Origin of the sequence: Myxosarcina sp. GI1 (assembly GCF_000756305.1) — a bacterium.
Taxonomy (GTDB): domain Bacteria; phylum Cyanobacteriota; class Cyanobacteriia; order Cyanobacteriales; family Xenococcaceae; genus Myxosarcina.
This window is the reverse complement of sequence record NZ_JRFE01000026.1, coordinates 286,697-344,367: the sequence shown is the minus strand read 5'-3', so window position 1 is coordinate 344,367 and position 57,671 is coordinate 286,697. Positions and strand designations below refer to the sequence as shown.

At 39.9% G+C, this 57,671-nt stretch carries 58 protein-coding genes and 2 pseudogenes (1 of these 60 cut by a window edge); 38 read left to right on the top strand and 22 right to left on the bottom strand.

Annotated features, from left to right (window positions below):
- A protein-coding gene (locus KV40_RS21860; protein WP_036485959.1) for a WD40 repeat domain-containing protein crosses the window boundary here: on the top strand, nt 1-687 show its end. The gene continues 858 nt to the left of window position 1, outside the view; 687 of the gene's 1,545 nt are visible here — the last part of the coding sequence; its start codon lies beyond the left edge, outside the window; the stop codon is at nt 685-687.
- Nucleotides 688-791: 104 nt separating this feature from the next.
- Nucleotides 792-1,631 (top strand): annotated as a pseudogene (locus KV40_RS37385) (Rpn family recombination-promoting nuclease/putative transposase).
- Nucleotides 1,632-1,674: 43 nt separating this feature from the next.
- Here the strand turns inward: KV40_RS37385 and KV40_RS21845 are convergent.
- Together KV40_RS21845 and KV40_RS21840 are read right to left on the bottom strand one after the other, a co-directional pair.
- Nucleotides 1,675-3,627 (bottom strand): glycosyltransferase family 39 protein, encoded by a 1,953-nt coding sequence (locus KV40_RS21845; RefSeq protein ID WP_253274343.1) that lies wholly within the window; start codon nt 3,625-3,627, stop codon nt 1,675-1,677.
- 76 nt (nt 3,628-3,703) lie between these two features.
- Entirely contained in the window at nt 3,704-5,350 is a 1,647-nt protein-coding gene (locus tag KV40_RS21840; RefSeq protein WP_036485953.1) for a hypothetical protein, read from the bottom strand.
- 184 nt (nt 5,351-5,534) lie between these two features.
- On the opposite strand from KV40_RS21840, the gene KV40_RS21835 reads away from it, so the two are divergent.
- Nucleotides 5,535-6,059, top strand: a complete 525-nt coding sequence (locus tag KV40_RS21835; RefSeq protein ID WP_036485951.1) for a YfbM family protein — start codon at nt 5,535-5,537, stop codon at nt 6,057-6,059.
- Between the two features lie 202 nt (nt 6,060-6,261).
- Here KV40_RS21835 and KV40_RS21830 read toward each other — a convergent pair whose 3' ends face one another.
- Together KV40_RS21830 and KV40_RS21825 are read right to left on the bottom strand one after the other, a co-directional pair.
- Entirely contained in the window at nt 6,262-6,723 is a 462-nt protein-coding gene (locus KV40_RS21830) for an ABA4-like family protein (RefSeq protein ID WP_036485949.1), read from the bottom strand.
- Between the two features lie 77 nt (nt 6,724-6,800).
- Nucleotides 6,801-8,711: an SLC13 family permease gene (locus KV40_RS21825; protein WP_036485947.1), complete on the bottom strand. Its 1,911-nt coding sequence runs from the start codon at nt 8,709-8,711 to the stop codon at nt 6,801-6,803.
- A 149-nt stretch (nt 8,712-8,860) separates the two neighbouring features.
- Between KV40_RS21825 and KV40_RS21820 the strand changes: the two genes are divergently transcribed.
- The gene (locus tag KV40_RS21820) at nt 8,861-9,652 is read left to right on the top strand and encodes a cAMP-binding protein (RefSeq protein WP_036485945.1); all 792 of its coding nucleotides are present in this window, start codon (nt 8,861-8,863) and stop codon (nt 9,650-9,652) included.
- Nucleotides 9,653-9,669: 17 nt separating this feature from the next.
- On the opposite strand, the gene KV40_RS21815 is transcribed toward KV40_RS21820, so the two are convergent.
- Both KV40_RS21815 and KV40_RS21810 read right to left on the bottom strand, forming a co-directional pair.
- Entirely contained in the window at nt 9,670-10,281 is a 612-nt protein-coding gene (locus KV40_RS21815; protein ID WP_036485943.1) for a DUF938 domain-containing protein, read from the bottom strand.
- A 2-nt stretch (nt 10,282-10,283) separates the two neighbouring features.
- Nucleotides 10,284-10,619, bottom strand: a complete 336-nt coding sequence (locus tag KV40_RS21810; protein WP_036485941.1) for a hypothetical protein — start codon at nt 10,617-10,619, stop codon at nt 10,284-10,286.
- A 45-nt stretch (nt 10,620-10,664) separates the two neighbouring features.
- On the opposite strand from KV40_RS21810, the gene KV40_RS21805 reads away from it, so the two are divergent.
- From KV40_RS21805 to ispG, 8 genes are all read left to right on the top strand, one after another.
- Nucleotides 10,665-10,958, top strand: a complete 294-nt coding sequence (locus tag KV40_RS21805) for a DUF6439 family protein (protein ID WP_036485939.1) — start codon at nt 10,665-10,667, stop codon at nt 10,956-10,958.
- A gap of 113 nt (nt 10,959-11,071) precedes the next feature.
- The gene (locus tag KV40_RS21800) at nt 11,072-11,311 is read left to right on the top strand and encodes a hypothetical protein (RefSeq protein WP_036485938.1); all 240 of its coding nucleotides are present in this window, start codon (nt 11,072-11,074) and stop codon (nt 11,309-11,311) included.
- 153 nt (nt 11,312-11,464) lie between these two features.
- Nucleotides 11,465-12,424 carry an orange carotenoid-binding protein gene (locus KV40_RS21795; RefSeq protein ID WP_036485936.1) on the top strand — a complete coding sequence of 320 codons (960 nt, stop codon included), beginning with the start codon at nt 11,465-11,467 and terminating at the stop codon, nt 12,422-12,424.
- Nucleotides 12,425-12,543: 119 nt separating this feature from the next.
- The gene (locus KV40_RS21790; RefSeq protein ID WP_036485934.1) at nt 12,544-12,870 is read left to right on the top strand and encodes a hypothetical protein; all 327 of its coding nucleotides are present in this window, start codon (nt 12,544-12,546) and stop codon (nt 12,868-12,870) included.
- A 113-nt stretch (nt 12,871-12,983) separates the two neighbouring features.
- Entirely contained in the window at nt 12,984-13,151 is a 168-nt protein-coding gene (locus KV40_RS37380; RefSeq protein ID WP_371260809.1) for a hypothetical protein, read from the top strand.
- A gap of 22 nt (nt 13,152-13,173) precedes the next feature.
- A complete protein-coding gene (locus KV40_RS21785; protein WP_036485932.1) occupies nt 13,174-13,380 on the top strand; it encodes a hypothetical protein in 207 nt (68 codons plus the stop codon).
- Nucleotides 13,377-13,805: a type II toxin-antitoxin system VapC family toxin gene (locus KV40_RS21780; protein ID WP_036485930.1), complete on the top strand. Its 429-nt coding sequence runs from the start codon at nt 13,377-13,379 to the stop codon at nt 13,803-13,805. The genes KV40_RS21785 and KV40_RS21780 overlap by 4 nt, the downstream gene beginning before the upstream one ends.
- A gap of 244 nt (nt 13,806-14,049) precedes the next feature.
- Entirely contained in the window at nt 14,050-15,270 is a 1,221-nt protein-coding gene (ispG, locus tag KV40_RS21775) for a (E)-4-hydroxy-3-methylbut-2-enyl-diphosphate synthase (RefSeq protein ID WP_036485928.1), read from the top strand.
- 262 nt (nt 15,271-15,532) lie between these two features.
- Here the strand turns inward: ispG and KV40_RS21770 are convergent, their stop codons facing one another.
- The 3 genes from KV40_RS21770 to KV40_RS21760 all read right to left on the bottom strand — a co-directional run bounded on the left by KV40_RS21770 (nt 15,533) and on the right by KV40_RS21760 (nt 18,106).
- Nucleotides 15,533-16,786: a DNA cytosine methyltransferase gene (locus KV40_RS21770; protein ID WP_036485926.1), complete on the bottom strand. Its 1,254-nt coding sequence runs from the start codon at nt 16,784-16,786 to the stop codon at nt 15,533-15,535.
- Between the two features lie 262 nt (nt 16,787-17,048).
- The gene (locus KV40_RS21765) at nt 17,049-17,483 is read right to left on the bottom strand and encodes a DUF4079 domain-containing protein (protein ID WP_036486057.1); all 435 of its coding nucleotides are present in this window, start codon (nt 17,481-17,483) and stop codon (nt 17,049-17,051) included.
- Between the two features lie 248 nt (nt 17,484-17,731).
- Nucleotides 17,732-18,106 carry a DUF1830 domain-containing protein gene (locus KV40_RS21760; protein ID WP_036485925.1) on the bottom strand — a complete coding sequence of 125 codons (375 nt, stop codon included), beginning with the start codon at nt 18,104-18,106 and terminating at the stop codon, nt 17,732-17,734.
- Nucleotides 18,107-18,780: 674 nt separating this feature from the next.
- Here KV40_RS21760 and KV40_RS21755 point away from each other — a divergent pair.
- From KV40_RS21755 to KV40_RS21725, 7 genes are all read left to right on the top strand, one after another.
- The gene (locus KV40_RS21755) at nt 18,781-20,352 is read left to right on the top strand and encodes a photosystem II high light acclimation radical SAM protein (RefSeq protein ID WP_036485922.1); all 1,572 of its coding nucleotides are present in this window, start codon (nt 18,781-18,783) and stop codon (nt 20,350-20,352) included.
- Between the two features lie 79 nt (nt 20,353-20,431).
- Nucleotides 20,432-21,805: a DICT sensory domain-containing protein gene (locus KV40_RS21750; protein WP_036485920.1), complete on the top strand. Its 1,374-nt coding sequence runs from the start codon at nt 20,432-20,434 to the stop codon at nt 21,803-21,805.
- Between the two features lie 60 nt (nt 21,806-21,865).
- A complete protein-coding gene (locus tag KV40_RS21745) occupies nt 21,866-22,516 on the top strand; it encodes a pentapeptide repeat-containing protein (protein WP_253274342.1) in 651 nt (216 codons plus the stop codon).
- Nucleotides 22,517-23,283: 767 nt separating this feature from the next.
- Entirely contained in the window at nt 23,284-23,559 is a 276-nt protein-coding gene (gene psaK, locus KV40_RS21740; RefSeq protein WP_036485916.1) for a photosystem I reaction center subunit PsaK, read from the top strand.
- 186 nt (nt 23,560-23,745) lie between these two features.
- Nucleotides 23,746-24,471, top strand: a complete 726-nt coding sequence (locus KV40_RS21735; RefSeq protein WP_253274341.1) for a molecular chaperone DnaJ — start codon at nt 23,746-23,748, stop codon at nt 24,469-24,471.
- A 338-nt stretch (nt 24,472-24,809) separates the two neighbouring features.
- The gene (gene mutL / locus KV40_RS21730; protein ID WP_036485914.1) at nt 24,810-26,564 is read left to right on the top strand and encodes a DNA mismatch repair endonuclease MutL; all 1,755 of its coding nucleotides are present in this window, start codon (nt 24,810-24,812) and stop codon (nt 26,562-26,564) included.
- Between the two features lie 202 nt (nt 26,565-26,766).
- The gene (locus tag KV40_RS21725; protein ID WP_036484208.1) at nt 26,767-28,386 is read left to right on the top strand and encodes an IS1634 family transposase; all 1,620 of its coding nucleotides are present in this window, start codon (nt 26,767-26,769) and stop codon (nt 28,384-28,386) included.
- 166 nt (nt 28,387-28,552) lie between these two features.
- Here KV40_RS21725 and KV40_RS21720 read toward each other — a convergent pair whose 3' ends face one another.
- Complete coding sequence (locus KV40_RS21720; protein ID WP_036485912.1) at nt 28,553-29,494, bottom strand: aldo/keto reductase; 942 nt, start codon at nt 29,492-29,494, stop codon at nt 28,553-28,555.
- A gap of 109 nt (nt 29,495-29,603) precedes the next feature.
- Here KV40_RS21720 and KV40_RS37030 point away from each other — a divergent pair, with 109 nt between their 5' ends.
- From KV40_RS37030 to KV40_RS21705, 4 genes are all read left to right on the top strand, one after another.
- Nucleotides 29,604-29,732 carry a hypothetical protein gene (locus KV40_RS37030; protein ID WP_256381155.1) on the top strand — a complete coding sequence of 43 codons (129 nt, stop codon included), beginning with the start codon at nt 29,604-29,606 and terminating at the stop codon, nt 29,730-29,732.
- A 171-nt stretch (nt 29,733-29,903) separates the two neighbouring features.
- Nucleotides 29,904-30,230: a DUF433 domain-containing protein gene (locus tag KV40_RS21715; protein ID WP_036485910.1), complete on the top strand. Its 327-nt coding sequence runs from the start codon at nt 29,904-29,906 to the stop codon at nt 30,228-30,230.
- The gene (locus tag KV40_RS21710) at nt 30,214-30,549 is read left to right on the top strand and encodes a DUF5615 family PIN-like protein (RefSeq protein WP_036485909.1); all 336 of its coding nucleotides are present in this window, start codon (nt 30,214-30,216) and stop codon (nt 30,547-30,549) included. The genes KV40_RS21715 and KV40_RS21710 overlap by 17 nt, the downstream gene beginning before the upstream one ends.
- 178 nt (nt 30,550-30,727) lie before the next feature.
- Nucleotides 30,728-30,967, top strand: a complete 240-nt coding sequence (locus KV40_RS21705; RefSeq protein ID WP_036485908.1) for a hypothetical protein — start codon at nt 30,728-30,730, stop codon at nt 30,965-30,967.
- 61 nt (nt 30,968-31,028) lie between these two features.
- Here KV40_RS21705 and KV40_RS21700 read toward each other — a convergent pair whose 3' ends face one another.
- Nucleotides 31,029-31,562, bottom strand: coding sequence for a hypothetical protein (locus tag KV40_RS21700; RefSeq protein WP_052055820.1), 534 nt, complete (start codon nt 31,560-31,562; stop codon nt 31,029-31,031).
- Between KV40_RS21700 and KV40_RS21695 the strand changes: the two are divergent.
- Nucleotides 31,534-31,806 (top strand): annotated as a pseudogene (locus tag KV40_RS21695) (hypothetical protein); the annotation flags it as partial. The gene KV40_RS21700 and the pseudogene KV40_RS21695 overlap by 29 nt on opposite strands.
- 34 nt (nt 31,807-31,840) lie before the next feature.
- Here KV40_RS21695 and KV40_RS21690 read toward each other — a convergent pair.
- Complete coding sequence (locus KV40_RS21690; protein WP_036485906.1) at nt 31,841-33,760, bottom strand: GTPase family protein; 1,920 nt, start codon at nt 33,758-33,760, stop codon at nt 31,841-31,843.
- A 405-nt stretch (nt 33,761-34,165) separates the two neighbouring features.
- Here KV40_RS21690 and KV40_RS36295 point away from each other — a divergent pair, with 405 nt between their 5' ends.
- Together KV40_RS36295 and KV40_RS21680 are read left to right on the top strand one after the other, a co-directional pair.
- Nucleotides 34,166-35,011 (top strand): MgtC/SapB family protein, encoded by an 846-nt coding sequence (locus tag KV40_RS36295; protein WP_052055819.1) that lies wholly within the window; start codon nt 34,166-34,168, stop codon nt 35,009-35,011.
- 407 nt (nt 35,012-35,418) lie between these two features.
- The gene (locus KV40_RS21680) at nt 35,419-36,849 is read left to right on the top strand and encodes an ABC transporter substrate-binding protein (RefSeq protein WP_036485905.1); all 1,431 of its coding nucleotides are present in this window, start codon (nt 35,419-35,421) and stop codon (nt 36,847-36,849) included.
- On the opposite strand, the gene KV40_RS21675 is transcribed toward KV40_RS21680, so the two are convergent.
- On the bottom strand, nt 36,841-38,313 hold the full coding sequence (locus KV40_RS21675; RefSeq protein WP_081942905.1) for a DASS family sodium-coupled anion symporter: 1,473 nt from the start codon (nt 38,311-38,313) through the stop codon (nt 36,841-36,843). The genes KV40_RS21680 and KV40_RS21675 overlap by 9 nt on opposite strands.
- Nucleotides 38,313-39,533: a ketopantoate reductase family protein gene (locus KV40_RS21670; RefSeq protein ID WP_036485904.1), complete on the bottom strand. Its 1,221-nt coding sequence runs from the start codon at nt 39,531-39,533 to the stop codon at nt 38,313-38,315. The genes KV40_RS21675 and KV40_RS21670 overlap by 1 nt, the downstream gene beginning before the upstream one ends.
- A 560-nt stretch (nt 39,534-40,093) precedes the next feature.
- Here KV40_RS21670 and KV40_RS21665 point away from each other — a divergent pair.
- On the top strand, nt 40,094-41,071 hold the full coding sequence (locus tag KV40_RS21665) for a hypothetical protein (protein ID WP_036485903.1): 978 nt from the start codon (nt 40,094-40,096) through the stop codon (nt 41,069-41,071).
- A gap of 62 nt (nt 41,072-41,133) precedes the next feature.
- Nucleotides 41,134-41,880, top strand: a complete 747-nt coding sequence (locus tag KV40_RS21660; protein WP_036485901.1) for an isoprenyl transferase — start codon at nt 41,134-41,136, stop codon at nt 41,878-41,880.
- A gap of 122 nt (nt 41,881-42,002) precedes the next feature.
- On the opposite strand, the gene KV40_RS21655 is transcribed toward KV40_RS21660, so the two are convergent.
- Together KV40_RS21655 and KV40_RS21650 are read right to left on the bottom strand one after the other, a co-directional pair.
- Entirely contained in the window at nt 42,003-42,869 is an 867-nt protein-coding gene (locus tag KV40_RS21655) for an SDR family oxidoreductase (RefSeq protein WP_036485899.1), read from the bottom strand.
- 44 nt (nt 42,870-42,913) lie between these two features.
- Complete coding sequence (locus tag KV40_RS21650) at nt 42,914-43,786, bottom strand: SDR family oxidoreductase (protein ID WP_036485897.1); 873 nt, start codon at nt 43,784-43,786, stop codon at nt 42,914-42,916.
- 519 nt (nt 43,787-44,305) lie between these two features.
- On the opposite strand from KV40_RS21650, the gene KV40_RS21645 reads away from it, so the two are divergent.
- From KV40_RS21645 to KV40_RS21620, 6 genes are all read left to right on the top strand, one after another.
- Nucleotides 44,306-44,716 carry a rhodanese-like domain-containing protein gene (locus KV40_RS21645; RefSeq protein WP_052055818.1) on the top strand — a complete coding sequence of 137 codons (411 nt, stop codon included), beginning with the start codon at nt 44,306-44,308 and terminating at the stop codon, nt 44,714-44,716.
- A 268-nt stretch (nt 44,717-44,984) separates the two neighbouring features.
- Complete coding sequence (locus tag KV40_RS32385) at nt 44,985-45,485, top strand: hypothetical protein (RefSeq protein ID WP_052055817.1); 501 nt, start codon at nt 44,985-44,987, stop codon at nt 45,483-45,485.
- Between the two features lie 164 nt (nt 45,486-45,649).
- Entirely contained in the window at nt 45,650-45,859 is a 210-nt protein-coding gene (locus tag KV40_RS21635; RefSeq protein ID WP_036485896.1) for a DUF6335 family protein, read from the top strand.
- An 82-nt stretch (nt 45,860-45,941) separates the two neighbouring features.
- Nucleotides 45,942-46,991, top strand: a complete 1,050-nt coding sequence (locus tag KV40_RS21630; protein WP_036485894.1) for a D-alanine--D-alanine ligase family protein — start codon at nt 45,942-45,944, stop codon at nt 46,989-46,991.
- 91 nt (nt 46,992-47,082) lie between these two features.
- Nucleotides 47,083-47,532, top strand: a complete 450-nt coding sequence (ndk, locus tag KV40_RS21625; RefSeq protein ID WP_036485892.1) for a nucleoside-diphosphate kinase — start codon at nt 47,083-47,085, stop codon at nt 47,530-47,532.
- Nucleotides 47,533-47,763: 231 nt separating this feature from the next.
- Nucleotides 47,764-48,750, top strand: a complete 987-nt coding sequence (locus KV40_RS21620) for an aspartate carbamoyltransferase catalytic subunit (RefSeq protein ID WP_036485890.1) — start codon at nt 47,764-47,766, stop codon at nt 48,748-48,750.
- A 10-nt stretch (nt 48,751-48,760) separates the two neighbouring features.
- On the opposite strand, the gene KV40_RS21615 is transcribed toward KV40_RS21620, so the two are convergent.
- The gene (locus tag KV40_RS21615; RefSeq protein WP_036485888.1) at nt 48,761-49,195 is read right to left on the bottom strand and encodes a GNAT family N-acetyltransferase; all 435 of its coding nucleotides are present in this window, start codon (nt 49,193-49,195) and stop codon (nt 48,761-48,763) included.
- A gap of 133 nt (nt 49,196-49,328) precedes the next feature.
- On the opposite strand from KV40_RS21615, the gene KV40_RS21610 reads away from it, so the two are divergent.
- The 4 genes from KV40_RS21610 to KV40_RS21595 all read left to right on the top strand — a co-directional run bounded on the left by KV40_RS21610 (nt 49,329) and on the right by KV40_RS21595 (nt 53,563).
- Nucleotides 49,329-51,119: an SLC13 family permease gene (locus KV40_RS21610; protein ID WP_052055828.1), complete on the top strand. Its 1,791-nt coding sequence runs from the start codon at nt 49,329-49,331 to the stop codon at nt 51,117-51,119.
- A 130-nt stretch (nt 51,120-51,249) separates the two neighbouring features.
- Nucleotides 51,250-52,260 carry a thiamine phosphate synthase gene (locus KV40_RS21605; protein WP_036485884.1) on the top strand — a complete coding sequence of 337 codons (1,011 nt, stop codon included), beginning with the start codon at nt 51,250-51,252 and terminating at the stop codon, nt 52,258-52,260.
- A gap of 94 nt (nt 52,261-52,354) precedes the next feature.
- Nucleotides 52,355-52,558 (top strand): sulfur carrier protein ThiS, encoded by a 204-nt coding sequence (gene thiS, locus KV40_RS21600; protein ID WP_036485882.1) that lies wholly within the window; start codon nt 52,355-52,357, stop codon nt 52,556-52,558.
- A 60-nt stretch (nt 52,559-52,618) separates the two neighbouring features.
- Entirely contained in the window at nt 52,619-53,563 is a 945-nt protein-coding gene (locus tag KV40_RS21595; RefSeq protein ID WP_036485880.1) for a DUF1517 domain-containing protein, read from the top strand.
- 28 nt (nt 53,564-53,591) lie between these two features.
- On the opposite strand, the gene KV40_RS21590 is transcribed toward KV40_RS21595, so the two are convergent.
- From KV40_RS21590 to KV40_RS21570, 5 genes are all read right to left on the bottom strand, one after another.
- Nucleotides 53,592-54,020, bottom strand: a complete 429-nt coding sequence (locus KV40_RS21590) for a hypothetical protein (RefSeq protein ID WP_036485878.1) — start codon at nt 54,018-54,020, stop codon at nt 53,592-53,594.
- A 140-nt stretch (nt 54,021-54,160) separates the two neighbouring features.
- Nucleotides 54,161-55,012 carry a GGDEF domain-containing protein gene (locus KV40_RS21585; protein ID WP_036485876.1) on the bottom strand — a complete coding sequence of 284 codons (852 nt, stop codon included), beginning with the start codon at nt 55,010-55,012 and terminating at the stop codon, nt 54,161-54,163.
- A 316-nt stretch (nt 55,013-55,328) separates the two neighbouring features.
- Complete coding sequence (locus tag KV40_RS21580; RefSeq protein WP_036485874.1) at nt 55,329-55,586, bottom strand: chlororespiratory reduction protein 7; 258 nt, start codon at nt 55,584-55,586, stop codon at nt 55,329-55,331.
- Nucleotides 55,587-55,599: 13 nt separating this feature from the next.
- Nucleotides 55,600-56,673 carry a tocopherol cyclase family protein gene (locus KV40_RS21575; RefSeq protein ID WP_036485872.1) on the bottom strand — a complete coding sequence of 358 codons (1,074 nt, stop codon included), beginning with the start codon at nt 56,671-56,673 and terminating at the stop codon, nt 55,600-55,602.
- Nucleotides 56,674-56,675: 2 nt separating this feature from the next.
- The gene (locus tag KV40_RS21570) at nt 56,676-57,572 is read right to left on the bottom strand and encodes a homogentisate phytyltransferase (protein ID WP_036485870.1); all 897 of its coding nucleotides are present in this window, start codon (nt 57,570-57,572) and stop codon (nt 56,676-56,678) included.
- Nucleotides 57,573-57,671: the final 99 nt, after the last annotated feature.

Below are 57,671 nucleotides of genomic sequence, written 5' to 3'. Positions count from 1 at the left end.
CTTAGCGAGTCAAGTTTGATTCCTTACGATATGCCTATTGCAGTTATCGAAAAAAATCGTGGAGAACTATTGACTTTAGAGAAACATGAAGATGGATTGTATCTCTATCGATTAAAAGATAAAACTTTTACTCTGCAATTGGATACAAATGAAAAGTCTGGTCGTTGTCTTAAATTAAGTCCTAATGGTAAATTAGTAGCATTTTGGTCTAGTTCTCTTGAATCTACGTCTAATGGCTCTATTATCAGGAACAGAATTTATGTACACAATATAGAAGATGGCAAACTTCTGAATACCATAGATACCTATGCAGCAAAAGAAAATTTTATGGAGTTCGTGTTTACACCTGATAGTCAATACATAGCTGCTTCGTATTATGCTGAATTTAAATCAGGTTTGTTAGTATCTGCCCCATCTTATTATTTAACATCTCATGGGCGTGTTCGCTTGTGGCGTATTAAAGATGGAAAAAAAATTAAAACGTTTCGAGGACATAAAGAGAAGACTATTGATATTGCATCTAACTATGAAAAAAATTTACTTGTCACCTATGGTGGAGATGGCAAAGTTCGCTTCTGGCAAATTTCACCACGTAACTACAGTTGGTTGTGGTTATTGGGTACGGTAGGTTTAGCTACTCTTGGCTACTGCCAGAGAGCTTACTTAATAAGTTGGATCGGTTTTTAAAAAGTAGAATATTTTAATTTGTGAAAAAGCGATCGCCAAATTGAATGTAGCGTTGCGATCGCTTTGTCAGCTAAACTTAAAGTTATTTATGACAATGCAATGTCTTGAGTTTCGATAACGTCTGTAAATACCTCGCCGAATCATATCCCGTCGCCTTTGCCAATTGGCTAGTTCCAGAAGTAGATGCCGAAGAAGTCCAAGTGCTTAAAACCGAATTAAGTTTAGAACCAATTCGTGCCGACTCGCTAACTTTTCTGAGAACCAGTAACCAAATACTACATTTAGAATTTCAAACCTCAGCCATTTCCGAACCCAGCATTCCCTTTCGGATGCTTGACTATGCCATGCGCCTGAAAAGACAATATCACCTCCCAGTTCGACAAATAGTCATCTTTTTGCAACCGACTACTAATCCCGTTGTCTTTACTGAAGAATATCGAGATGAAACTTCTAGCCATCGTTATCAAGTTATCCGAATGTGGGAACAAAACTCAGAACCGTTTCTAGCTAACTGAGCACTATTACCCCTAGCTACTCTAACTCAAACAGTGTCGCCAACAAGTTTGTTATCGAGAGTGGCAGAAGAAGCAGCTAAAATTGAAGTTAGAGAACAAAGACAAAATATTTTAGGCTGTGCGGGAATTCTAGCAGGTTTGCGTTTTGACGAGGGTTTGATTAGTCAAATATTTCGGGAGGAAGTGATGAAAGAGTCGGTAACTTATCAAGCTATTTTACGTGAAGGTCGTCAACAGGGAATACAACAGGGAAGAGAAAGAGAACTGGCTTTGATTGTGCGTCAGTTGAATAGACGCATCGGTGCAGTTAGTCCTGAAGTACGAGATCGTTTGGAAGATCTGTCTATTGTCCAGCTTGAAGATTTGGGAGAAGCTCTCCTGGACTTTACTACTGAAAGCGATTTGCTCAATTGGCTAGACCGACGATAAGCTAGAAAATCTAACAGTTTAAATAATTGTTTCGGGTTTGTTTTTACAGACACCAACTCTGTCGGGAGGCAGCGTTACCATAAAGCCTACGAGAATTGACTGTTAATAAAGGATCTTCAGAATTATCAGGCAGATTTTTTTCTAGGCGATCGCTAGCATCATTTGGTTGACGCAGAAAGTCGGTAACAAAAACTACGGGGCGATCGCTATTCCAATAAGTCTGTAACTGCTGTTTGGTAATTAAATAAGCAGGAGGCGAACCTGGAAAGCTAGGCGGAAGACGATTTTTACCTCCGTCAGACAAAATTTTAACGGTACGATAGAGGCGATCGCCTGTAGCGGTTTGCCATCCCGCAGGTAAAGAAGTTCTAGCGTTAAATAAATGCTTGCGAAAATAATTTTTATTCTGGTTGAGATAATAGATAATGCCACCTGCTGCGCCAATTTCTCGCGAACCTTCAAAGATCCAGAGAGTATTAACATTCAAACAGGCATCGGCTTGCCGTACTAAAGTCTTGGAAGAACGAACATCTTGATAGATAACAAATCCTTTTACTACGGCAGTGTAGACAATAATCAGGGAGAGAAATAGCGGCAACCAAGCCCAACGATATCTATTTAATATTGCCATCCCCAAACCCAACCAGCCTATAGCCAAAGCGATCGCTACTATTAGCAACAAGTGGTAAATTCTTACGGTAGTGTCAATCTGAGGTAGAAAAGCGATCGCCCCAAGAAAACTCAAGCCAATTAAAACAGCGATCGAGCCATATATAGCTTTTAAAGAAACAAAGTAAGTTACAAACCGCAAAAACAGCGATCGCCTTCTAATTATTTGACGACGAAATAAGCTATGGCGAAAAACTTTTATTGCAGCAATAGGTTTTTTAAAGCTCGTTCTTACGGTAATTCGATCTAGATAGTTTTTACTCCACCATCTGCTACAAAGCATAATGTATGGAGGTATTGCAGGCACACTATAGTAAACCAACCTTGAAGATAGAGGTAAAAATGCCACAATAGGTAAAATAGCTGCGATCGCAATTATCAAAATACCATCGCTACGTTTTCGTTCCCAACTTGAAGCTTTGTTTATCAATCCTCTCCGCCATTCTTGCCAAGTAGAGGTAACAACAGATGGTAAAAATAATATCCAGGGAAAACACCACAAAGCGGTAACTGCTAAATAGCCAGCAATACTTACTTTAGACACTTCGTAATCTGGAGGAAAGCGGCGATCGAGCAGACGATCGAGGTGTTCGTTAACTATAAAATAGCGAATAAAACCTGGATTGTTTTTTTCTACGGCAATAAACCAGGGCAAAACTACAGCTAAGACTATTAATAATCCTGGTAATAAGTGAAGACGTTTTAACTTCCAGTCACGTCGGAGAATAACTAAAATAAAACAGCTACATAAAGGAAATACAATACCAATAAAGCCTTTAGTTAGCAGACACAAACCTAAAAATAGATAAAATCCATAGCTATAAAAACGAGATTGAGTAGCGTATAGCGATCGCCACAAACAATAATAACTAGCCAGCAGTAAAGTTCCGAGTAAAACATCGATTAGTATCTGGTGAGTAAATAAAAACCAACCTAAAGTTACCGACAGCATTAAAGCCGTAAGCCGACTCGCATCAATTCCCCATAGCTGTCTCGTCCATTTCCAGGCAATAATTATGCCTAACCAACCAGCTAAAGCCATAGGTAAACGCGCCGCAAACTCAGTAGTACCAAAAAGGCGAGTAGAAATCGCAATCAGCCAATATAGCAGAGGTGGCTTGTTGAGATATGGTGCGCCATTGAGATGAGGCGTTATCCAGTCACCACGCAACACCATCTCTTTGCCAACCATAGCAAAATGACCTTCATGAGGTTCGTATAAGCCATAGTCGCCAATTCCTAATAGGATGATGATTAGTGTTAGTAACAGCAGCGATAAATCGAACCACAGGATGCGATCGATTGCCGACTTTACCCGAACGCCCAACAAACTTTTATTTAGCAGATTCCGAACAAGTTGTATTCCTCAGCAAGTATACATAATTTGCAATAGTATCGTCTAATCAAATCTTGCTCTTTAGACATTTGGCGTTTAATAAAATTGATTTATCGTCTTCAAATACGCGACATTCTTTAAATTCTGTCAGTAATATTGGTTGAGTATCGGATCGTAAAAAAGCAATCGCCCTTTTTGCTGGTAGTAGAAACTGCATCAACCAATTATTGTTTTGTAGATATCTAACCGTAAACGCATCGCGATCTAATAGCCATAAGTCTATATCGTATAGGTCAATAAAAGATTCGATTTTTTCTAAATTATCAGTATATTGTGCCGTAATTAAAGCTTCAGTTCGCTGACGAATTTGTCGATAATAATCTAAATGATAGGGAATGCTATATTCTGCTGCCGTTAAAACCGATCGCTCTGCTAAACTAGGTATAAAATTTGCTTCTTCACTTAAAGATGCGATTAAAATATCTTTAGGCTGTTGCTGCAAAAAACGATAGAGTTGCGAAGAATTTCCTGTAACATAACCGAGTCGATAAGAATATTTTTGTACTGCATAGGTGGGATATAAAAGTATACAAAATGTAATAATAGTAATTACTGATTTTAATATGCGTTGATGTTTGGTAAGACGTATAAAAATAGCATTTAAAACTACTGCGATCGCTATACCATCTATTAAAGCAATTAATATTCTCAAACTATGCTGAGAATAGCGACTTGGTAAGTGCAGCTTAAATAAAAATAAATGCGCCAAGGCAAACATAATCAAAGCCGCTAAAAATATTTGCCAAACAATTTTTATATTTTTATTTATCTTAGTTACTAAAGGAAACTGCTGCGGAAAAAGTTTTAAAATTGGCAAACACAAACCAAAAGAACACAACAAAACATACTGCCATTCGTGAGGAAAAAAACCGCTTCTTGGGGCATATAGCCAAAATGCTACGGGATTATTAACAAAAAACTCATTCCTACCGTCTGGATAGAATTCTGGCAAGGTTTTCGCTGTTGCCAAACTTATAACATCACCGTATTCCAATGTTTGTAAGGCATAAATTCCTAGTATTACCATCGCAACTAATAAACCTGTAAAATAAAACCAGCGATAGGAACGCTCGCGCCAAAAATTAATCGCTAAGATTACTACAGCAATTAAAACAACTTGTGGATAGAACAATCCTTGTAAAAGAATGAATAAATAAGTTAAATAGCTGCGACGTAACAAATAATAAATAAATCCGACAAACAAAGGATAAAAAAAAGCTCTAGGCGTACCAGAGGACAAATCGTCTAGCATCCACAAATTTTGATTTAACAATAGAGTTGCAATAAATCCAGAAAACGGAACAGGAAATATTTCTAAGCAAACTAAAAATAAATGAACTGTAGTAATTACAGCAATAATTACGGGCAAAATTTTACTAAATAAAAAAGGTTTGATACCTAATATATTTACTATTTGGTACAAAACTTTATAGCCCCAAGGGGCAACAGAACTAAAATAATCAGCGATTAAATCTTGTCTAAATAAATCTGGATCGCTAAATTGCTGTATCCAAAAAACATGCTGTCGCGCATCATCTTGAATAGTGTAAGGCTGAAAAGCTAGCTTTAATCCAGATAAACTAAATAATAATGCTGCTGCAATACTTGCCCCTAACCAGAAATTTAATTTAGATTTAAAAATAAATAACAGCATAATTTACTTAATTTATAGCTATTAAACTAATAAAATTAGAGTGAAAAACTAAATCTATTGACCTTTTTGAAATTATGGATCTTAGTCTTTATTAAAAACTATAAAAGTTAGCAACTCATAATTTTACTATTTCAATTCATAATTCATACTGAATATACAGCAAATAGCGAAAAATAGAACGAATATGGGAATTGAAGTTAAATATGTACGTATCGATTTAGAAAATATCGCTCGATTAACATCTCATCCTTTTGGATTAGACATAAAAGATTTTGACGAATATATAGCTTTTTCTGACGACCTTGTTTGTAGTGACTACTATTTAAATATTGGTAAAGATTGGCAAGCAATCCATTTTCTTCTTACAGGAGAAGCAGCTAGGGATAGAACTAATACTTCACCACCTCTTAGCAATGTAGTTTTGGGCGGTACTGAAACCGAATATCAAACAGACTATGGAAAAGTTCGTTACTTAAAACCAAATGAAGTCAAAGAAGTCGTTGAAGCTCTAGAGCAAATTACACTCAATGATTTGCGATCGCATTTTTCACCCGAAGCTTTCAATGCTGCAAGAATTTATCCCAATCCTCAGCCTGGAGGTTGGACAATAGAAGAATTAGAATCTCTTTTGACTACATACGTTCTGTTGGTAGAGTTTTTCAAAGAAGCAGCAAAACAAAACAATTTTATATTTATTTCTCCAGGCTAAATTTTTAGAGAATCAGTGACTTTGCATATAGCGTTTATCAAATAAGTGAGATACAAATTTACGTTATTTCAGCCTACGGTAAACCAGAGTTTTGACCCACTCTAACAGCAAAGAGTTAAGAAAAAAAACTTACCTTTGAAAAGGGTTCTGAACTGAGTTTAAAGTAGTCACTCAATCAAAGCAGACTTGAATTTTACCGAGACTAAGATGTTGCCGCGTCGGTAGTAGTTTCAGAGTTTAACTTAACATCATTTTGTTTGCTGAAGCTAGCGGTAATAATATGGGATAACAGTCCTACAGGACCTGCAAATAAACATAGTATCAAAGAGTGAATCGTCCAGATGCTTTTTTCTTGTCCCTGCCAATAAATCCAGCGTCCAACGAATAAATCCATAACGATAAAGTGAACCCAACCTGCGGCGGCAGCAGTTTCTTCCGAGAAAAAACGAGCGATATCTGGCAGCTGGGGATTAGCTATAGCTTGTGCCGACTCGCCATCGATAGTAACTATTAAAAAGTAAACATACAAGCCAATTAAAGGAACGAATAGTAAATAAGACTGCATGACCTTTTTAGTAACGTTCCAGTTTGGCAATAAAATCATTAACGTCCAAAAAGGCAGAGCAAAAAGATTGGCAAAAGTAAACAGTTGGGTAGAAGTCACGAGCGAATGATAGTAAACAATACAAAAGAGGAAGATTTGAGTTTATCTTCCTCTATCTAATTTAAAGTAAAGACGAACTAAAAGGGATAGATCAGCGGCGTTATACTTACCGTCACTATCCAAAATAAAATATTTAGCGGAATGCCGACGCGCATGAAATCGGTAAACTTGTATCCCCCAGGACCATAAACCATTAAATTAGTTTGATAGCCGATAGGAGTGGCAAAACTCGCCGAGGCACCAATCATTATGGCGATCGCAAACGGCATAAATTCGACTCCCAAGTTTTTAGAAACAGCTAAAGCAATGGGAAACACTAAAGCAGCGGCGGCGTTATTGGTAATTATTTCGGTAAAGAAAGAAGTAATGCCGTAAATTATTGCCAGAGCCAGCCAGGGATTATCCCCAGAAAAGCCAATCAAGGTTGAGGCGATCGCTCCTGCCGCACCAGTAGATTCTAATGCCGTACCAATACTCAAAGCCGCCGCAATTACCAGTAATACCGACCATTCAATGTTCTGCATGGCTTTGACGGGAGAACAGCATTTAGTAACTAGCATAATAACTGCCGCTAACACCGCCGCTTTTAACATACTCATCCAGCCAGTTGCCGCCAGAACTACCATAATAACTAATATGGCGATCGCCAGAGGAGCTTTTTCGTGACGTAAAGGTTCGGAGTCGGGTATGCCGTCAATTAAATAGAAATCTTGAGAAACGCGCTGTCGGGAAATAAATGCCGGATTGGCTTCTAGTAATAAAGTATCCCCAGCTAACAAGCGAATATCACCGAGTTTACCCTGTAGTCTTTCACCGTTACGCGCTGCGGCAACTACAACCGCATTGTAGCGAGTACGAAACTTGCCTTCGCGTATAGTTTTACCAACTAAGGGACAGCTATTAGAAACAACGGCTTTGATTAGACTTCTCTGGGAACGAGGGGTTTTGAGTTTAAATACTTCATCTGTACCAGGCTGCAAACCTTTAAGTCGATGCAAATCTACAATTGAATTTATCGCTCCCACAAATACTAATTGGTCGTTAGCTCTTAAAACTTCTTGCGGACTTACCGCAGGAATGATGAAGCGATCGCGAACGATCTCAATTAAATATAGTTCTGGTAGATGGCGCAAACCTGCCCCTTCGATAGTTTTACCAATCATAGGACTATCGGGAGCAACCATCATTTCAGTGGTGTATTGAACTGACGAACTATCATCATTTAAATCTAGTGCAGGTTGGCGGTTGGGTAATAGCCAGCGATGAGTCAGAAATAAAAAGCTCGCTCCTGCAAGCGCACAGGGCAATCCCACCCAGGCAATATCGAATAGCTTAAGACTAGCTCCACCCGCAGAAATTATCAATCCGTTTACAACTAAGTTAGTACTGGTACCGATTAAAGTACAAATTCCCCCAAAAATTGCTGCATAACTGAGGGGAATCATTAGTTTGGAAGGACTTATCTTTAATTTCCGCGACCAGTCGCTAACTACAGGAATAAACATCGCTACGACTGGAGTGTTATTTAAAAATGCACTCATGCCGATTACAGGAGCCATTAGCCGCAGTAAAGCTTTATTTTGTCCTTTAGGAAGACCCAAAATTGTTTGTGAAATCCAAGTCAGTCCGCCAGTTTGCTGCAAACCTGTCACTACCAGATACAGCACTGCAACTGTAATCATTCCAGAGTTACTAAATCCTTCTAAAGCAGCTTCCTCTTCCAAAATACCAGTGGTAAATAAAACCGCCGTACCGCCAAGAAAAACTATTTCTGGAGGAATGGAAGTTATAGCATTGAGCAGAAAAACACTAAAGGTGATTGCAATTGTCAGCCAACCCTGCCAGCCAAGTTTAGCTAGAGAAGATTGGGCAAGATAAGGAACTGCGGCGATCGCTATACTTATAGCGATGCCTAAAAACATTAACACCAACCATTGTTTTTTATTCCTGGGGGCAAGCGATCGCGCCAAACTTCTTCTAGCTTCCATACAACACCTGTAAAATAACCCAACCTAATTGAGATTGCATCAAAGTATATCACACAAAAATTGAAGATGTTTTGTATTTTAATTCAAATTTTAATGAACTTCACTCGTAGTTAAATGTCAATATATATATATAGCCGAACTAACTTACCATGAGCGATCTAACCCAAGACTCGAAACTTGCTTTAATTGAGTCTCTAACTAAAAACAATTTTTTGTTTCGAGGACTAGATCCTAATTTATTAAGCGACTACCTCAATTCAACTCCACCAATTTTAGAAAAGCTCTACTCCAATCGTCCAATTTTTACTGCTTTTCGCCCCGATATTTCACTCGAATATCTTTATGTCACCATTGAAGGCGGTCCAATTATCGTTCGCAGCACTCCTTTAGATCGCATTATTTCCATAACTTATGCAGGAAGCTGTTTTGGCATGCGTAATTTGCCTTTTAGTTTTGGCAATGTCTCCCGCGCCTTTCCCAGTCTAGTTGAAGCGTATAAAACAGCAGATGTAGCAAAGATTCCTTTATCAGTCATTCGAGATTTGTACGATAATAGCGAGATGTTTCGCGATCGCTACGGACTATTATTTGAACTAGAAGAAAAATTTCAGTACCACTTACTCAACTGCAGTACCTATCCTCCTCAAGCTGTAGCTGCACTGCTTAGAGCCTTAATCTATCAAGAACGGGAATTAGGCAATCAACCTCAGAGTAACGGTAATTTTTGCTTCGATTTACCCGTAGATGTAATTGCTAAAGCCTGTCAGTTAAATCATCGTACTGTAGAGCAGGTTATTAAGGGTATGAAGAAAGTTGGCTTGCTCAAAACCAGTAAATCATCAGACGTAAGCGGCGATTTGATTTACGTAATCAACCCCGAAGAATTAAAAGAAGTTTACGGCGCAACTCGCGATAAAGTTTCCTGGTGGCCATTACGTTAACAGTAAACAATAGGCAATTAACTTTTACTAAAAACAACTGAAAAGTTATTAGCAGGCATTGGTACGATCTCTTGTAAATCTAAACCCGACGATCTAGCAATTTTTGCCACATCTTCTAAATTCCTTACACCCCATTCTTTACTGCGATCGCGTAAAGCTTCGTCAAAACTGGCATTACTAGGTGCTGTATGTTCGCCATGACGTTTAAAAGGTCCGTATAAATAAAGAATACCTTCAGAAGGAAGAATTCTTCCCGCACCTGCCAGCAATCCCAGACAAGACTGCCAGGGAGAAATATGAATCATATTAATATTAACGATCGCCTTAACTGCCATATCTAAATCTTCAATTGCCCAATAAGAATCCCTGGCATCGATATCTAAAGGAGGGTGTAAATTATCTACACTAGTCTCCTGCTGCCAAGCAATAATACTGTCTTTTAGTATGGGTTCGTACTCACTCGGTATCCAGAGACGGGGAGCAAAATGAGGCGCGAAGAAAACCCCGTGTTCTCCCGTACCGCTGGCTATTTCTAAAATATTCCCGTCGGCAGGTAAAACTCGCAACAGTACTTCTAAAATTGGTTCGCGGTTGCGTTGGGTAGCAGGTGCGTATTTCTTTGCATCCATAGTTAGTAAAGAGAATTTAGCAGCCAACCAATTAAAATTCCTAAGAAAACAAATCTCACTACCTGCCAAAACAGATCGGGTAGCAAACAACTTTCTAATTTAAAATCTAACTCTTCTAGTTCTTGTTGAATATGACGTAACTCTGTTTTAAGAGGTCGATCGCCCGATTGCTGCTGTTGTTTTAAAGCTTGTTTCTGTTTGACTAGTTGCGTTTGCCGCTCTACATCTTGTTTGATTTGAGAATGACGTTGCTTTAACTGGAGAAGCGATTGCTCTACTTCTAGCAACACGGTTTCTAATTCGTTATCTTTGGCGGGAGTAGTTTCTGGAGACGACATCTTAGAATTAACAGTAAAGCCGAAAAGACTATTCGATATTAACTCATGTCTCCTACAACTCCCCGATCTAAAACCGATTTACTAGCAGAATTAAGTGAAGTAGAACTAGCTCAAGCTTTAGCCAGCAAAAGTGCGATCGCTCACCAAGATTGGCATCGCCTCAAAGGTAATCGTCAGGCACAGGCAAAACAACAGTTAGCTTCAGCATTAGTTTTTTTAATTAAGGGACAGCCAGAAACTGCCTTAATTCATTTGAAACAGGCTTTGGGTTGGCTAGAAGGTTCATTAGCTTCTCCTCCCTGTCCAGATCGGCAGAAAAGAGAGAAAAAAAATTCATAGGCTTTAGGCTTTAGGAAAAAGACATTTAGCATTTAATAATGTTCGATGTTCGATGTTCGATGGTCAATGGTCAATGTTTCCTGCCACTAACTACTAACTACTAACTACTATCTATGCAACCTCAATTTTTATCTCCAGAAGAATCAGCAGATGTCGATGCAGCTTTGTTATCCAATTCGGAAAAATTTCTCACTCGTTTGACTATTTCCTCTCTAAGACTGCTGACAATTATCGCTAAAGATACTGGCGTAGCAGTAGAAGAACTAACTCCCAAACAAGTAATCACTTGGATGGAAAACGATTCTAAGGTAAGACGCGAACAGGGTATTGATGCGGCGGTGTTGAAATGGTAAAGGCGCGATCGCCAAAGGCTTATCGCTACTATTGAATAAACTTATTAAGAATTGTTACAAAATAGTGTTAACATAAAATTGTTAAAGTTTTGAGACTTTGTTACAAGACTTAACAACAGACAACAACGTTTAATAACAATCAGAGGTAGCTTTATGCCATTTACCATTGAATCAGCACGTAACATCTTCTCTAACACGATGTCAGCCGATGCAGTACCCGCAACTATTGCCAGATTCAATCAATTGAGTGCTGAAGATCGCCTGGCACTCATCTGGTTTGCATATTTAGAGATGGGTAAAAGTATTACCGTAGCTGCGCCTGGGGCGGCAAGTATGCAGTTTGCCGAACCGACTCTCAACGAAATCAAAAAAATGAGTTTTCAAGAGCAATCTCAGGTAATGTGCGACCTTGCTAATAATGCTGATACTCCTATCTGTCGCACCTATGCTACCTGGTCGCCGAACATCAAGCTAGGTTTCTGGTTTCAGTTGGGAGAATTGATGGAAAAAGGAGTAGTCGCCCCTATTCCCAAAGGCTATAAGCTTTCTGCTAATGCTAATGCGGTATTATCTACAATTCAACAGTTAGAATCGGGGCAACAAATCACGGTTCTACGTAACTGTGTAGTAAACATGGGATTCGACTCCGACAAATTAGGTGAATACGACAGAGTTAGCGAACCAGTCGCGCCACCTAAAGATATGTCACAGCGCACTGAGGTTGCTATTTCGGGAGTCACCAATCCCACCGTTCTTAAATACATGAATCTTTTAAACGCTAATGATTTTGATGCTTTGATCGAATTATTCGCACCAGACGGTGCCTTACAGCCTCCTTTCCGTAGACCAATTGTCGGTAAAGAGGCAGTTCTCAGATTTTTTAGAGAAGAGTGTCAAAACCTCAAACTAATTCCCGAACGCGGTGTTTCCGAACCCGCAGAAGAAGGCTACACTCAAATTAAAGTTACTGGTAACGTGCAAACTCCCTGGTTTGGTGCTGGTGTTGGTATGAATATTGCTTGGAGATTTTTACTTAATTCGGAAAATAAAATTTTCTTTGTCGCGATCGATTTACTGGCATCTCCCAAAGAATTAATGAATTTCGCTCGCTAAAAACGTAAAAAAACTAAAAACATTAATTGAAGAACTCTCCTAAATGAGAGAGTTCTCTTTTTTTTGCGTTAAAATACTAATTTAGATAACAAAAGTTTACAAGGATCTCAGAATAGACGATGCAAGCAACTAATCTTAGTTGGTCTCAAACAGAACATAATATAGCTAAATCTGCCTTCGACAAAGCCTATAAAAGAGAAACCGACTTTATTCTCCAGGCAGTTCGGCAAGAAGCCAGCAAGATTACCGAACTTCAAGATCTATGGCAGATGAACGATTATTTAAGTGCTAGAAGACACGATCTTGAAGGCAAGTACGATTTTGATGAATCTAGTCTGGTCTTTACCTTTGCCAATCTGATTAAAGAAGAGTGGCTAAAAATTGAGGAATTAGAGGGTTTAGCGGCAGAGAAGTTAGCCAAAATCTCTATGCTGTCTAAGATGTAAAGGATCGATCTCAGCTGTGACCCGATCGCACAACTAATTCAAAAACTTTTCGAGCAATCTAAACACAGTTAATTTTAGAAAAGCTGTAATGAGTTCGGTTGATTACGAAGCTAATGTGCGCTCGCGAATTAAGACATTATTTTCATCTTCATCGAAACAATAATGCTGCATTCCAGACATACTTAGCAAAGCGCAGAAAGCGATCGCATTCTATAATTACTGCGATTGAAAATCCAGACTTTGACGATAAAACTTTGATACTTTTTCTAACTTTGAGATAGCTTATACTTTAAAGAAAAGTCCATGCTGGATAAAACAAGACTCGAACAACGTTTGATAACTCTCGAACAGGCGGTTTCGGAACTTCAACAAAAGGTTGAGACTAAGCCTACTTCTGAAAACTGGTTGGAAAAACTCACTGGCTCAATTTCTGATGAAGCCGCTTTTCTCGAATCCTTAGAATATGGGCGTGCTTTCCGTCAAGTCGATCGAAGTGACGAACAATCTTGAGGTATCTGTTCGACACCGACCACATTAGTTTGCTACAGCGTCGATCGGGGATAGAATTTACTCGTTTAACTATTCGGATAGGTCAATACTCCTCAGCAGATTTTGCTTTGTCTATTGTCAGTTTTCACGAGCAGGTGCTTGGTGCCCACAACTTCATTAACCGCGCTCGGACAAATATAGATACAATTCGCGGCTACACTCTACTATTAGAAATCCTTCAAGGATTTGCGTCAGCTCCTGTTTTGCCGTTTGATGCTGAAGCGAGCGCTATCTTTGATAAGTTTAGAGGGCAAAGAGTTCGAGTGTCTACGATGGATTTAAGAATTGCAGCGATCGCCATGTCTCGTAACTTAGTGTTGTTGACTCGTAACGTCAGCGATTTCAGCAAAGTTCCAGAATTAGTTACAGAAGATTGGACGACGTAAGCCTAACTATATTGTTAGACAAAAATTTTCTTAATATTTATTTTGTAAAACATAATATCAAGAATTATTCCAACTAATATTTTTTATTGGAACGAATTCTAAATGGACGTTTTATTCACATTTCTCAAAATTAACTACAATTGTGTTTCTTTCCACTATAATGTTTTCCTGATGGGAAATGGTGAAAGATTTGAATTTACAATAAGAACTACGAATCGATTTACTATAAAAACCGTTAATACTCATGCAAACACTGGATAATCCCAATCTCGCTAGCACTCCAGCAGCGTTTGACACTACAATTCATCGACGCAAAACTCGTCCTGTAAAGGTAGGAGACATTACCATTGGCGGTAACAATCCCGTAGTGGTTCAGTCGATGATCAATGAAGATACGTTAGATATTGATGCTTCTGTGGCTGCAATTCGCCGTCTGCATGAAATTGGCTGTGAAATCGTGCGGGTAACTGTGCCGAGTATGGCACACGCTAAAGCTCTAGCTACCATCAAACAAAAGCTGAAGCAAACCTACCAAAATGTTCCTCTAGTTGCCGACGTGCATCACAACGGCATGAAAATTGCTTTAGAAGTTGCCAAGCACGTTGATAAAGTACGGATTAATCCAGGATTATACGTCTTTGAAAAACCCAAGGGCGATCGCACCGAGTATAGCAAGACAGAATTTGAAGAAATTGGCGATAAAATCAAAGCAACCCTCGAACCGTTGGTTGTTTCCCTCCGCGATCAAAATAAGGCAATGCGAATCGGGGTCAATCATGGTTCTCTCGCCGAACGAATGCTGTTTACCTACGGCGACACCCCAGAAGGGATGGTGGAGTCGGCATTAGAGTTTATCCAAATTTGCCAATCTTTAGATTTTTATAATATAGTTATTTCTCTTAAAGCTTCTCGCGTTCCCGTAATGCTGGCAGCATATCGCCTGATGGTCAAACGGATGAATGAATTGGGTATGGATTATCCCCTACATTTGGGAGTTACTGAAGCGGGTGATGGGGAATACGGCAGAATTAAATCTACAGCAGGAATTGGCACGTTACTAGCCCAGGGAATTGGCGATACCATTCGCGTCTCTCTTACCGAATCTCCCGAAAAAGAAATTCCCGTTTGCTACAGTATTTTGCAAGCTTTAGGACTGCGGAAAACGATGGTAGAATACGTCGCTTGTCCTTCCTGCGGACGCACATTGTTTAATTTAGAAGACGTTTTGCACGAGGTGCGTGAAGCAACCAAACACCTCACAGGTTTGGATATTGCCGTTATGGGTTGCATCGTCAATGGTCCTGGGGAAATGGCGGATGCTGACTATGGCTACGTGGGCAAGCAACCAGGATATATCTCACTGTATCGCGGTCGAGAAGAAATAAAAAAAGTTCCTGAAGATCGGGGTGTAGAAGAATTGATTAACTTGATTAAAGCCGACGGACGCTGGAACGATCCTGAATAATTTGTAGGGCGATCGCACTTACTATTAAAAAGTGCGATCGCTAAAGTAACAAGAGGTAGATCGATAATCTACCTTCTAGATTTATAGGGTTTTTCAAGAATTTTAATCTAGTTGACTTTATTAACAAAATCGCTGACAACACTTACAAATTTTGAAGTAGATTCATAAGGAAGCTCGATAAACTGACGACCATGGGCACAACGATAGAACAGATTACCCAAACCGACTGGTGAGTTAAATAATAGATTCCATAACAATTTTTTTAATAGTTACACAAAATTTGCCAATATTTAGCTGCTTGTTTCATATTCATTGTCAATAGTTTGCGATCGCCCAAATCCAAGACATCATTAGGAATGCTGGGGGTAATATCCAAACATTTCATAATTTCGACCCCAATTGCCCTGGCTACTGGAGGCGGCACCGAATTACCTATCTGCCTGGCTCCATGCCATTTGGTAGCGTGAAACTGAAAACAATCCCAAAAACCATGAAGTCTTGCCATTTCTCTGACAGAAATACAGCGAGGACTACTATAGTGAATTGGACGAGGGCTGGTATGTGCGCCGCGTTTGGCATCCGTTCCCGCTCTCAGGGTATTGGCTACGCGATCGGGATGAAGTTTGAAAAAGCGGGAGATCGGCTCTATTTTACCTGCTGCCGTTGCCTGAAATCTATTACGTGAATTAGCAGAATGATTGGTTCTACGGCTACTAGTTAATAAATTTGGGTTCCAACGTCGTTTATAGGCAAAATACCAGGAATCATCGCTCAAACATCTTATTCTTTGCCCGTAACTGCTTAATTGTCCCCAAGTCGCCGTTTCTACACAGTCGCCATATAGTAAATCTTCAAAGCTTTCTAGTTCTGGCAGATCGTCGAGAGCTTCTTTGCAAGTAGGTGTGAGAGGTAAGTCAACTAGCCGATCGCAGCAGTTACTAGATAGTTTTGTCAATGGCTTGGGATATTGAGGCAGGGGCAATCCCTTTTTAGAACCAAGTAAAAATAATCTTTCTCGCTTTTGTGGCACTCCGTAATGAGCGGCATTGAGAACCTTCCATGGTTTACGAATAGAGTAGCCGTATGACTCGAAAGCGGCAATTAATTCTTCTAAAAAATATTTATGTCTGCCTAAAGTAAAACCTTTAACGTTTTCAAACACAAAATAAGCAGGCTGAAGTTCGATAACTATTCTGAAAAAATCTTTGACCAAATAATTTCTCGGATCGTCTAAAGCACGTTTGCCAATTAAAGAATAGCCCTGACAGGGCGCACCACCACAAACTAAATCTATTGGGCGATCGCCAATACCAGAACGGGTACGAAGCTCACCTCCCGTTAACTCAGTTATCGAACGAGGTATTACCGCACAGGCAGGAAAATTATATTTGTGAACGGCTGCATGAACTGGATCGATTTCTACAGCCAGTTTAATATCGAAGCCAGCCTGCTCGAAACCCAGGCTAAAACCACCTACACCTGCAAATAGATCGACGGCGATCGGTCTTTCTACCATATTTACGCTCGAAATTAATAGTCAATTGCTGTAGACGAGATGAATGAGAAAACTCAAATCAACTCGCTCTGTACCCGTTGCGATCGCTATTCTTCATCTAATTTTGATTCGATTGTAAAGCAATTATAGCCGCGATTGGTAATATTAGGGCATTATGAGCAACTTTTCAATGAGCAATTAGCAATTATCACTGTTTACTGTTTACTGTTTATTGATACAGAGGCTTCAAACGGAATTAAATAATTATCAATTATCAATTGTCCTATAAATATTTTTGCACTACTTCCCAGCCAGTAAGAGAAACCCAAACCAAGCCGATAAATAACACTAAATTGCTGCTAATGTGGAGCGATCGCGCCCAGCTAGCTCCTGCCTCAATCTGCATCGCACTCCAGGCAGATAGCAAGACTAAACCTACTACAAATATTCCCGCCCATAAATGATTAGAATGTCCCAGACTGCCATAGTAACCAACAGTACCAACCACTCCAATTGCTAGTAGTAACAGCACCAGAAAGACTATGACTACTCCCAGCCACCAGTGAACTGTACCCAGCCATAAAGGACGACCAATTTTTGAGGCTCGACTGTAAAACAACCAACTGCCAGAAAACAGTAGTAAGCTATAGGCTAAAATCGCACCACCCATAGACCAGGCGGCAATTTTCCACAGCCATAAAAACGAAGGTAAGTCCAAACTCAGTCCCCACAATTGCTGTTGACGAAGTTAGAAGCAACTCTGCATTATAAAAGTAGCAATTTTAACATCAAAATACATTCGAGCAGTATTTGCGCTAAACGCTATTTTCTGAAGCGACGCTCTATTTTATAACGAAGTTTCTCCAACTTTCTATCAGTATAAACAACGAGGTAACTCTCCACACTCACCCCACTAATAAACCTTTATTTTGACTCCGCCGCGATCGAGGGTAATTTCAATTACGCTTAAACGGTAGTCTGATAATGAAGTGTATCGTTTTCTACAGTTGATTCGTTTTTGAAGCTATGGTTGGAATTCTTGTTTTCAATAGCGGCAGTCGAGCTATTGTGAGATGATTCACGACGCTGCTCTTGTACTAAGAGCCTGGTGCATGGTATTGTATCAGAAAGAATTGCACTTGCCATCATTCCTGAGTGTATTTCTAACAAAGCAGAAGCCAGAGCCTCAAATACCAGCCTCTGACCTGGAAAAACTACTCGTTCAAAGTACCAATTTGGTATATTTGTAATGCGAGCCACCTGAATGCGGCTAGTTGAGTTGACGTAGCAGCAAAGAATATTGTCTTCTCCTTGAGGTAAGGAATCTAGTATTTGAGCCATAATTATTTAATCGTTTTATATTAGTTCTGTTATTACTTTTGATAAGCTAACACTTCTAGTTCGTAGTAGCTGTAAAAGGGAATACCAATATAAAATATACTTAACATTCTGTAGCCTATTATAACTTTTAATAGTTTTTTTAAAATTTAGTTTGCTTGATGATTTTCTAAAGAGTTTTAGTTTTCAAAGTATAGGGATCGAGCTTTCGATAGAGACTGCAACAATATTTTGGCTGTTGGTGTTGGTAATGGTAATAATACCAATTTAGATAATTTTAAAAGCCTCGAAGGCTTCAAGTAATTAATTTAACCAGTGTGTGGAAAAAATAAAAAAACCGTTGCAGTCAACAATTTGTTTGGTTTAACTGCGTATTGTTTTTTGTCATCTATCTTTAGATAGACAACACAGAGACATTGTTATGCAATCTTTGTATTACTTTCGTCTTCAATGGTTCATATAGCTGGCAATACACTGCATAAACAGCGACAAGAGCCTATAAAAACTTCGATAACCGATCGGGCAATCGGTCAATAATTGTTTACTTAGTTGATTGTGAATGATAATCTCGCTAAAGTTAAGTTATATAAACAAATTAAATTTTTATAAACTCAAACTTAATCTTAATTGCGAGTTCGCTCGCCAAAGTTATAAAAAGTACACCATAGCTTAAAGTAATGACACAACGAATTTTATATGTTCGACTGCCCTGCAATCCGATCTTTCCTATTGGTGTTGTCTATCTTGCAGACCACGTCCATAAACTCTTTCCGCAGATAGAACAAAAAATTTTCGATCTGGGAACGGTACCGCCTTTAGATTTCAATCGGGCATTAGATAGCTGTATCGATCGCTTTAAGCCTACTTTACTAGTATTTTCCTGGCGAGATATTCAAATTTACGCCCCAGTAGGTGGCAGAGGAGGAAATCCCCTGCAAAATGCCTTTGAACTTTACTATGCTAAAAATCCTTTAATCAAACTAAGAGGAGCTTTAGGTGGACTCAAAGTCGCTACTGCTTACTACGGAGAGCTATGGCGCAATATTGGTTTAGTTAAACGAGGACTGAAGCGAGCGCGAAAATATTGTCCCCAAGCCCGGATGGTAGTTGGTGGTGGCGCAGTTAGCGTATTTTACGAACAATTACAGCGGCAGCTACCCAAAGGAACGATTGTTTCGGTGGGCGAAGGCGAAACCTTATTAGAAAAATTATTGCAGGGAAAAAATCTTCAAGGCGAGCGTTGTTACATCGTCGGCGAACAGCCCAGAGAAGGATTAATTCATGAATGGCCTACTCCTTTAGAAAAAACTGCCTGTAACTACGATTACATAGCTAAAATTTGGTCGGAATTTAACTATTATCTTCAGGAAAACGACTTTTATATCGGCGTACAAACCAAAAGAGGCTGTCCCCATAACTGTTGCTACTGTGTTTATACCGTAGTTGAGGGCAAACAGGTCAGAATTAATCCTGCCGATGAAGTAGTCAGAGAAATGCGTCAGCTGTACGACAGAGGGATTCGTAATTTTTGGTTTACCGACGCGCAGTTTATTCCCGCCCGTAAATTTATACCAGATGCGATCGAACTATTGCAGAAAATTCTCGATTCTGGAATGAAAGATACTCATTGGGCAGCCTATATTCGTGCAGATAATCTTACCCCAGAACTCTGCGAATTGATGGTTAAAACAGGCATGAACTATTTTGAAATTGGTATTACTAGCGGTTCTCAAGAATTAGTTCGCAAAATGCGGATGGGCTACAATTTACGTACCGTTTTGCGAAACTGTCGGGATTTGAAAGCCGCGGGTTTTAACGATTTGGTTTCGGTTAACTATTCGTTTAACGTAATCGACGAAACTTATGAAACCATTCGTCAGACAGTAGCCTATCATCGCGAGTTAGAAACAATTTTCGGTGCCGATAAGGTAGAACCAGCTATTTTCTTTATCGGACTTCAGCCCCATACCCATTTAGAAGAATATGCTTTCGAGCATAAAGTACTCAAACCAGGCTATAACCCAATGAGTTTGATGCCCTGGACGGCAAAAAAACTGTTATGGAATCCCGAACCGCTTGGTTCTTTTTTTGGAGAAGTTTGTCTTCAGGCTTGGCAGCAAAATCCCAACGACTTTGGACGAGAAGTCATGCAAATTTTAGAAGCTAGATTGGGACATACCCCCTTAGAAGCAGCACTTTCTGCTCCTGTAAAATCTAATCAGCAAAAATTAACAACAACAGTTAGATAATTTATATATAACTTTGCAGCACATCAAAAACTCGCGCGATCGCGTACTATTTTTTTTACAAAATAACTAATTGCAAAATATGTTAAAAGGTTCGATATTACAAAGATTAAATGAAGCTCATCGCGGCGACGAAAAACCCCTGAATTTAGGAGTCTACTATAAAAACACTTTGGTAGCTTTATGTCATGCTTTAGAAGATTTTATTTTAGAGTCACAACAAAGCCCGCCACTGATGATTACTGCTTTTCAGCGCGGTAAGTGGTATTTAGAAGAAGCAGACCGCTACGGCGACATCGCTAAAAAAGCCGATCGCATTGTCATTATGGCTGCGTCCGAGTCTGGTTTTGAAACTCATGCTACCAGCCAACAAGACAATGTAGATCTAATTCATCTGCAACCCGACGATCCAGTAGGGCGCGAATGGCACCTGATAATTCTATCTCCTACTTATACGGCGATGGTTCTCTGTCAAGAACTATCGGAAGCCGATTATGGAAAACAAAAGCCTCAAGAAGATTTAGAACGTAAATTCTACGGTTTTTGGACATTCGAGCCAAAATTAGTTCGCGAAACGATTGATATAGCTATCGACCATATTGAAAATTATCGACCCGATCTGGCTGAAATGCTGGCAAAAAAAGCACGAGCCGTTAACTCCCAATTTAATGCTAGACGGAGAGACGATATCGATGCCGTAGTATCGTTAGTGGTTAAATACCTCCAGGCTTCCCAGGAAAACCTGCACCAACCAGAAACAGCAGCCGACCACGATATGTTTCAGGAGTTGGATAACAACATAGTCTCCAACGGCTTGCAGGCTTTTTTACGGATGGCACAGCTTTTAGATCGCACCGATGTCAACAACCCGATGGCGGCTTCGGAAGTGACGGCAATGGCAGAAGCGATGGCACAACTGCTCGATCTTCCTGCCTGGCAAGCCAAACGCCTGCATTTAGCTGGCTTGTTACATCGTGTTGGCTTACCTAAATTAACTAGAAACGATCGAAATTCTTCTGCCCAACAAGAAATTTTGCAACGGGAAGATTCCTTACCTAAAGCCTCAGTGTTACGAGTTATGCCCCAACTCGACGCAATTTCCAAAATTTTGCTCCATCAGCGCGAAGCTTGGGACGGTTCGGGGATTCCTGCGGGTTTGGCACACGATGATATTCCTTTAGAATCACGAATTATCGGTCTACTGGCGGATTTTCAGCAGAAAATGAGAGCTTACCAGCAATATGCCAAAGACAAAAACCACTACGCTCAAGCTTTAGAAGATTGTCAGACTTTAGCAGGTAGGAGATACGATCCCAAACTGGTAGAAGCTTTAAATTTATTAGTTATGGGGTTACAGCAGGGCATGAGCCTACAAACCTATCAACCCAAAATTTCTGGCGGTATGTGGCTGATAAATTCCGAAAAAATCGCCGATAGTTCGACCTTATCATCCTAAAACAAACCGAAGTATAGCTGAAAAATTTAAACTTTAATTATTTAAAAAATGACAACTATTATGACAACTGAAGTAGAAACAATTCGAGCGGGGGAAAGCAAACAATTTCCAGGAGTAGATTTAGAAGACGAAGATCTCTCTAGCTGCCAGTTAGAAAAAGTTAATTTTGCTGGAGCTAATTTAGTAGGTGTCAATTTATCACGCGCTAATCTTAAAGGAGCCAGACTAGACGGAGCTAATCTTTTAGGGGCGCGGCTCGAATTAGCAGATTTGAGAGCCAATTTTCTGGGCGCGAGTTTGATGCAAGCCGATTTGAGTAATGCTGACTTACGCGGTGGCAATCTTCGCGGTGCCAATCTTATGGGAGCAAAATTGTCTCGTGCTTCTCTGGCAGGAGCTTTCTTGAGCGGCAGTAATCTATCTGGAGTCAATTTTCAGGGTGTAGACTTGCGTGGTGCCGATCTCAAAGGTGCTAATCTCAACGGTGCTAATTTAAAAGGTGCCAATCTGTCTCAAGCTGATTTACAGGGAGCTAATCTTAGTGAAGCCAACTTAGAAGAAGCTGATTTGCGAGGAACCAACCTGGCAGGAGCTAATTTAACTGGTGCCAATTTACTGTGCGCCGAAACCGATGGTAGTAATTTAGACGGCGTTAATTTGGAGCGAACCTGTATTATCGGTACGGCAATCTCCAAAGCTAAAAAAAGCTAGATTAGCTTGGTATTACAGCAGTTAATCGAACATTAGACATTGACGAGCGACCCTGCTTCAGGGGAGCCATCGCATACGGCGGCGTATTTCCTCAGCAAACGTCCGTCTGAAGCTTTCGAGGTTTCCTCAAAAAACGCGGACTTAGGAACGCGCAAGTTGAGCATTGATAAATGCTAAATGTTAATTGCTCAATGAAATGACGGGACTGGTCGGATTTGAACCGACGACCTAGCGCTTCAGATTGGTGTGAGTTTCCCCACTCTCTGGACTATCTCTTCACCCTGGACACGATCTATAAAATGCGATAAATGTCTTTAGGTGGCGATCGTTATGTTGTAGGTATGAGCGAATTTTTTTTAACTATTAATTTTGTCAAATTTTTCTTGTTTGATACCTACAACTAGTCTCTGCACCTTCTCTACCAAGAAATATAGAGCTTGGCTCAAGATTACCTTGTTCGACAGCGCGAATTTAGGCTTCCTTGAGTTAGATCGCATTCATCAATGAAGTTTCCTTCATCATGCCCGATTGTTCAGGAGGCGCTTGCTCTATCCTGCTGAGCCACAGCCCCAAGAAGAGTCACATTTACAGATTTTAAACCAGATTTTACCTGGGGAGCCAGAATTTGTCGCTGGAAATTATTTTTAGATAAAAAACTTTACTTAATTAACAAATATTGCAACCCCTATTGGTAATTGATATTTGTACGGCGTTAAGAAATATAATAATCCTCAATTTGACATTATAAATTTAGTGGAGAAATTGATTTGACTTATTTAACTTTATTAGCAGCAACTTCAACCCCAAATACGGTTTCCTGGAGTCCCAAAGTTGCAATAGTGATGGTACTGTGTAATGTTTTAGCGATCGCTTTAGGCAAATTTGCTTTGAACAACTATAGTGCCTACAGCGCAGAACCAGGTTTACCTTCTCCCCAATTTTTTGGCGGTATGGGCTTACCAGCATTACTAGGTACTACTAGCCTGGGTCACATGATCGGTGCTGGAGTTATTTTGGGACTTGCTAATATTGGTGCGCTTTAAATTAATTTTTTTTAGCCTAGAGAATAGAGAAAGCTCCGTCATGAAAAGATGGAGCTTTTTTGTAACTTTGTATTAATTTTCTTGGTTGAAACTCTCCTGCGATCGCCAGCTAGTTTCAGACAATCGAAGTTTCCCCCGATAAAATGGTTGGAGTAAGACTGTCCTCAAGTAGAGTCAACTTTTGTAATGACTGCCAAACACATGAATTTAGCTGATGCGATCGCCACAACCAAATCTCAGTTAGATCGGGTTGAAGCCAGGGAAAAAGCCAATCAACAAGAACAAGCCAGCATCAACCAGCGCGTCCAACAACTAGAACGGGAAATACAAGAAAAACATTTACGTCAGAGTCAGCTAGATGAAGAAGCAATTCAGTTATACAGTCAGGCAGAAACTTTAAGACTAAAACTCGGCAAGTTAGAGCGTATTGTCCAGTTATCTCAAGAATTTCAAGATTTACAGTCGGAGTGTAGCCAAGATCGAGGTTTGCTAGATGCCTTGTATACTTCGGTATTGAAGTTTCAGCCAGAATCAGTTGCAGAAAGAGACAACAACTGGCAGACTTCAGATAGTACCAATTTCAGCAACGAAGGCAAAGAAAATTTTCCCTTAACGATCGATCGCATCAAACAAAATCTACCCAATGCCGAAAAACTGTACCAACAGTTAGTTGCCAAACACGTGGAAACTTTTCAAAGCTATCAAAATTTTTGGGTCGATGGTTTGGATTTAATTTGGTGTTCTCTAGCATTTATTGCTTTTGGGCGGTCGTCCTATCGGCAGATGGGCTTAAAATTTCATCCCGACCGTCAAGGTTCCGAACGCTCGATGCAGTTAATTAATACCGCCTGGGAAATTTCTCAACAGTATTTTGAAGATATGGGAACTAATAGTACCGCTTCGCTTAAGTAGCGAGTAGCAAGTAGCAAGTAGCAGTTATGTCTCTAGTTAAATTATTGATTTACCAGCAAAGTAGCAAAGAGTTAATTGCTATCTACTATCTATTACTTGTTATTTAAATAAGTTGGTCGCTCGTTTTTTGCTGGTAGGCTTATTAAAGCCCTCGTCTACAAATATTTCAACTTTATAAAATTAGGGTAAGTAGAGATGCAGGATTATCTGTTTGAAGTTCTTCCAAACAAATAACCTAAAAACACGTTAAAAATAAACAATAGAGCAAAATCAACGCATTCTGCCAAGGCTTCCTCGGCAGGCTGCGTTGATATCATAAAGGATAAATAATAAAGCTTATGCTTGGCGAGATACGAGCTTTACCAGCCGAAGTAGTCGATCTGATTGCTGCTGGAGAAGTAATTGATTCTCTCGCAGCAGTCGTGCGCGAGTTGGTGGAAAATTCCTTAGATGCAGAGGCAAATCGTATTAGCGTATCTATAGTTCCCGAATCCTGGCAGGTAAGGGTCACAGATAACGGAAAAGGTATGTCTCTTAAAGACCTCAAAGCTTGCGTCAAACCACACAGTACCAGCAAAATCCGTAGCCGTGAAGATCTCTGGCACATAACTAGCCTGGGTTTTCGCGGTGAGGCACTCCATAGCATCGCTCAAGTAGCACAGTTAGAAATTTGTAGCCGTAGTTCGGCAGCAGATAGCGTAGGCTGGAAAGCTAGCTATAAGCAAGGAAAGTTAGTGACAGAAGAAGCTGTAGCGATCGCGCCTGGTACGACTGTAACCGCGATCGATTTATTTGAGAAAATCCCCGTACGTCGTCGGGGTTTGCCGCCATTTCCCCAGCAGTTAAAAACGATTCAAAAAATAATTTATCAAATTGCCCTGTGTCATCCTCAAGTTACCTGGCAAATTAAACTGCAAGAAAAATTGTGGTTTAGTCTCAGTCCTGGAAAGAATGCCAGAGATATTTTGCCCCAAATTTTAAAAAGAATCAAACACGACGATTTACACTATCTCAAGTTAGAAATTCCCACGCCTTCAAATGAAAGTGAAATGCGGGAAGATACGGAAACTGAGAGATTGGGCGAATGGCTGACGGAAACTAACGACAACTCTCAGTCTCCCTTAGAATTGATAATTGGTTTGCCCGATCGCTGTCATCGTCATCGAGCCGACTGGGTTAAAGTAGCAGTAAATCGTCGCTTCGTGCGCTCGCCAGAATTAGAACAGACAATGTTAAACGGTATGGCAAAAACCCTGCCGCGCGATCGCTTTCCCGTCTGTTTGTTGCATTTACAAACCTGTCCCAGCCAGATTGACTGGAATCGTCATCCAGCCAAAACTGAAATCTATCTGCATTCTCTGACTTACTGGCAAACAGAAGTAGCGCGGGCGATCGAGCGGGCATTAAAGTTCGATAGCGATAATCTTCCCCAGGTAGTGAGCGATCGCCGCATCGGTAAAATACTTCAGGTAGCCGAAGCTAGAGGTAAATACCATCTCAATAATGAGCTAAATCCGCCTTTGATTGGGATAAAAAAACCTAAAATTAGCTCTCTTACTCTAAAAGTGGTCGCTCAGGTCAATAAAACCTATATTGTTGCCGAACACGCTACTGGAATGTGGCTAATCGAACAGCATATCGCTCACGAAAGAGTATTGTACGAACAGCTACAGGACGACTGGCAGTTAGTTCCCATAGAAACTCCTCTGGTTTTAAATAACTTGATTCCCAGACAAATCGAGCAGCTAGAGAAATTGGGTATGGCGATCGAACCTTTTGGCGAGAATTTATGGGCGGTCAGAAACATACCGCAAATGCTGGCGCGTAGAGAAGATTGTAGCGATGCTCTACTGGAGTTAAGCTGGGGTGGCGACTTACGAACCGCTCAAGTTGCTACTGCCTGCCGTAGTGCCATCCGCAACGGTACGCCTTTAACGATGGAGGAGATGCAAAATCTAGTTAATTGCTGGCAAGCGACCCGCAATCCCCGCACCTGCCCTCACGGTAGACCAATTTATCTCTCTCTAGAAGAAACCGAACTATCTAGGTTTTTCCGCCGTCATTGGGTAATTGGCAAGAGTCACGGTATTTAATAGTCAAAAGCTAAAAGCGGCGAGAACCACAGAGCCTAACGGCTCAAAGTCGCTACGCGACGCTTGCGCGGGCGACACAAGGGCTTGAAGTAAACCGACATTCCGCAGAAATAAAAAAATAACTGAATAATTATCGGAAGAATCAAGTCTGGATATCAAATCAAGTTAAATTAAAGAAAAAGTTGATGGTATGTTAAAAATCATGACACCATCAACAGCAGAAGTAAAAGTTAAAGACCTAAATCACTGTGGAATAATCGCAGGAATAATTGATGAAATTGGGCTAGTAGAGGAAATAGACAAAATTATCGCTTCTCATGGCAACCAAAAAGTAACAACAGGGCAAGCAGTGAAAGCCATGATTATCAATGGCTTGGGCATGATTAGCTCTCCATTATATCTGTTCCCAAAATTCTTTGAGGGTAAAGCTACAGAACATTTACTGGGGGAAGGAATATTACCAGAACATCTTAATGACGATTGCCTTGGTAGAGCCTTGGATAAATTGTACCAAGAGGGAGTAACCAAAGTATTTGTAACAGTAGCATTGACCGCAGCCCAGAAGATGGGAGTCAAGCTCAACAGTTTACATCTTGATTCGAGTTCATTTCATGTCGATGGAGAATATCTTGAAACAGAAGAAATAGACCCAGAGCCAGGAAGAATTAGAATCAAATACGGCTATTCGAGAGATCATCGACCAGACTTAAAGCAATTTATTATCGATCTGATGTGCAGTGGAGATGGAGATGTACCTTTGTACCTCAGAGTTGCAGATGGCAATGAAGCAGACAAAAGTGTTTTCCCAAAGCTAATTCAACAATTCAAACGGGAATGGAATCTAGATACATTATTCGTAGCCGATGCGGCTCTTTATAGCGCGGATAACCTTCAGCAAATCCAGTCTTTACAATGGCTTTCACGAGTACCTGCAACAGTTAAAGAAACTACTACTTTACTGACATTGCCCGATGAATTGTTTGACCATAGCACTATAGATGGATACCTGATTGCTGAATGTGGTAGCTATTACGGGAGTGTAAAACAACGTTGGTTAATCGTTGAAAGCAAGAAACGAAAACAATCAGACCTTCATCAATTGTCCAAGCGTCTAACAACAAAGAAAAATCAAGCTCAAACTCAATTAAAGCAATTATGCCGACAAAAATTTGCCTGTCAGCCTGATGCGGAAAAGGCAGTACAAAATCTGAGAAAAAAACTAAGATTTTATCAACTTGATGATGTGAAACTAATTCCACATTTTAGTCACGGCAAATCTGGTAGACCCCCTCAAAATCAACTCCCAACTCAGGTTCATTACCAAATTGATGCTAGTTTGATTCCTAATCTAAATGCTATTGCTCTAGAAGAACGAAAAGCAGGAAGATTTATTCTGGCAACTAATGTCTTGGACAAACATCAGTTGAGCAATGACCAATTGTTGATTGAGTATAAAGCACAACAATCTACTGAGCGAGGTTTTCGATTTCTCAAAGAGCCTTTGTTCTTTACCAGTAGTGTTTTTCTTAAATCCCCAAAACGGATTGCTGCTTTGGCAATAGTTATGGGCTTATCTCTTTTAGTTTATAGTCTGGGTCAACGTGCTTTACGACTAGCTTTGGCAACCGCAGGGCAAACTATTCCTAATCAGTTGGGCAAACCGACTACTTCCCCTACTCTACGTTGGGTTTTTCAATGCTTTATGTCGGTTCATCTTGTTTCCTTCGGTGGAGTCAAACAAATTAGTAATCTTACTAGTGAACGAAGTCACATTCTTCAGTTTTTTAATTCCTATTGTCGTCAATATTATCTGCTCTCTTAAACTTTTCTGCGGAATGTCGGGTAAATTCAAGCCACGCGCCCTTGCGAATGCGCTGTTCGGCGAAAGACGCAAGGGAACGCTCGCCAAGAAGTCAAAAGTTAAAACTAAAATGCTTAATATCGAACAGTAATCTTTAAATTTTAGTCATATCTCAGCAACTATTAGTTTAAGGAGATGTCATGGAATCAAGTTGACGAACATCTTCGTCACTGAGTTGCCAGGTAGCTGCTTCAGCATTATCCTTAGCTTGTTTGGGGTTTTTAGCACCAGGAATGGGAATAACATCGCCTTGAGCGATTAGCCAATTGAGAGCTACTTGAGCGGGTGTTTTATCGTATTTTTCTCCGAGTTGACGCAATAAAGTTAATACTGGTTCGATTTTTTTTAAGCCCGATGAGGAAAAGCGGCGATCTAGTTTTCTCGCTCCCTGTATTGGCTGAGAATTATCTGGAGTGTATTTTCCTGTAAGCAATCCTTGAGCTAGAGGACTATAAGCTAAAATAGTAATTCCCAATTGACGCGCCGCATCGAGAATACCTTTTGATTCGATTTGCCGTGTAATCAACGAGTAACGAACTTGATTGACGGCGAGAGGCACTTCGTATTTTGCTAATAGAGAGTGCGCTTGCTGCATCTGTTCTGCCGAATAGTTGCTAACTCCCACACTAAGAATGCGTCCGCGTTTGACTTCTGAAGCTAAAGCTTCCATCAGTGTAGACTGACTCATAAAAAAGCTAAAGGGCGTATGTACTTGATAGAGTGCAATTTGCTCTACTTGTAAGCGTTCTAAACTGGCAGTCAAAGCATCGGATACCGCTTGTTTGTTAAATCTCCAGGGTAGAGGAAAATATTTAGTCGCTATTTGGACGGGAGCATCGGTTTGTTTTAAAAATCTACCGATTAATTTTTCGGACTCTCCTAACCCATAAACCTCGGCAGTATCAAAAAACGTCGCACCATTCTCTACAGCAGCCTGAAAAGCTTTCTCGACATCTGCTGCATCGTAATCGCTGCCATAATCCCAGAACAGGCGATCGCCCCATGACCAAGTACCAATACCGATAGCGGGTAGAGAAATATTACCGACAGAAACTTGAGGTGTTGTCATTTATGATTGATTAAACTTGTAGTTATGTTTGGATCGTAGAAAATATTAAGATAAATAGCCAAGCGATCGCTCTCCTTTTCCTTTAATGAATTAGCTGTAAGTAATATGAATGAAAAAGAACAACTTTCAAATTCGTTCTTTAGATACAACTAGATTTCCTCCCAAACCAGCAGGACAATTAACCATAGAAAAAATGAATGAAATTGAGGCTGCTGTTCGATACTGTTTGGGGCTTTAAAAAAATTGTAAATTATAAGGAAGCGATCGCCATACCTTTAGTGAGATCGCTTTACTCATTCTTTTGTTACTAATAACCGCGATCGCTCTAACTCGAACATCTTAAATGCGCTCGCACTACATTAATGCTTGTAAATTAAAATAAAAGATATTTTAATGCCAAATTAATAAAATGTCTCAGCTATCTCTAATTACAGAACACATTGAAATAACTCCTGGCGTATGTGGAGGAAAACCTCGTATTGCAAAACACAGAATTAAAGTACAAGATATTGCGATTTGGCACGAAAGGATGGGAATGTCTCCAGACGAAATTGTATCCAACTATCCTAGTATTTCTCTGTCAGATGTATATGCTGCCTTAGCTTATTATCACGACCATTTAGAAGAAATTAGACAGCAAATAAAAGAAGATGAACATTATGCCAAAGAGTTGCAAGCTAAAACTCCTTCTTTGGTAAAACAGAAGCTTAAAAATTTAGATGGTAGAAAAGATTAAATTTCACCTAGATGAAAATGTTAGAAATGCTATCGCCGAAGGATTACACAGAAGGGGAGTTGATGTAACTACAACTCCCGAACAATCTTTAATTGTTATCTCTGACGAAGCACAATTAAAATTTGCTCTATCTCAAAATAGAGTTGTTTTTACTCAAGATACAGATTTCTTGAAAATGAACCAAGCTGGCGTTACTCATTGTGGTATTTTCTATTGTTCACAAAGTAATAAGTCTATTGGAGAAATTATTAGAGGTCTTATTTTAATTTGGGAATTATTAGAGCCATCCGATATGTTTGGTAAAGTCGAATTTATTTGAAGAACGGTCTTGCGATTTTTTGAGGGGATCGCGTTATTTCACTAATCGCTTTACTCATTCTTTTGTTACTAATAACCGCAATCGCTCTAGCCAAACATCCTAAAAGCGATCGCATATTATGCAAATTTTTAGTTTTAAGATGATTACATTTGGAAAGATAGAAATCGATCGACTTTAGTTGTTGCGTTTTTCTCTATCAGATGATCGTGCTATAAGAAAAAAAATTGAAGCTATTCTCTTAGTAGAAGTCAAACAAAGTAATGTAGAAAGATTGCTAAAATTAACAGAACGCGATCGCCAAGCAGGAGATAAAGTAGAAATTAATTCTTGGGCATTACGTGACAATCGCTTAGAGTTAAGCATGGATAGACGCAGACAAATTCTTAGTTCTGCTTTTGCTGAAATTAAATTAGAGTAAAAACAGTTTTATAATAAATTGGGTCACAATTTGTTTGTCGAAATAATCAATCGACAATATTTTAAATTACTCTATCGAACAAATAAAAACGACAGTAGCTATAAACATAATAAAAGTCGATCGCGATAACAATTCCTTTAGTAATAGGCGATTTTAACAAACTAATAACTATAGGATTTACTGCCAACACTAAAGCCATTTCAATAAAGGCTACATACTTGGAGTAGTGGTTGGCATCCCAATAAGAAAGGGGACTGATAAAACGATAGTTGCTAAAGGGGAAAAAGTGTCGATGTGCGTCATGGTTGTGAACTGGTAAATCTAATAAATCGTGGCATACCATGCTGATGCACAAAATCATTCCAGGCTTCCAGTCGAGATAATAAAAAATAATCGCACCTATTATCGCGATGGGAATTGAATGAAATAACGCCACTATATTTTGCCAGAAAGGTTCGTAATAAGCTTCCGTCCAAATTTTACTAGCTGGCAGTTTGTAAATGTATTTGGCAACAAAATAAAAAATAAATATTGGTACATCGGGTAAAATGGCACCGATAATAGTGTTAATGTTGTTTACCCTTGGCTTGCTCATTTATGCTTTGGTAGCTGGAGACTGGCAAGAATTCTGGCAGCTTTTTATCTGCGATCGCTTTATTAACGGCATGAGTTTAGCTTTCTGTTTATTTTGTTTTTTATTTCCCGCTATATTGGGTGACGATATGGCTCGTCGCGGTTATTTGAGAAATTCTCAACTGTTTTGGCTGTTCGCATTGGTGCCACTGTTGGGTTCTCTTTTATATCTTTGCTGGCGACCACCCTTACGGGCAACTTCTTAACGAAGTTTGAGAAAAGAATGGAGCGAACAAACTGCTAACTCGATCGCGCTTCCTCTAAGTAATATTGGTATCGCTGGCGCAGCCGATCTACACTCAAATTTTTAGTCCAATATTCTACCAAAGCGTGACCGAATGCCCAGGCATTGCGATCGGGTGCGGCTTCGTTTTCTAATAGTAATGACCACAAAGAGAGTAAATCGAAGTTACGCAGATTGGGTTCATTACTCAATAAGCCAAATAAATCGTATGCCATTTGGAGTTTACCGATAACTAACGGTAACTGTTCCACAGGAATTTGTTCTGCTAGAGCATAAGCTAAGGCTGGATTTCCTGTAGTCATGGTGGAGATAAATTGCAGTATGGGACTTTTGAGTAAAGCAGTCAATCCCTGAGTGGTAGACATTTGACGGGTGTAGCGGTCGATTATTCTGGCTGCTTCTTTACTGCGAGTTTCGCGATCGCGCATGAATCGAGCTAGACGCAGTTGTTTGGCAGGGTCGATCGCCTTTAAGATTTCTGTCGATAAGGCTTCTACGTTCCAAGGGTTACGGTCACTACCTTTGTCTGCGGTAACGAGGGGTAAAATTGGCTGGCAGATGTCTCCGAGTAATTCGGCGCGGTATTGAGTAGCTTCGCGAATCGATTTTTCTTTGGGGCGATCGCCCTGTTGCCAACTATAAGGCGGATTCCACTCACGGATGGGACGCAGGCGATCGACTTGGGTAACAATAGCGATCGCTGGTAAATCTGCTACTGTCTCTTTAAGTTCGGCGATAAAATCTACATCCATCTGGAGGGCGGGATCGAGAGCGGGGGTAACGAGTAATAACAAGTCGGCAGTGGAGGCATATTCGAGTACTTCTTGTTTTAATTCCGCACCGTTTACTTGTTCGTAACCAGGGGTATCCCACAGGTTTAAAGTTTCTTTAGAGTCACTCATCCAACGATAATTTTGAATGCGATCGGTACTGGGTAAAACATCTACCTCTGCTTTTTCGGCTCGAAATAAAGTATTAATGACGCTGCTTTTGCCCGCTCCCGTTCTTCCTACTAACAAAATACTGACTGGTTTTCGCTCGACTGCTTCAACGGGTTCGGCAGTTTCAATAATTTCTTTGAGGGTTTTAGTTTTGGCTTTAGGTAAGGTGGGTTCGGAAACAACTTCGGGAAGGGTTATAGTTTCTTTACCATAAAGTGCGATCGCCTGTTGACAGAGATTTTTTAAAGCCGTTTCTCTAATTAGCTGACCTAAATTTGCCACTAACTGTTGGTTAGCTTGAACATTAGAATATTTACTGGCTCGTTTGGCAACAGCAGCAACAGGGTTTAACAGCCACTGCGACCAATTAAAAACTTTACCTAGTTTGCGTGCCGATGGTTCTAACTTGCGGTATACCTCATAGGCTTCGTAGGCTTGTCCGATGGAAACTCGTTCTAAAACTGGGGTTAATTTTTGCATCAGGCGATCGGTATCGTCTACCGTACCGCGAATCAGTCCGTATGCTTGAGGAATATAAATATTTAATAGGGGTCGTTTGACTTCGGGATGATAGGCTTGCGACACCTTAGTTACCAATTCCTGGCATCGCTGCCAAAAAAGCTGCCAGTCTTCCCAGATAGGAGGATCGTCTTTAGTAGCTGCTATTACCTGTTGTAAAGCTGTGCGAACTTGGTTAGCAGCCTCGGTATTGCTTCCAGCTTTTAAAGAATTTTCTGTATCTGTAGTTAGTTCTCGTTCGGCTTCCTCGATTGTCGCTTCGAGTTCGGCAAGTGGGGGTTTTGTCCATTTTGCTAATAGCCATCGCCAAACCGCAAAGATTAAAATTACTATGCCCCAAATCCAGTTAATTCCCCAACGATGAATTTGCCAGCCTGCTGCGACTAACAAAAAAATGACAATTGTGGCGATCGGTAATGCTAATATGGCTAACTGCCAAGGTTTGAGGCGAATCATGGCTTTATTCCTCTAATATTAAACCCCCGATCCAAGTTTAGCGTTTCATCATTGACGCAGCGAAGAATAAGCGCAGTTAAGTTTTTTTTAAATTCTAAAAAAGTTAATCTCTAGTTAACCTTAATAAAATTAAAGAAAGATATAATATCTCAGGTTTTGTATTAATAATCCATAATTTACACACTCGATCGAATTAAATTTCGTAAAAACTATAATTGCAGTTCATTAAATGAATCCTAATTTATGGTAAATTAACGCGAAATTATAGCAGTGGACAAAAGAATTAGGATACCCCTGTATCAACGAACAATTCTTCAATTAATAATGAACAATTGACTTTTGCTATTGCAGTCGATCGAGCCAGCGATTTAGCAATGAGGGGTTGATTTTTCAGCCAAGAAAATAATGAACTGGATAGAATTTTTGATTCGCTCGGTCGTTGCTTTTATCCTGGGAATGGGAATAGGTATTGAAAGACAATGGCTTAAAACCAGGTCTGTCCTAAAAACCAATGTGTTAGTAACTTTGGGTGCAGCTATGTTTGTCATGCTGTCGGTAATGACTCCTGGAGATGCTAGTCCTACTCGTATTGCCGCGCAGGTGGTTTCTGGGATCGGTTTTCTTGGTGGAGGAGTGATTTTACGCGAAGGTGCTAGCGTACGCGGAATCAACACCGCAGCTACGCTTTGGTGTGCGGCGGCTATTGGCTCTTTAGTTGGTGCTGGTTTTTTGGTTCAAGCTTACTTTGGTACTCTGGCAGTTGTTGGGGCAAATTTAATGTTACGACCTATGGTACAGGTGTTTCAAAAAAAAATCGATCGCCAACTAGATCTTTCCCATACTAACAATGGGACAATTGAAACTAAAAGCGATTCTAATTCTAAACAATTTCTGGAAACGGATAACGAAAGATACGGTTTTGATGAAAAGCCAGCATTAATGATGTTGCAATCGCGCCATAGCTATCGATGTCGTTTTACTTGTCATCCTCAAGATGAAAGCAAAGTATTGTCTAAGTTGTGGGAGTTTTTGCTAGAGTCAGAAGCGATCGATTTGAACTCTATTAAAAGTCATCAACTTCAAAGCCAACCGCAACGCGTAGAGATATTAGTAAATTTTCAGATACTAGAAATCAAAGAAAACTTCAATTTAATTGGTTCGCTGGCTAATATTTTGCAAGCAATAGTAACTCATGATTCTCTCGATTGGGAATTTTCTAAAGAAAAGGCAGAATATACTTCTAAGTATTAATAAGTATTAATTACCGAACTAAAGTCAGTATTCGGTAACAATTTTTACGTAAAACTACGGTTGAATCTAAAACTTGATTTTGAGATCCTAATATCGGTATTATTAAAGCACTAAATAAACTATTTACATTGAATATATCTAAATAAACAATGCTTTATGGATAGTCGAGGGTCTAAGCTGGAATAACGGTAAGTTTTTATTAGCTTAGTATTTTTACTCTCTTTCTTATTTAGTGCTGTTGTCGGTCATTCAATATTTTTACAGAAGTTGCTCGCGCTCTAGAAGTTTATTTGTAGCTCGATAGTACGAAGCGCAAACACACCAGGTTAAAGTAAGGTTTTGGTTGAATATCCCTCGATATTTAGCTCGCTCTTACTCGGCAAGAATCTTTTCTAAAGTGAATAAATATGTTGCACAAGTTAAAGGTCGATCGCAAGAATATTGTTTTGTTCGTTTACGTAGTAATACTATGTTTGTTGGGACCTTTGATAATAGTAATCAATCAGAATAGTAACAAGTTAACAGAGCAATTTAAGCAACAGAACGATAAGCCCAAACAATCTCTAGCTACCAGAATGAGTAGTGGCGATCGCCTTTTAATTACAGCAGACATTAATCCTGTCAAGCAATCTGCAGTTCAAGCTTATGCCTCCCAAGACTATCAAACGGCAGTAGAACAGTTTCAGGCTTCCCTAAAAATTAATTCTAACGATCCCGAAGCCTTAATTTATTGGAATAATTCCCTTGCCAAACTCCAAGGTGAAACAGTCAAACTTGCTACCAGCGTGCCAATTGGTGGCAATTTGGATGTAGCCAAAGAAATACTGCGGGGTGTAGCTCAAGCTCAAACCCAAATCAATCGTAATGGCGGCATCAATGGCAAATTAGTAGAAGTAACAATAGCCAATGATGACAATGTTCCAGAAATTGCCAAACAAATCGCTACAGAACTGGTTAAAGATGAAAGCATTTTGGCAGTAATCGGACATAATGACAGCAATGCTTCTGTTGCTGCCGCACCCATCTATCAAGCAGGAGAGTTGGTAATGATTACGCCGACTAGCTCGGCAGAAAATTTACCAAACCTTGGTAGTTATATTTTCCGCGCCACTCCCAATACGAGAGCCTTAGCAGAGCCGCTGGCTGAATATGCGAGCGATATCGCTCGCAAAAAAGATATTGCCGTTTGTGCCGATTCTCAATCGGAAGTAAGCCAATCGTTTCAAAAAGAGTTTACCTGGGCAATTTACAGTCGTGGTGGTAGTATAAATCCCATCGAATGCGATTTTTCGGCAGCAAATTTCAATCCCAGTCAAATTCCCTCTGAGGCAATTAGTGCTGGTGCCGATGCTTTGCTGCTCGCGCCATCGGTTCGCAGCGTCAATCGAGCAATTGAAGTGGCTAGAGCCAACCAGGAAAGACTGACTTTGCTCGGCAATCACTCTCTCAACACCTATCAAACCCTGCAAGAGGGACAAAAAGAAGTAAATAGTATGGTGTTGTCTGTAGCCTGGGATGCTAAATCGAATACCAATAACGCTTTTGCTCTAGATGCCCAAAAACTTTGGGGAGGAGCGGTAAACTGGCGTACGGCAATGGCTTATGACGCGACACAAATAGCAGTTGCAGCGATAAAGCCAGGTAACACTCGCCAACAGGTACAAATGGTATTGAGCGATCCGCAGTTTGTAACTGAGGGAGCGACAGAATTAATTCAATTTCTACCTTCTGGCGATCGCAACATGAAAGGCACGTTAGTTAAAGTCGAGCCAGGAACGCGATCGGGTACTGGCTATGATTTTGTCTTGCTCCAACCACCCACGCAAGCTTTAAAATAAACCTAGAACGCGCCACCAGATACCGCCAATAACTAGCCAAACTGGTAAATAAATTAGACTCAGAATTAAACCGACTCTGCACCAGGTAGCAGCTTTGATATAACCAGCACCATAATAAATTGGTGCTTCGGCAGTGGCATAATGAGTCAAACAACCAGATAAATTCATCGAACAAGCTAAAATCAAAGCGGCATAAAAAGGTGGAGTACCAAAAGAAAGGGCGATCGGTAATAAAGCAGGATACATCGCACTGGTAAAAGCTGCCTTGCTGGCAAAAAAATAGTTACTGTAAAAACTAACTAAACTCAATAATACAAAAGCTAGTTGTCCTGGTAAATTATCGATCGCATTAGCTAAAGATTGTGTTGCCCAAACAATCAAATTCAGTCGATAGAGATTGGTTGCCAACATCAGCAAAATTGAAAACCAAATAAAAATATCCCAAGCTTGGCGTTCGGAAACCACATCATCCCAGGTTAAAACTCCAGCTAGCAATAATAACATCACTCCTAAAATAGCAGTAGTCGCACTTTCAATTGCCAGCCATTTACTCCCGAAAGTCCACAGCGATAGTAAAAAAACTAAAATAGCCATCATCGACCATTCGCTTAGTTTTACTCTACCCATTTCGGTTAACTTAGTTCTTGCCAAGCTTGCGGCTTCAGGAGTTTGCTTAATCTCAGGGGGAGAGCAAAAATACACAACTAACGGCATAATCGCCAGACTGATTCCTCCAGGAACGCTAGCTGCCACTGCCCAAGTCATCCAGTCAAGTTTAATTCCCATCTCACCAGCAAATTCAGCCATAAAGGGATTGGCTACCATTGCCGTAAGAAACATTGCTGTAGTAATTTGAGTACCTTGATAGCCAGTCTGCATCAAAAACGTGCCGATACGATTAGCCGTACCCCGACTGGGTTCGCTTTCATAGACACTAGCTAAAGATCTGACTACGGGAAAAATTACGCCACCAGCCCTGGCATTACCGCTAGGAATAGCAGGAGCGAGAACTAAATCCGTAGCTAACAAACCATAACTCAACAGCAGCGTATTTTTACCTATAGCGATTGTAAACCAATAGGCAATACGAGTCGCCAGACCTGTTTTAATAATCCCTCTGGCAATCAGAAACGAACTTAGCGTCAGCCAGGAAGTAGTGCTACTAAAACCACTTAATGCACTTTCAAGTTCCAGGGTATTGGTAGTTACGCAGGTGACTAAAGCAATAAGGGCTACTACGCCAATTGGTAGGGGTTTGATAATAAAACCGCTGACAGTTGCTAAAAAAATTGCCAGTAAATGCCAGGCTCGGACATCGACATTATTAGGAACGGGAGCAAACCAAATAATAGCTCCCAGTAAAATTGGTAGTAAAGTGGCAATTAGCTGTCGATCGCGGAAACGGTAATTCGATTGAAGTTTGGCTTTTGAAACCTGACTAGACTTCTCTTTGCCATCTAGCATCAAGCTACGTTCTGCTCTAAAGCAGACACATTGATCTGAATCAGACGAGCGAGTAAAGCCGAAATTTTACTTTTATCTAAAGCTGGACTCTGACAAGCTTCATCGGTAAGCACACAATAACCAAAGGCAGGATCGAAAGTAAGAATATTAAATTTACTACTGGCTCTATTAAGCGCATAACTTTGCCCGAATTGCAGTAATACTGCCAGACTATCGAGAGTTGGAGTTTTAATACCCGCTATTTCTGCCATTTCTACAGGCGCGGTAATCAGACTGATTTCTCCCTGTCGTCTGCGAGCAAAATCTTGGGCTAAAGAAGGAAGATGTCTTTGGCTTCCTGGCTCGGTGATATAGGCATAAACTTTTGCTTCCGAAGGTAAATCGGCTTTTTTAATGCCATAAATAAGAAAAATTTGCCGTAATTCTGCCACAATAATACCGATCGCATTATTGACATAAGCATTAGCGGTCAATTCGGCGATCGCACAATCAGTTAATGCCGAAAGTACATTAGTAGCAAGATTAATTGCTAGTTTTTGACCTACTTCAGTACGAATGTTTTCGTGGTAGGTAGTTGTCAAGCCATTATTGCTAAGAAGCTGGCATAACTGTTCGACAGTCGATTTTTGAAAATAAGACTGTTGCGGTGTTACCAAACCGACAGACATTTTAGGACTTTTTTTTACCTCGACTCGTCCCCAAGGAGTCTTACTACAGGGAGCTTTGACCACGCAACCAACTAAATGACGGTCGCCAAGTAAAGCCATAATTTCACCATCGGGATCGACACTATGAAGATAAGGACGAGAGCCAATTCGAGCGAGCAAACTAGGATTTAAATCAGACAGATAATTATTGTCGGCAAACCACCAATAGGGAATGCCGTTTTGAGCATGAAAAATGATGGAGTTGCAATCGGAGTGAGCGTGTATGTAGGGTGCGACTGCTGCCAAGCAATTGCTTTTAACGGCGACAACAATAATTTCAAATACTTCTTCTAACTTTTCTGTTATATCGACAAAACGAACTTTTTTGGTATTAGGTAAAATTTGCGTTTTTTCGCCACGAGAGTTAAATAAAAACAAACCGAATTGTTTAATTTGTTTGGTGTAGCTACTACGATCGCGACCTGCAAAAGTTACTTCTACTCCAGCTTTAACTAAAGATGCGCCGATCAAAGTTCCGATAGAACCAATTCCTACAACCATGATTTTGTTCATATTTGCTTTTCCTTTGCAGTAATTATTTTGGTTTGTTTTTTATTGTGCCGTTTTAAATAATCATGTATACAGTTCATTTTTCTGGTTTGGCTTATATATAAGTTTTTTTGCCAAAATTTTAGTTTAAAAATTAAAGTGACACAATTTTCGCGGTCGGTCTAAACAATAAACTTCAGCTTATTTATTTTTTATATTTGAGCCAACAAATAATTATTGAATCTCGATTAAAAACAAGCACAAAAAAACACTTCTTTTTTGAAGCAAAAACTACAAAGAAGTATTTTAATGTGATTTTTTGAAGTTTTATTGTGCCAAGTATAATGCACAATAAACATTTAATTTGATTAAATCTTAAGAAAGCAAATTTAATTTCAGGTTAAGAACAACACCATTTCTGATTAAGATAAGTTCGGAAAATAGCAATTTTGTGTGCGCGCTATAAAACAAACCGACTTTTTCCGACTTTATCCCGAAAAACTCCCGACTATAACCGACTGACAGAAGTTAGATAATTTCATAAGCTGCTTTGTAAGTAATAAAATTACAGTTTGGAGTTAAAGATGAATGACAAAAGTTTGACTAAAGATTTGGCAGGAGAAGTTATTTATAACCCTACTTTTTGGCAAACTAAAGAGAGGATCGATAATTTAGTAGCTAAATATCTTAGCAGCGAACAACTACGCGATCGCCTCGAAGATTTACCCCGACAGTTTCAAGATCCCCAACCCCGTAAATGGCAACCTATAGACTGGCATAAAATTAACCCAGAACAAATAATCGACATCGATTTAGATATCTTTCTCAGCATAATTAAAGGTGCGATCGATACTGAAGCACCAATTCATGATTATACGCAAACCAGCAGACAGTATTTAGAACCCATTCATTCTCTAATGGCGCGATTTGTCGGCGGCGTAGTCAAAGATGGCAAAGTTATCGAAATCGGTTTGTGGGAAAGGGAAGAACGCCAACATACTCCAGCTTTGATTAAAGTATACCGACAGCTTACCAAAGAAAAAATAAATCCCAAATTGCGAACTGTTAGAAGCTATCGAGCCGTAAAAGATCCCTATCGAGATTTGTATGGTCACGGTCTGCACCGCATTATTACCGAATACGGTGCTGTTTGTCTGTATCTCTGGTTGATGGCTCGCACTACTGGCACAATTCAGCAGGTATTAGCCGAATTGCTACAGGATGAAATTAACCACATGACTAAATTCTGGGGGGTTGGTCTTTGGCTGTATCCCAACGCTAATTCTCAGCTAATCGGACATATTTTTAGTCAAATAGCCAGTTTGCTACAGCCTGCCGATAAAAATAGCAATTTAGTAGCTACTTTTCATCGTCTAATGTCGGTGTTAGACTGGCAATCCTGGTCTTCATTGTGCAAAATAGAGACGATCTACACTTTTGTCTGGATTTTACAGCGTATGTCGCAATGGAGTAGTAGCCTAACACCAGAATATTTACAGCCGTTTTGTGCTTCGCCGCAGTTTTTTGATGAGGAGGCGGCGATCGCATTAACCTCAAATTAACAGTTTTTTAATAAAGATATTTCCAGCTTAGCAACTTACCAACTATTACTAAATCTCGTCTCATGACAGCGCAATTATTATCTACTTTACCAAACAAGACCGAATTAAAAATTTTACCCAGGCACGTAGCTGTAATTATGGATGGCAATGGTCGTTGGGCAAAAGCAAAGGGCTTGCCCAGAATTGAAGGGCATCGCCGAGGAGCAAATACTCTTAAGGAAACGCTGCGCTACTGTAAGGATTTAGGAATAGAAACTCTAACCGCTTACGCTTTTTCTACCGAAAACTGGGGTCGTCCTCATACAGAAGTAAGTTTTTTGATGGCATTATTTGAAAAACTGTTACGCAAAGAACTCAAAGAAATGCACCAAGAGGGAGTTCGGATTAACTTTATTGGTGATTTAACCATTTTGCCTCAGTCTTTGCAGCGAGAAATGCAGCACTCAATGGAAGTAACCAAAAACAACAATAATGTACATTTTAATGTGGCAATTAATTATGGTAGCCGTCACGAAATGGTTAAAGCCTGTCGGGCTATCTCTGAAAAAGTAAGACAGGGAAAGTTAGATCCAGAAACGATTGATGAAGATACGATTTCTAACTATCTTTATACTGCCGCCAGTCCCGATCCCGATTTACTAATTCGTACCAGTGGCGAAATGCGTTTGAGCAATTTTTTGTTGTGGCAGTTGGCTTATACAGAAATATACGTTACCGACATTTTTTGGCCCGACTTCGATCGCCAGCAGTTCGATCGCGCATTAAGAGCTTATCAAAAACGCGATCGCCGTTATGGTAAAGTTTTATAGCTCGATATGTTGTCTGAAATTTATAGAAATAGGTTGAATACATAGCTATTCAACCTATCAAAATAACTGTTAATAAATTAGAAATATCGTATTTCTAATTGTTGCGATCGGTGCTAGAAAGTTTAGGCACCGACAACTGCGCCCCCATTAGGATGGAGAACTTGTCCTGTAAAATAGGACGAATCATCAGACGCTAAAAAGACAAAAGCCGTAGCCACTTCTACTGGCTGTCCTGGACGTTTCATGGGCACTTGTTTGCCAAAGCCTTCTACCATTTCGGCATCAAAAGCATCGGGAATAAAGGGAGTCCAAATAGGTCCTGGAGCAACGCCATTAACGCGAATGCCTTTTTCGACTAAAGATTGAGATAGGGAGCGAGTAAATGCCAGAATTGCTCCTTTAGTTGTAGAGTAACTTAGCAGTGCCGCATTACCTTTGTAGGCATTAATCGAGGTAGTGTTGATAATCGAACTGCCTTCTTTTAAATGAGGAATTGCTGCTTTGCACAAGTAAAACATGGCAAAGATATTAGTGCTGAAAATGCTACCCAAACGTGCCGAGTCGATATCTTCTAGCGTCATCGCATCTTCAAGATACTGTTCGGCAGCATTGTTAACTAAAATATTTAGTTTGCCAAATTCATTTACAGTTTTTTGAACTATTTCCTGACAAAGTTCTTCTTTACTAATATCGCCAGGCAGCAGCAAACATTTTTGTCCTTGAGCTTCAACTAGTTCTTTAGTCTTCTCAGCATCGCCTTGTTCGTCTAAATAAGAAATAGCAACATCTGCTCCTTCTTTAGCGTACAAAACTGCTGTAGCGCGACCGATACCGCTATCGCCGCCTGTAATTAGAGCGACTTTACCTTTGAGTTTTTCGCTACCTTTATAGCTATCGCGGTCGTAAATTGGCTTGGGAGTCATTTCTGACTCTAGTGCGGGTTGTCTTTCTTGTGATTGTGCGGGAATTTTATTTGGAGAAATAGTCATATATACTGTGTGATTGTGTGTGCAAAAAGTAAATAGATGTCGAATTAAGCTGAAAGCTGTCCGCCAGTTACGTCATAAAGCGCGCCTGTAACAAAGCTGCTGTCAGAACTACCTAAAAAAACGTAGGCGGGGGCTAGTTCTTCTGGTTGGGCAGCGCGTTTGATTATGCCGTCGGTATCGTAGTTGTCTACTTTTTCGACAGGCATAGTGGCAGGAATGTTAGGAGTCCAAACTGGTCCTGGAACTACTGAATTGACCCGTATTTGACGCTCGCCCAAATTCAACGCTAGAGACTTGGTAAAGGTATGTACTGCACCTTTAGAGGTAGCATAGTCGATCAACATCGCTTTGCCCATTTTGCCGACGACGCTACCCGTGTTGATAATTGCGTCTCCTGCTTCTAAATGAGGTAGAGCAGCTTTAACCATATAAAAATAACCAAATATATTAGTTTCCAGCGTGCGTCGAAACTGTTCGAGGGAAATGTCTTCAAATTTTTTCTGAGTCATTTGGTAAGCAGCATTGTTAATCAAAATATTCAACTTACCAAAACGCTCTACTACCTGGGCGATCGCGGATTCACAATCTTCATAGTTACGCACATCTCCTTTAATTACCAAACAGTCTTTATTGCCAATATCTTTAACCATTTTTTTGGTATCTTCGGCATCGGCATCATTTTCGTTATAGAAAATAGCTACTTCCGCCCCTTCTAAAGCATAGGCGATCGCTACAGCCCTACCGATACCAGAGTCGGCACCAGTAATAAAAGCTACTTTACCGTTCAGTTTACCGGCGGGTTTATAGTTGGACAGGTCGCTATCAGGCTGAGGTTCCATATCCCTTTGAGAAGCAGGATAGTCTAGCTTTTGAGCGGGAATATCATCGGGAGTCGGACGGCGTTCTTGTTTCTGCATTAGCTTAATTCTTACTATTCGAGTGTCTAAAAAATGTGGCAATTATGTAATTTATTAAAATTACTTAGCGAACCAATATTTTATTTGCCCTTCAAAATATTTAACGCTTGTAGATGAAGTCGCTCTCTCGCTCGCTGTTGTTGCCTTTCGACCGCGTTAGATAGAGCTCTAGCATCTTACAGCAAAGCCTTTCTAACGAGATGACCGCGTATGGGCGATAAACGTCAGACACCTCCGTTAAATGGCGGTGTACCGTTCACTAGTTTTTAGATTAAAAAATAACTAATAAATTTAAATGAGTCTTGAGAATGATTTGCTCGATTAATTTAGCAGTTGAGTTTTTTTACTATTTTATTATCAGTAAAAAATTTTCTTTTTGTCGAACCTATAAGTGCTTTTAATAAATTTATAGCTAAAGTTAGATATTTTGCATTTCTCTTTCTATAGTAAGAGGCATAATTTGCCAGATTGCTATTACATAATTTTAGATAAAGTTAATGTAAGATAAAAATTTAAATTATGTCAGAAGCAGAAGCTAAAGCTATTTCAAATGCAAAAGACAAGATAAAAGAAGTAGTTCCCAGTCCTCCCGAACAACATGAAGTTGCTAGCGCTCAAGAACTCAAAGAACGTTTGGACTGGGGCGAACCTGCCCTAACGATTATCGACATTCGCGATCGCGAAGCTTATTTGCAAGAGCGAATTATGGGAGCAATGCCCATGTTTTCTGAGAACACTTCTCAAAGAATTACCGATAGTCTGGCTCCCAATCGCGCTATTTATGTTTATGGCGAAAGTGACGACAAAACTGCTGAAGCGGCTCAAGAACTAAGAAGTGCGGGATTCAAAAAAGTATCTCAACTACAGGGTGGACTGGCTGGTTGGAAAGCAATTGGCGGACCTACTGAAGGTACGGAAAGGGATGTTTAGAGTTTTTTAAAAATTTAATAGATTTGTTGTAGTCTGACTACAGCAAACTGTATGGGAGCAAGAGCGATCGAATTTTTGACAACTTGCTCCTTTTATCGTGTTTATCGTCTCGCAGTGATGATAAATTGCTATTTTTACTCTTAACTACAACAGAAAAAAGTGTAGTAATTGTAAATATATCTCAAGTATTATGTCACTTGTCGGAAGGTTTTTAAATAAAAATTATTTAAACTAAATTTAACTAATAAATAAGGAGATTTTATTATTTATGAATAAACTAGCAATCGGAAGTTTATCTTTACTTTTAATGTCTGCTGTTACTGCACCAATGGCGGTAGCTGGAATGAAAGAAGAAAATCCAGACACTAGAATCGAAAAATACGAAGAAAGAACCGAAACCGAACCTAATTCCGTATCTCAGGTAGAGCCAGCAGGTTCTGATATGGATATGGATAACGACGAAACTCGTACCGAACAAACTCTAGACGAATATCAGTCTACAGGCAGTAGTTCTAACGAAAGTATGTATGACGTTAGAAGGACTGAAGCTTTTAATTTAGTCAGTTCTGCATATCGCGGTCAGTATGAGTCTCAAGGAATTGACGGTTATGCCGTTATGGTTAGCAATTATAATAGTGGCGAACTAACGGCAGAAAAATTAATTCAAGCAGCAATCGATGCTGGAGAACTTTCCCCCCAAGCTTTGGAAGACGAAGGATACGTCAATGCCGTAGAACTACAGCTAGATACTTTGAGAAACGAAAGCTAAAACTAGAAGCTAAGTTTTAGGAAATAGAACTTCATAGCTTATAGATAAATAAACCTACAAGTAAGAGTGACATCTAGTACGCTCTTGCTTTGTAGCGTATATACTCGTTAATAACTAAAGAGCATTAAGCTCTCAACAAAAATCAACTTCGGAGAAATAACAACATGGAATCAGGACAAGAAAAATTTGCCAATACCGAACCGTTTGCTGAAGGACACGATGCCGATAAATTGGGTAAAAAGGCAGGTATAAAAATGTCTGAAGCAGAAGAGTTGGGTTTAAAAGACAAATTAGAAGAAAGAGATGATAGTCGTTTGGAACTAAACCCCAAGCGTTCTCCCAGCGAACCAACAACCGATGGTAGCGAACTTTAAATCGGGCATTAAATAGACAATTGACCAGAATTAAGAAAGATGATGTAGCATCTAGATAAAATTTTTGAGTCGATTGAATTTAATGGCTAAGAAAAAAATTGGGCTTCTATTTGGCGGACGTTCGGGCGAACATGAAGTTTCTATTACTTCAGCAAGAGCGATCGCGCTAGCTTTGAGTCAGTCTGAGAATATTAATAAATACGAAATTTTGCCCGTCTACATAGATAAAAATGGTGTCTGGCACGGTGGAGATCGGGCAAATAAGATTTTGACTACGGGCAAACCACTAGAAGCTGAAAGCCAGCACCATCTCTGGCGCTTTCCCCCACAAACTAAAGCAATAGATGTTTGGTTTCCCATTTTACACGGACCAAATGGTGAAGATGGTACGGTACAGGGTTTGCTGAAACTAATGCAGGTTCCCTTTGTAGGGTCTGGTGTTTTAGGTTCGGCATTGAGCATGGATAAAATTGCTATGAAAGTGGCATTTGCTGCAGTAGGTTTACCGCAAGTTAAATATGTAGCGGTCAATCGCGCCGATATTAGGTCTAGTTCTTTATTTTCCAAGCTCTGCGATCGCATCGAAGCAACTTTAGAATATCCCTGTTTTGTCAAACCTGCTAATTTGGGTTCTTCTGTCGGGATTGCCAAGGTGCGATCGCGCAATGAACTAGAAGCAGCTTTAGATAATGCCGCCAGTTTCGATCGCCGTGTTGTAGTAGAAGCTGGTGTAGTGGCTAGAGAAATCGAATGTGCGGTGTTGGGTAACGATAATCCTCAAGCTTCGGTATTGGGAGAAATTACCTTTGACAGTGATTTTTACGACTACGAGACTAAATACACCGAAGGATTAGCACAATTAAATATACCTGCAAATATACCCGATGTAGTGAGCGATCGCCTACGAGAGATGTCACTCCAAGCTTTTGCCGCAGTGGATGCTGCGGGTTTGGCTAGAGTTGATTTCTTTTATGTCGAAGCTACGGGAAAAGTGTTTATAAATGAGATTAATACCCTACCTGGTTTTACTGCTACTAGTATGTATCCCCGACTCTGGGAAGCTACGGGCATAACTTTTCCCCAACTGGTAGATCGCCTAATTGAGTTGGCACTAGAACGCAGCGCAGTGTAGCGATGTGCAATTAAAAAATATCGTTTAAAAAACCAGAATTTAAGTTAATCTGGGATTTGTAAAAAATTGTAACCGAATTTGGAGGGATGATATGGAACGTACTTTTATTATGATCAAACCCGACGGCGTACAGCGTCATTTAGTAGGGGAAATAGTCAGACGATTTGAAGCTAAAGGTTTTACCCTGGTAGGACTGAAAATGATGAAAGTGTCAAGGGAACTGGCAGAAAAACACTATGAAGTTCACAAAGACAAGTCCTTTTTTCCTGGTCTGGTCGATTTTATTACTTCTGCTCCCGTAATTGCGATGGTTTGGGAAGGAGAAAGCGTCATTGCTGCCGCCAGAAACATTATTGGCGCGACTAATCCTATTTCTGCTGCTCCTGGCTCGATTAGGGGCGATTTTGGCGTAAGTATCGGACGCAACCTCATTCATGGTTCTGATGCCATTGAAACCGCTCGACAAGAAGTGTCCCTCTGGTTTGATGATGAAGAGTTAGTCGATTGGGAGCCAATTAGAAAATCCTGGCTATACGAATAAAACTTTTGATTTTCCAGTATGGCGATCGCATTTTAACCTTCGGTTAGTAGTTAGTTATTAGTAGTCAATTCAAAACTAAAAACTAAAAGCTATTTTGTGCGATCGCCTCAACTTCAAAGCAGATGTAGAAATACCTGAAACATAGTGCCTAGTGCCTAAATAATAATTGTTGAAAATGAGATTAGCTGATAATCTTGTGGTTGCCTGTTACATCTCACTAGTTTTTGTTTGATGGCAACTACCTGGACGCGACGACATATATTATCATTAATAAATTTTTCTGCTGCTGAATACGAAACCATTTTGCAGACTGCTGTTGGTTTCCGCGAAGTGCTATCGAGAAAAACTAAGAAAGTTCCCGCACTTCAAGGGCAAGTAGTTGCCAATATGTTTTTTGAACCTTCAACCAGAACTCGTAGCAGCTTTGAACTAGCTGCCAAACGTCTTTCAGCAGATATTCTTAATTTTTCTCCAGGTAGCTCCTCATTGAGCAAGGGAGAAACTATTTTGGATACAGCTAAGACTTATCTGGCAATGGGTGCTGATATTATGGTGATTCGCCACCAACAAGCTGGAGTACCACAGGCGATCGCTACCGAAATGGATCGGCTTAATTCTGGCGTTAGCATTCTCAATGCAGGAGACGGTTTGCATCAGCATCCTTCTCAAGCACTATTAGATTTATTTACCCTCACTACAGTTTTAGACCGAGAAAATCCGCGATTGGGATTATTAAATGGTAAAAAGATTGCTATTGTAGGCGACATTCTTCACTCTAGAGTGGCACGTTCTAACATTTATAGCCTAACTACCGCAGGTGCAGAAGTACATTTAGCCGCTCCCCCAACTTTACTACCCAAGCTATTTTTAGATGCCAGCAATTGCCAGTACCAGGACAAATTGTTCGTACATTGGGAACTAGCACCCGCCTTGCAAGATGCCGATTTTGTCATGACCTTAAGACTGCAAAAAGAGCGAATGACCGCCAATTTTATTCCCAGTTTGCGAGAATATCATCAACTATTTGGCATTACTCGCGATCGCCTCAAATTGTGTCAGCCAGCAGTTAAAATTTTACATCCAGGACCGACAAATCGCGGTGTAGAAATTACATCAGATTTAATGGACGACCCGCAATTAAGCCTAATTTCCCAACAGGTAGCCAACGGCGTAGCAGTTCGCATGGCGTTACTCTATCTCATCGGTAGTAGCAAGTAGTATGTATCGATCACAACTTCTTAATCATCTTTATATGGGGAATACCAGCTTCGGTGAAACTGTCTCCTGTAGCTACAAATCCCAAACGTTCGTATAAGCCTTTGATATACTCTTGAGCGTGAACGACAGCCTTTTTATAGTTGCTGTCTTTAGCTAATTTTAAAGCAGCTAGCATTAACTTAGTGCCAATGCCCTGTTTTCTGGCATCAGGTAAGATTGCCAGTCTTTCTATTTTGATTGTTTTAGCAGCAATACATCTAATTCTGGTAGTTCCTACGGGGCGAGCGTCTAAATAAGCCAAAAGTTGAGTTGCTCCCCCATCTAAACCATCAAACTCTAGTTCGGCACTCACTCCCTGTTCTTCTTGAAAAACTTTGGTTCTAATGTCTTTAATTGCTTGAAAATCCTGGCTATAGCTAACAATTCTTATTTCTAACTGACTCATTAAAATAATTGCTTACTTAATTGGTTTTGACGCAGTACCGTTTACCGAGCGATGTATTCCCACATTTTTAGCCGATCTGAGTTATGCTCACTAAAAAGTTTTCCAAACGAAAAGCCAATTCTACTGAATGAATATTGACATCGTTCTAACTTTAAGCGTTCTTAGCATAACTTTAATTGCCTTTATTTGGGAATGGTTCCCTGTAGATTTAACGGCAATTATGGCAGCAATTTTGCTGATGGTGTTGGGGTTAGTAACTCCCGAAGAGGGTATTGCAGGATTTGGCAATACCGCAACCATTACCGTTATGGCAATGTTTATTCTCAGTGCGGGAGTAACTCGTACTGGTTCTATTCAAGTAGTTAGGGACTTTTTGTTGCAGTGGAGTGGCAAAAATACGGTCAGGCAAATTTTAGTTATGGGTACAATCGTCGGTCCTATTAGTGCGGTAATTAATAATACGGCGATCGTGGCAATTTTTATCCCTATTATTGAAGATTTTTCCAAAAAGAAAAGCGTTTCTGCTTCCAAATTATTAATGCCGCTTTCTTTTGCCTCTATTTTAGGGGGAACCCTAACTTTAATTGGCACCTCTACTAACATTCTGGCTAGCGGTTTATCTCAAAAATACGGACAGGGAGAGTTCGGCTTGTTTCAGTTTACCCAGTTGGGTATTATTATTTTTGTAATAGGAATGTCTTACGTAGCTCTTTTTGCTCCCAGATTATTACCGAGCCGCAAGCCTGTCAACAATAGTAGTCTTAGTCAAGATTACCAATTAAAAGATTATGTAACCGAAATTGTAGTTAGTCCTGATTCTAGCTTGAGCGGACAAACCATCCGTAGAAGTGAAATTCAACGCAAGTTCGACGTAGACGTATTAGAATTAGTCCGCGATGGCAGCCACTTTCCCCAACCTATTGCAGATAAAAAAATTAATGTCGGCGATATTTTAATCGTTCGCGGCAGTCGTCAAGATTTACTGCAACTTAGAGATGAAAGAGGTATTGAAATTTTGGCTGATGTCAAATTCAATCAGGTAGAACTAGAAACCGAACTGAACACAGAAGAAGATAAGATTGGCGAGGTTTTGATTTTATCCAATTCCCGCTTAATTGGAACCACTCTTAAAGACTTGCGCTTTCGCCAACGCTACAACGCTACAGTATTGGCAATTCGTCGCGGACAAGAACTGCTGCGCGAGAGATTGGGTAAAGTACCACTCCGTTTTGGCGATTTACTTTTAGTACAGGGTCCAAGACAAAGTTTTTTGGGTTTGCAAACTACACGAGAACTATTAGTTTTAGAACAGCGAGATGTAGATAATTTACGCTTAGATAAAGCCAAAGTTGCAGTATTAATTTGTCTGGCTGTAATTTTAGCTGCTGCTTTTAACCTGGTGCCGATTTTAGTTAGTGCTTTAGCAGGAGTAGTATTAATGGTACTAACTGGCTGTCTCAAACCTGGAGAAATATATGGTGCGGTACGTTGGGATGTAATTTTTCTCTTAGCGGGTTTGATTCCTTTAGGAACGGCTATGGAAAAATCGGGAGCTACTGAGTTATTAGCCAAACCTTTACTATTTATTGGTAGTAATTTATCAGGCTATTGGATGCTGCTGTTTTTTTATCTGATTACTTCGATCTTGACGGCAATTCTTTCTAATAGCGCGGCAGTTTTGTTAATGATTCCTATTAGTATTCAAGTTGCCCAAGATCTCAATTTAAATGCTTTGGCAATTATGTTTGCCGTTACTTTTGCTGCTTCAAATAGCTTTATGACTCCCATAGGCTATCAGACAAATACGATGATCTACAGTCCTGGGGGGTACAAATTTATTGATTATATAAAGTTAGGAACGCCCTTAAGTATTTTGATGTCGATTATTACTCCTGCTTTAATTATTTGGCTTTATGGATTGTAGTTTTTACTGTGACCATAGAGCGAGTTTAACTATTCAAATTCAAATAAAAAATAAGAGAAACAAAAGTAACAGATAAAGCTACAATGTGAACTAGATTTTTAAAATCGAAATTTTAATAAATAAATTTAATATGCAACAAGCTATCTATCGTATTTTAGATGCCAATTTAGATCGCGCTAGAGAAGGAATACGAATTGTTGAGGAATGGTGCCGTCTGGGCTTAAATCATCAGCCATTAGCCCAGGAGTGCAAACATATACGCCAGGAATTAGCTAGTTGGCATAGTAAAGAATTGCGGCAAGCCAGAAATACTTTAGAAGATGTGGGAACGGAATTGTCTCACGAACGAGAAGAAACACGTAACAGTATTGAAAGTTTATTACAGGCTAATTTATGCAGAGTACAAGAAGCACTGCGAGTGCTAGAAGAATATAGTAAGTTCGATCGCCCACAAATGGCGATCGCCTGCAAACAAATGCGCTATCGCGTTTACACTATAGAAAGTAACTTATTAAACAGCGATCGCCACCAACAGCTTCAAAATTCCAGACTATATTTAGTTACTTCACCTTCCGAACAGATCCTGCAAATTGTAGATGATGCTTTAAAAGGTGGTTTAACTTTAGTTCAATACCGCGACAAAGAAGTTGACGATATGCTCCGCATTCAGATTGCCGAGCGGCTTTGCCAACTCTGCCATCAATATAATGCTTTATTTCTGGTCAACGATCGCGTAGATTTAGCTTTAGCTGTAGATGCCGACGGCGTACACCTCGGACAGCAGGATGTCCCGATCGCCTTTGCCAGGGAAATGCTCGGTTGGCAAAAAATTATCGGTCGCTCTACTACCAATCAGCAGGAAATGGAAGCTGCCATCGCTGAAGGTGCCGACTACATCGGCGTAGGTCCTGTATATCAAACCCCAACCAAACCCAATAAGGCAGCAGCAGGACTAGATTATATTAACTATGCTGCTACTAAATGTCCCATTCCCTGGTTTGCTATTGGCGGGGTCGATCTCAATAACGTTAGCGAGGTTATTGCCGCAGGAGGACAACGAGTGGCTGTAGTTCGCGCTATCATGCAAGCAGAACAGCCAGGTCTGGTTGCAAGACAGTTTTTATCTTTACTACACAGATAAAATTATTAGTTTAGTAGTTTTAAGAACCGAGAAGTTTGAGGGAGAATAAAGAGTAACAAATTATTGATTGATATTGCTCTTCGTTGGTTAAGACATGATTGATATACAGATAAATGGCGAAAACCATTCTTGTTCGCAAGCAATACACTTACCCGAACTGTTGACTCAAATGGGCTTAAACCCTCGTTTGGTAGCGGTAGAATACAATGGCGAAATTCTTCATCGTCAGTATTGGACTGATACACAACTTCACTCTGGCGATCGCCTGGAAATTGTTACCATCGTTGGCGGTGGTTGATTGCCGACCACGCTTAACATTTTATAACATTTAAGATATAGACTCTCGATAATATTTCTAATGAAAAATAAGTTTTTAAAACGTAAGTTCTGGTTCAAATCGATTTTGGCACTGTGCTTGGTCTGTATTCTGGTGCTGGGTAACGCCAGCAGCGCACTGGCGGCTCGTAGCGGTGGTAGAATTGGTGGCGGTTCTTTTCGGACTCCCCGAACTTATTCTTCTCCTCGCGGCGGTTACGGTGGCGGTTATCGTTCTCCTGGCTATGGCTATGGTGGCGGTGGCTTTGGTTTTCCCTTCTTACTACCCTTTATTGGTTTTGGCGGTGGCGGTTTATTTTCCATCCTAATTTTTATCGCTATTGCTAACTTTTTGGTTAGAAGCTTTAGTAATGCTGGTGGGGGCGAATCTGGCTACGCCAGTTCTCAAGTTTCCGTAGCTCAGGTACAGGTAGGTTTGTTATCTAACGCTCGCGAACTACAGTCAGATCTCAATCGTCTGGCGTTAGAAGCGGACACTAGTTCGGCATCTGGTCGCGCTACAGTGGCACAAGAAGCCAGTTTGGCACTTTTACGCCATCCAGAATACTGGGTTTATGGTGCGTCTGAGTCTCAAAAAACCAACATCGATGCCGCAGAAGCTAAGTTTAATCAGCTGGCTTTAGGAGAACGCAGTAAGTTTTCCGAAGAGACTTTGAGTAACGTCGATAGCGTACTCAGACAAGCCGAAGACAAAAATTTAGCTCCCAGCCAAGAAAGCTCGGCAATACAGCAAAGATCTGAGTCGGGAGAATTTATTATTGCCACAATTATTGTAGGGGTACAGGGAAACTTAAATCTGCCCGATGTTAACGGTTCGGAAGATTTACGCCAGGCACTACAGCAAATAGGTGGCGTTGGTAGCGATCGCCTGTTAGCAGTAGAAGTTTTATGGACACCACAGGCAGAAGGAGACACTCTTTCTACCAATGATATTTTGGCTTACTACCCTAACTTGAAATTGGTGTAAAGCATCTCAATTAAGGGATTTAGCATGACTAAATCCCTTGAGAGCGTTTTGCAGATAGGCGCAACTTAATTTTATTTAACTGTTGTTTACTATCGACAGGCGATCTCGGTTGAGGCAGTTCGTTATTGGGCCAGTTGTCTAAATCGCTACAAATACACGAAAGAGGCTGTATACCCATACTGGTTATAGGAACTGGCATATCGCATATAGCACACGAATTAATCTCCCAGGAAGAAGAAAGCAACTCTTCAATAGTATTATCGGTTCCAGCAAGAGCATAATTTTTACCTCCTGCTTGCAACACTTCTTGCCAGCAGTTTTCAAATTCGGTAGAGTAGCGATCGCCTTTGATTATCGAACCAGGCAAAAACTCTTTTTGACCATTACGCCAGAGTAACTTTTTACCGAGTTGAAACCAGTAGGCAAGATATTGTTTTACTTCTCGTTCGGATGCCATTTGCTTTAATATTGTTTATTATTTTTTAGTTTAATCGATCGCCAGTATAACGAGCATCGAACATTAATCATTGACCATTGACCATTAAATATTTATAAATGCTAAATGATAAATGTTTAATGTTAAATGATAATTGTTCATTAATATAGTTCGTGTTTAATATCATTTTTACTGCTACTTTTGACCTCATACATCAAACTATCTATGCTCCTGATTATTTCATCAATAGAATTAAGCTGACGCACAAAAGTAATCGCTCCGATGCTAAAAGTAACTGGATAAGAATAAAATTCCATTACCATTAGTAATTCTGTTTGTAGTCGCTGTAAAGCTGTTTGTGAAGCTGCAAAATCGGTTTCGGGCAACAGCAGAGCAAATTCATCTCCTCCTATGCGCGCAAATATATCTACCCGACGAATTGTTTGAGTTGTTATCTCTGCTATTAACTTTAATAGCTCGTCTCCCTGGGCGTGTCCGTAGCGATCGTTAACTAATTTGAAATTATCTAGATCGAAATAAGCTACGGTAAAAATCTTTTCATATCTCAAAGCCAGATTTAATTCTTGCTGTAGTAAGTCGAAAAAATATCTGCGATTGGTTATTCCTGTCAAAGCATCGGTTTGTGCAAAACGCTTTTCTCTTTCATAGGCAGTTTTGAGAGCCGCCAGAAGATAAGTGATGCTTGAGAAAAAAATAAATCTTACTACTATATTCCAAAAACGAAAATATGGATAATAAATTTTGGTAACAGTAAAATCATTAATTAGCCAGCTACAAGAACTAATAATTGAAATTGCTAAGCCATACCAGATACCAGCATACCAAGCTACCAGAACAGTTGGTAATAAATAAAATATTGATAGAGAAAAATCTATAACTACAAAGTAATCTATAGTGCCAATAATCAATGTAAGTATTAAACCCTGAGTTAGAATTGACAGTTTTGATTGGTTCTCTAAGTAATTAACTATTTTAACTGTAAAATTTTTCATTAACTGCCAGTCGTCAGGTATATCGTGAGCAATAAATTTGAAACAAAAACAAGGTAATTTTTATCGCAACTTATTGTTTACATTCTATATTCTAAACTGCATTATCCAAATATCAAAACGATTGAAATGCTAGTTGATGCCACCGAAAATTTTGTATTTTGAAGCCCTTTTAACACTTTTTATGGCGATTGTTTGAAGATCTAAGGAAATAAAGGAAAAAGAACTTTGTAACTTTAGTCCTAAAAATTGCCGTCTATTTATGATGGTGAATAGTCAATTTTCCAAACGAACTGTATACCATTGCAAATATTTATTTTTATTTTTCTAAACGAACTACATACCATTGCAAATATTTATTTTTACCGAGATCTAATTCAAAATAGTTATCGATCAAATGCTGTATCTGTATATCTAGAGAATCGAACTTAGTTAACTCTCTAGGAATAGCGATCTCTGAAGAATTGAAATAGTCTTTTAATTTGGCTTTTAATTCTTCAGCAGTCATAAACTGTTCTTCACGATCGCTCTCTAAAACTACATAGGCATCTTCCTGGTACATAATTGAGTCTGACATAATGTATTCTCCTTTAAGCGTTAACTATCCAAGGCTCATCCCAAGACGAACCACCTATTTCTAAACCAGCTAGATTACTGTTAGCCATAACAATAGTTTTACCGTAGCGCGATCGCAATTCTAAAGTTAACTTTCCTTTAGTGGTATCGCGACAATTAAATACCAAACCCTTTGCCGTCGGTACGCGAACGAAAGTGCCTGGTAAATTGGTAGTGCCTGTAAGGTTTATTTGGTAATCTCTATTGCTAGTCTGTATTTGCCATTTTCCCCAGGGTTGTACCTGCCAGCTAATTTGAGAGTTACCAGGAGCAAATTCATAAAATTGTCCTTGGTAATGAATACCAATTAAACCGACTTCTTCTTGCCACCACAAAACGTCTCTAATTCCCCCTACCGCAGTTACAGCCAAATCGTTAGTATTATTAAAGCTATTACAGTTAATCCAAAACCATTTTTGAGGAAAGGAACTGCCCCAATTTTTTTCACTGTATGCAGGAGCGTCGGTAAAATTATAAACTTGCCCTTGCCAGTCGATCCATCCCGTCGCCAAACCGTGAGCCATTAGAACCTGCCAGCCTGGTTCAAATACTGGTAGATAAGATAGCCAACCTGCAGTAGCTTGTTGTAACTGTGAGGGATTACCCCAGCCATAAACGGGTTTAATTTGATATTGCCAGCGACAGTATTTTTGCTTGTCTGGATAGTAAATACAGCCTTGATTTAAAGTAGCTGTTGCCTGATATCCTTGCTCGATCCCAGATTCAAATTCGCTAGTAGATAATAGTTGGGGGGCGATCGATAATTTATTGCCCCAATGTCCAAAACTCAGACTGTCTTTAGCAGCAAAAAAACCTCTTACATCAGGAAAGGTACGACAGAGATACTGTTCGTCAATACCTAAAATTTGTACCGCACCACCACTGTTAGCTCTTTCGCCAATCGGATCTTCAATAGAGTACATAAAGGCAAAAGTTTGACCGATTTCGGGCAAAGTCAAACGATAGTACCAACCTTCAAAATATCTGGGTGCAAATCGATCCCAATGATAGCCACTATGAGGAGTTTGTAGCTTATTTACGTCAAACATTATTAAATGAAACAGGCGGTGGGAAATAAAATATATTCGAGGAAAAACAGTTTCCAGATAAACTGATAAAAATCAGCGATCGCGCTTTTTTGAGATAAGTCTACCTGCCGACTGCGCCACCACAACAAAATTAACAGTACTAAGTGATAGGCGATAAAAAAGCTGGTATTAATTGCAGCTAAATAAAATGCTGCTATTACCATACCCAAATAACAGCAGGTAATCAGCCAGCGAGAAAAAGAGAATACGGCAGATTTGCCCAAAATTATCGTAAAGGTAGTGATGTTATATTTTTTATCTCCTTCAAGATCGGGGACATCTTTAAATATAGCGATCGCTACAGTAAAAACGATAATAAATAAGGTTAAAACCCAAACATAGCCATTTAAAAACTCTCTGCCTGCTAGTTTTTTAGTAAAGTGCAAAAACAAGCCCAAATTGACGATAACACCGCGAACGGTAAATATGCAAAACGCCGCTAGTAAAGGAAATTGCTTGAGGCGTATTGGCGGTAAAGAATAAGCCGTTCCAATCAGCAAGCTAATACCTACTGTCGCTAGTAGCCAAAGTCCCTGTGTCCCTGCCAAAATTAATGCCAAAATACCAGTTACTCCCACAATCCACTGTCCCTGTCGCGGAGAAAACTCTTTAGCAGCTAAAGGAAGATGTGGTTTATTAATGCGATCGATCGCTACATCGCAGATTTGATTTAAGCCAACAATATAAACATTGCCGCACAAACAGGCAGCTAATACCGCCAGCATTTGTAGGAAATTATTGGGAGCAATTGCGCTATTGGTAGTTGCCAGAGCGATAAAATATAATGCTAAAACGCTGAGGCTAGTACCGATAATTGTGTGGGGACGAGAAAATTTCCAAAAACTATAAAGCGAGTTCATCAATTTTTAGTGGTTGTTGCACAAAGTTAGAGGAAGCTCCGTCAATCGCTCCAATCCGCAAGGCGGAGTCTCTCTGACCACAGTTAACTATAACGCGCT

Excerpts from the sequence above, each read along its gene's own strand:
- KV40_RS21645 (WP_052055818.1), top strand. The coding sequence starts at position 44,306 with ATGTCAGAAGCAGAAGCTAAAGCTATTTCAAATGCAAAAGACAAGATA.
- KV40_RS21755 (WP_036485922.1), top strand. The coding sequence starts at position 18,781 with ATGACACAACGAATTTTATATGTTCGACTGCCCTGCAATCCGATCTTT.
- KV40_RS21690 (WP_036485906.1), bottom strand. The coding sequence starts at position 33,760 with ATGATTCGCCTCAAACCTTGGCAGTTAGCCATATTAGCATTACCGATC.
- KV40_RS21665 (WP_036485903.1), top strand. The coding sequence starts at position 40,094 with ATGAATGACAAAAGTTTGACTAAAGATTTGGCAGGAGAAGTTATTTAT.
- KV40_RS21595 (WP_036485880.1), top strand. The coding sequence starts at position 52,619 with ATGAAAAATAAGTTTTTAAAACGTAAGTTCTGGTTCAAATCGATTTTG.
- thiS (WP_036485882.1), top strand. The coding sequence starts at position 52,355 with ATGATTGATATACAGATAAATGGCGAAAACCATTCTTGTTCGCAAGCA.
- KV40_RS21815 (WP_036485943.1), bottom strand. The coding sequence starts at position 10,281 with ATGGATGCAAAGAAATACGCACCTGCTACCCAACGCAACCGCGAACCA.
- KV40_RS21715 (WP_036485910.1), top strand. The coding sequence starts at position 29,904 with ATGTCTCAGCTATCTCTAATTACAGAACACATTGAAATAACTCCTGGC.
- KV40_RS32385 (WP_052055817.1), top strand. The coding sequence starts at position 44,985 with ATGAATAAACTAGCAATCGGAAGTTTATCTTTACTTTTAATGTCTGCT.
- KV40_RS21825 (WP_036485947.1), bottom strand. The coding sequence starts at position 8,711 with ATGGAAGCTAGAAGAAGTTTGGCGCGATCGCTTGCCCCCAGGAATAAA.
- KV40_RS21700 (WP_052055820.1), bottom strand. The coding sequence starts at position 31,562 with ATGAGCAAGCCAAGGGTAAACAACATTAACACTATTATCGGTGCCATT.
- KV40_RS21720 (WP_036485912.1), bottom strand. The coding sequence starts at position 29,494 with ATGACAACACCTCAAGTTTCTGTCGGTAATATTTCTCTACCCGCTATC.
- KV40_RS21670 (WP_036485904.1), bottom strand. The coding sequence starts at position 39,533 with ATGAACAAAATCATGGTTGTAGGAATTGGTTCTATCGGAACTTTGATC.
- KV40_RS21795 (WP_036485936.1), top strand. The coding sequence starts at position 11,465 with ATGCCATTTACCATTGAATCAGCACGTAACATCTTCTCTAACACGATG.
- KV40_RS21570 (WP_036485870.1), bottom strand. The coding sequence starts at position 57,572 with ATGAACTCGCTTTATAGTTTTTGGAAATTTTCTCGTCCCCACACAATT.
- KV40_RS21615 (WP_036485888.1), bottom strand. The coding sequence starts at position 49,195 with ATGAGTCAGTTAGAAATAAGAATTGTTAGCTATAGCCAGGATTTTCAA.
- KV40_RS21575 (WP_036485872.1), bottom strand. The coding sequence starts at position 56,673 with ATGTTTGACGTAAATAAGCTACAAACTCCTCATAGTGGCTATCATTGG.
- KV40_RS21675 (WP_081942905.1), bottom strand. The coding sequence starts at position 38,313 with ATGCTAGATGGCAAAGAGAAGTCTAGTCAGGTTTCAAAAGCCAAACTT.
- KV40_RS21800 (WP_036485938.1), top strand. The coding sequence starts at position 11,072 with ATGCAACCTCAATTTTTATCTCCAGAAGAATCAGCAGATGTCGATGCA.
- KV40_RS21635 (WP_036485896.1), top strand. The coding sequence starts at position 45,650 with ATGGAATCAGGACAAGAAAAATTTGCCAATACCGAACCGTTTGCTGAA.
- KV40_RS21735 (WP_253274341.1), top strand. The coding sequence starts at position 23,746 with ATGACTGCCAAACACATGAATTTAGCTGATGCGATCGCCACAACCAAA.
- KV40_RS21760 (WP_036485925.1), bottom strand. The coding sequence starts at position 18,106 with ATGGCTCAAATACTAGATTCCTTACCTCAAGGAGAAGACAATATTCTT.
- KV40_RS21580 (WP_036485874.1), bottom strand. The coding sequence starts at position 55,586 with ATGTCAGACTCAATTATGTACCAGGAAGATGCCTATGTAGTTTTAGAG.
- KV40_RS21790 (WP_036485934.1), top strand. The coding sequence starts at position 12,544 with ATGCAAGCAACTAATCTTAGTTGGTCTCAAACAGAACATAATATAGCT.
- KV40_RS21840 (WP_036485953.1), bottom strand. The coding sequence starts at position 5,350 with ATGCTGTTATTTATTTTTAAATCTAAATTAAATTTCTGGTTAGGGGCA.
- KV40_RS36295 (WP_052055819.1), top strand. The coding sequence starts at position 34,166 with ATGAACTGGATAGAATTTTTGATTCGCTCGGTCGTTGCTTTTATCCTG.
- KV40_RS21770 (WP_036485926.1), bottom strand. The coding sequence starts at position 16,786 with ATGGTAGAAAGACCGATCGCCGTCGATCTATTTGCAGGTGTAGGTGGT.
- mutL (WP_036485914.1), top strand. The coding sequence starts at position 24,810 with ATGCTTGGCGAGATACGAGCTTTACCAGCCGAAGTAGTCGATCTGATT.
- KV40_RS21590 (WP_036485878.1), bottom strand. The coding sequence starts at position 54,020 with ATGGCATCCGAACGAGAAGTAAAACAATATCTTGCCTACTGGTTTCAA.
- KV40_RS21620 (WP_036485890.1), top strand. The coding sequence starts at position 47,764 with ATGGCAACTACCTGGACGCGACGACATATATTATCATTAATAAATTTT.
- KV40_RS37030 (WP_256381155.1), top strand. The coding sequence starts at position 29,604 with ATGAAAAAGAACAACTTTCAAATTCGTTCTTTAGATACAACTAGATTT.
- KV40_RS21605 (WP_036485884.1), top strand. The coding sequence starts at position 51,250 with ATGCAACAAGCTATCTATCGTATTTTAGATGCCAATTTAGATCGCGCT.
- ispG (WP_036485928.1), top strand. The coding sequence starts at position 14,050 with ATGCAAACACTGGATAATCCCAATCTCGCTAGCACTCCAGCAGCGTTT.
- KV40_RS21680 (WP_036485905.1), top strand. The coding sequence starts at position 35,419 with ATGTTGCACAAGTTAAAGGTCGATCGCAAGAATATTGTTTTGTTCGTT.
- KV40_RS21660 (WP_036485901.1), top strand. The coding sequence starts at position 41,134 with ATGACAGCGCAATTATTATCTACTTTACCAAACAAGACCGAATTAAAA.
- KV40_RS21655 (WP_036485899.1), bottom strand. The coding sequence starts at position 42,869 with ATGACTATTTCTCCAAATAAAATTCCCGCACAATCACAAGAAAGACAA.
- KV40_RS21820 (WP_036485945.1), top strand. The coding sequence starts at position 8,861 with ATGAGCGATCTAACCCAAGACTCGAAACTTGCTTTAATTGAGTCTCTA.
- KV40_RS21750 (WP_036485920.1), top strand. The coding sequence starts at position 20,432 with ATGTTAAAAGGTTCGATATTACAAAGATTAAATGAAGCTCATCGCGGC.
- KV40_RS21785 (WP_036485932.1), top strand. The coding sequence starts at position 13,174 with ATGCTGGATAAAACAAGACTCGAACAACGTTTGATAACTCTCGAACAG.
- KV40_RS37380 (WP_371260809.1), top strand. The coding sequence starts at position 12,984 with ATGTGCGCTCGCGAATTAAGACATTATTTTCATCTTCATCGAAACAAT.
- KV40_RS21585 (WP_036485876.1), bottom strand. The coding sequence starts at position 55,012 with ATGAAAAATTTTACAGTTAAAATAGTTAATTACTTAGAGAACCAATCA.
- ndk (WP_036485892.1), top strand. The coding sequence starts at position 47,083 with ATGGAACGTACTTTTATTATGATCAAACCCGACGGCGTACAGCGTCAT.
- KV40_RS21810 (WP_036485941.1), bottom strand. The coding sequence starts at position 10,619 with ATGTCGTCTCCAGAAACTACTCCCGCCAAAGATAACGAATTAGAAACC.
- KV40_RS21835 (WP_036485951.1), top strand. The coding sequence starts at position 5,535 with ATGGGAATTGAAGTTAAATATGTACGTATCGATTTAGAAAATATCGCT.
- KV40_RS21745 (WP_253274342.1), top strand. The coding sequence starts at position 21,866 with ATGACAACTGAAGTAGAAACAATTCGAGCGGGGGAAAGCAAACAATTT.
- KV40_RS21805 (WP_036485939.1), top strand. The coding sequence starts at position 10,665 with ATGTCTCCTACAACTCCCCGATCTAAAACCGATTTACTAGCAGAATTA.
- KV40_RS21710 (WP_036485909.1), top strand. The coding sequence starts at position 30,214 with ATGGTAGAAAAGATTAAATTTCACCTAGATGAAAATGTTAGAAATGCT.
- KV40_RS21650 (WP_036485897.1), bottom strand. The coding sequence starts at position 43,786 with ATGCAGAAACAAGAACGCCGTCCGACTCCCGATGATATTCCCGCTCAA.
- KV40_RS21630 (WP_036485894.1), top strand. The coding sequence starts at position 45,942 with ATGGCTAAGAAAAAAATTGGGCTTCTATTTGGCGGACGTTCGGGCGAA.
- KV40_RS21725 (WP_036484208.1), top strand. The coding sequence starts at position 26,767 with ATGACACCATCAACAGCAGAAGTAAAAGTTAAAGACCTAAATCACTGT.